Source organism: Bradyrhizobium sp. LB8.2 (assembly GCF_040548035.1).
Lineage (GTDB): Bacteria > Pseudomonadota > Alphaproteobacteria > Rhizobiales > Xanthobacteraceae > Bradyrhizobium.
Genome location: NZ_JBEPQV010000009.1, coordinates 109,833 through 166,555 on the forward strand (window position 1 = coordinate 109,833; position 56,723 = coordinate 166,555).

Consider the following 56,723-nt stretch of genomic DNA (forward strand, 5'->3'; position numbering starts at 1 on the left):
CAATATCGGCGGCGGCGGCTTCATGGTGATTCATTCCGCCGAGCGCAACGAAGACATCACCATCGACTATCGAGAGACTGCGCCGGCTGCGACCACGCCGCAGATCTTCCTCGGCGCCGACGGCAAGCCCGATGCGGCGAAGTCGCGGGATTCCGCGCTCGGCGTCGGCGTGCCCGGCACCGTCGCGGGACTTGCGCTGGCCCTGGAAAAATATGGCTCGGGCCAGTTCACGCTGGCGCAATTGCTCGAGCCCGCGATCGCGATCGCCCGCGACGGCTTCGTCGTCAGCGACGACATTGCCGACACACTGCCGGGCTGGCACCGGCGCCTGGCGCGCTGGCCCACGTCAGCCAAAATCTTCTCGCGGCCTGATGGCACGCCACTCGGCGAAGGCGACAGGCTGGTGCAGAGCGATCTCGCCGAAACCCTGTCGGCCGTCGCCGCACAGGGTCCGCGCGGTTTCTATGAAGGTCCGGTCGCGGAAAAACTCGCCAAGGCCGTGAGCGACGCGGGCGGCATCATGACGCCGGCCGATTTGAAATCCTATCAGGCGGTGATCCGCGCACCGGTGCGCGGCACCTATCGCGGCTATGACATCGTGTCGATGCCGTTGCCGTCGTCCGGCGGCGTGGTGCTGGTGGAGACGCTCAACATCCTCGAAGGCTTCCAGCTCGCCGATTTGAAGCAAGGATCTCCGGCCTCGCTGCATCTGCTGATCGAGGCCATGAAGCGCGCCTATGCAGACCGTGCGCGCTACCTGGGCGATCCCGCCTTCGTCAACGCACCGATCGGGACGCTCATCGCCAAGGACTACGCCGCCAAGCTGCGGGCAACCATCTCCGCCGATCGCGCCACGCCGTCGAAGCAGCTCGTTTCCACCGCCACCTCGCCGCACGAGGGCAGCAACACCACGCATTTTTCCGTCGTCGACGGCAGCGGCAACGCCGTCAGCAACACCTATACGCTGAACTTCAGCTACGGCCTTGGCCTCGTCGCCGACGGCACGGGCGTGCTGCTCAACAACGAGCTCGACGATTTCACCGCAGCTGTCGGCGCTTCCAATGCCTACGGCCTCGTCGGCTTCGAGGCCAATTTGCCCGGGCCCGGCAAGCGGCCGCTGTCGTCGATGTCGCCGACTATCGTTCTGAAGGACGGCAAGCCGGTGCTGGTGACGGGCTCGCCCGGTGGCAGCCGCATCATCTCGACCGTGCTCCAGGTGATCGTCAACGTCCTCGATTACAAGATGGACGTTGCGGCTGCCGTGGCCGCACCGCGGCTGCATCACCAATGGCTGCCAGACGAGGTTCGGATCGAGAGCGGCTTTCCCGACAATGTCCTGCTCGAGCTGAAGGCGATGGATCACCTCATCGTCGAGCCGATGGGGCAGACATCGGCGAACTCGATCGCGGTGACCGCCAACGGGCCGCTTGGCGCACCCGATCCACGCACGCGAGGCGCGGAAGCCGCGGGGCAGTAGCTCTGTCCCGGCATAGCGCGAAGGCCTGCTCGTGCTTGCGCAAGCCACCGCGCGTGCTACCACCGCCCGCATAAGGGAATTGCCGGGGAGACGCTCATGACCACGACCGATCCGACCGAGCGCATCGAACGCGCCGAGATCGAAGACACCAGCCTTCTTGCCTTCTATCGCGACATGAACGCACCGGAGCGCCGGACATTCTGGGCTTGCGCGGCAGGCTGGGCGCTGGACGGCATGGACTTCATGATCTACCCGCTGGTGATCGGCACCATCATCGCGCTGTGGAAGGTCGATGCGGGATCGGCCGGCCTTGCCGGCACCGTGACGCTACTGGCGTCCGCGATCGGCGGCTGGCTCGGCGGTTATCTCTCCGACCATATCGGCCGGGTCAGGACGCTCCAGATCACCATCATCTGGTTCTCGGTGTTCTCGCTGGTCTGCGCGGTCGTGCAAAATTTCGAACAGCTCCTGATCGCGCGCGCGGTGCTGGGCCTCGGCTTCGGCGGCGAGTGGGCGGCGGGCGCCGTGCTGATGGGTGAAGCGATCCGGCCGCAATATCGCGGGCGCGCGGTCGGCTCGGTGCAATCAGGCTGGGCGGTCGGCTGGGGCCTCGCGGTGCTGTCGCAGGCGATCCTGTTCTCGGCTTTGCCGCCGGAGACGGCATGGCGCTGGATGTTCGTGATCGGCGCGCTGCCGGCGCTGCTGGTGTTCTACATCCGCCGCTCCGTCACCGAGCCCGAGGTCGCGGCCGAAGCCCGCGCCAAACAGGCCGCGAGTGGCAATCGTCCGGCGCTCTGGGAAATCTTCTCCGGCCCGATCCTGAAAACCACGATCCTGGCGTCGCTGATGGCGACGGGCTGCCAGGGCGGCTATTACGCCGTTACGTTCTGGGTGCCGCAATTCCTGACCAAGGAGCGGCACCTCTCGATCGTCGGCTCGACCGGCTACCTATCGACGCTGATCATCGGATCCTTCATCGGCTATCTCGTCGGCGCCTGGCTCGCCGACCGGATCGGACGGCGCAATCTGTTCCTGATCTTCTCGATCGGCGCGATGGCGGTGGTGCTGCTCTACACGCAGCTGCCCCTGACCAACGAAATCCTGTGGGTGCTCGGCTTCCCGCTCGGCTTCTTCGCCTCGGGTTATTTCTCGGGGATCGGCGCGTTCCTGACCGAACTTTATCCAACGCGGCTGCGCGGCTCGGGCCAGGGTTTTTGCTACAATTTCGGCCGCGGCATCGGCGCGCTGTTTCCGTTCCTCGTCGGCTCGCTCTCGGCGACGACGTCACTCGCGAACGCGATCGCTATGTTTGCAGTGGTGGCCTACGCGCTGTTCTTCATCGCCGCCTTCGCGCTGCCGGAGACCCGCGGGCGGATATTGCACGCGGACTAACGGGCACCGTCGTCCCGGGGCGGCGAGGAAACTTACCGCCCCACCTGATACGGCCCGCCCTTCTCAAGCGCACGGTTGTACGCCGGCCGCGCGTGAATGCGCTCCAGAAACGCCATCGCCTTGGGATGGCCGAGCTCGAGCCCGCCACGCGCCTGGGCTGCCTCGAGCGGAAAGCTCATCTGGATGTCGGCCGCGGTGAACTCGCTGCCGGCGAACCACTCGCTCTTGCCGAGCTCGCCTTCCCAGTAATCCATGTGCTGCTTGAGCTGCGGATTGACGAGCGCGGTGAGCGCCTGGTTCGAGACTTTGCGTACCAGGGGGCGCAGCAGCGCCGGCGCGCGCTTCGGCATCAGCGTGAACAGCAGTTTTAACAGCAGCGGCTGCATCGCCGAGCCTTCGGCATAGTGCAGCCAATACGTGAAGCGCAGCCGCTCGGGCGTGTTCGGCGGTGGGACCAGCCGGCCGTTGCCGTAGGTGGCGATGAGATATTCGATGATCGCGCCTGATTCGGCGACGGTGTTGCCGTTGTCGGTGATGACGGGCGACTTGCCGAGCGGATGGATGGCGCGCAGCTCCTTCGGCGCGCGCATGTCGGGCTGGCGCTGATAGCGCACGATCTCGTAAGGCACGCCCAACTCCTCGAGCAGCCACAGCACCCGCTGCGAACGGGAATTGTTGAGGTGGTGAACGGTCAGCATCGCGTGGTCCCCGGGGGCTAGGCGTGGTCGGTCGGCCGCGTACGTGCCAGCCCGGGAACGCAATGTCGAGCCATCCCGTCGGATATTTTCACCCGGGTATATTGACGCCGCGAATTTACCCGGGTATTAAACTGCCCAATGTCGTCAATTTGGCAGTGATCTCGATGCAGAGGATTTTCACCGCATTCCAAGGCCCGCGCCGACTGGCGTCGGGACCGGCAGGAGAGGTCGCGCTGGTCGTCAAGCGGATCGCCCCATTGCCGGACGAGCCCATCATCATCTTCGAGGACGACACGGGCCGATCAATCGACTTCGATCTGCGCGGCGGGGATCGCGAGGTGTTGGCGCGGCTGGCAAAGCTGGTCCCGCCTCCAGTTGAGGAGACGACACCGTCGAGCGAACCGCGTGGCCGCGGCCGGCCGAAGCTCGGCGTGGTCGCGCGGGAGATCACGTTGCTGCCGCGGCACTGGGAGTGGCTCAACGCGCAAGCCGGCGGCGCCTCGGTCGCGCTGCGAAAGCTCGTCGACGAAGCGCGCCGCGCGAGCGGCGACAAGGACCGCGAACGTCAGGCGCGCGATGCGGCCTATCACTTCATGTCGACCATGGCCGGCAATCTGCCGCAGTTCGAGGAAGCTTCGCGCGCTCTGTTCGCGGACGACCGGCGGCGCTTCACCGGACTGATCGCAGACTGGCCCACTGACATCCGCGATCACATCGTCAAGCTCGCCTATAGCGACCGCGCCTAGGCGCGCCTTTACTCACAAGCCCATCAACGGTCGAGCCGCGCATTGCGCGGCAACGGCTTCGCATGCTCTGATGAAAGACACATCCATGTCCGCCTCCAAACCGCTCTGGACGACGTTCCTGCGCTTCCTCGCACCGTTGATGCTGAGCAATGCGCTGCAATCGCTGTTCGGCACCGTCAGCAACGTCTATATCGGCCAAATGATCGGCGTCGACGCGCTCGCGTCGGTGTCGGTGTTCTTCCCGGTACTATTCTTCCTGTTCGGTTTCGTCATGGGGCTGAGCACCGGCGCCACGGTCCTGATCGGCCAGGCCCATGGCGCGAGCGAGCAGGGTCGGATCAAGATTGTCGTGGGCACCACGCTCGCGGTCGGCCTGTTGCTGTCGATTTCGATTGCGCTGATCGGCGGGATCTTCAGCCGGCAATTGATGATGACGCTTGCGACCCCCGCGGACATTCTCGACCAGGCCAGCGCGTATGCCCGTGTCATGCTGTTCACCATGCCGCTCGGCTTCGTCTTCCTGCTGATGACAGCGATGATCCGCGGCGTCGGCGATGCGCTGACGCCGCTGCTGGCGCTGGCGTTGTCGACCGCGATCGGCTTGATCCTGACGCCGATGCTGATCCACGGATCGCTCGGATTGCCGGCGGTCGGAATCACCAGCCCGGCCTGGGCGGCGGCGATCGCCAACGCGCTGACGCTGATCGCGCTGGCCGCCTATTTGCTGCGGAAGAAACATCCGTTGGCACCGGACGCTGCACTGCTGCGTCATCTCCGGCTCAATCGTGTGGTGCTGGGACAAATCCTCGGCATCGGACTGCCGAGCGCGATCGGCATGGTGGTGATGGCGATCGCCGAGCTGGTGCTGCTCGGCCTCGTCAACACCTATGGGTCCGACGCCACCGCCGCCTATGGCGCGGTCAACCAGGTGATGGGCTATACGCAGTTCACGGCGATATCGATTTCGATCGCGGTCTCGATCCTCGGCGCGCAGGCGGTTGGCCGCGGCGACAGAACGCGGCTCGATGGCATCGTACGCACCGGCCTCATGTTCAACATCGTCCTGACGGGCGGGCTGGTGGCGCTGATCTATCTCGCGCCGCGCGCCGTGCTCGGTGTCTTCATCACTGACGACATCGTGCTCGATCTCGCGAAGAGCTTGCTCCAGATTGCGTTGTGGAGCTCGGTGCCGTTTGGCCTTGCGACCGTGTTTTCAGGCGCGATGCGTGCTGCCGGCGTGGCGCTGACGCCGATGCTGCTCTCGATCGTCGCCATCGTCGCAATCGAGCTGCCATCTGCGGTGATCCTGAGCCGCACGATCGGCCTACAAGGTGTGTGGGCCGCCTATCCGATCGTGTTTTGCGCCATGTTCCTTTTGCAGATGGGCTATTACCTTCTGGTGTGGCGCAAGCGAACGATCCGGCGTCTGATCTGACGACATCATCAAGAGATTACGACCGTCATTAAACGGTGGACCCGTGGCGCGCGCTGCGCCACAATGTGAAAAACCGACGTCAGGGAGAACGATTTTGACCCGCACAGCCCCGCAATTCCTGTTCGATTTCGGCAGTCCGAACGCCTATCTCAGTCATCTCGCGATTCCGGCGATCGAGCAGCGCATCGGTGTCAAGTTCGAGTACGTGCCGATCCTGCTCGGTGGCATCTTCAAGTCGACCAACAACAAGTCGCCGGCCGAGACGCTCGCCGGCATCAAGAACAAGCGCGAATTCCACACGGTCGAGACCGAGCGCTTCGTCAAGCGCTTCCAGGTTCAACCCTATGTCATGAATCCCTTCTTCCCCGTCAACACGTTGAACCTGATGCGCGCAGCGATCGCGGCGCAGCTCGAAGGCGTGTTCGAGACCTATGTCGCGGCCGCCTTCCATCACATGTGGCGCGAGCCGAAGAAAATGGACGATCCTGAAATCGCGGCGAAGGCGCTGGCGTCTTCCGGTCTCGACGCCCAAAAGCTGTTCGCCCGCGCGCAAGAGCCCAAAGTGAAGGGCAGGCTGATCAAGAACACCGAGGAGGCCGTCGCGCGCGGCGCGTTCGGCTCGCCGACCTTCTTCGTCGGCGACGAGATGTTCTTCGGCAAGGAGCAGCTGCGCGAGGTCGAGGAGATGGTGTCGGGAAAGTAGCCCGCTCATTCTCCAGCGACAGAATGTGATCGCGGCAGCATTCTGGATTGCTTCGCTTCGCTCGCAATCACGACTATAAATAGATCGCCAAGAACAACTGCAAGAACTATTGCAAGCACAACCGCAAGAGCAACAACAAGGACAATCCCATGCATATCCTCGTGGTCGGTGCCGGCGCCATCGGCGGCTATTTTGGTGGCAGGCTGTTGCAGGCCGGCCGCGACGTCACCTTCCTGGTCCGGCCGCGGCGCGCCAGCGAGCTCGCGAGCGCCGGCCTCGTCATCAAGAGCCCGAATGGCGACGTGACGCTGAAGGACCCGCCGCGGGTCGAGGCCGACAAGCTCAAGGACAAGTTCGACGTGGTGCTGTTGAGCTGCAAGGCGTTCGATCTCGACGACGCCATCAAGTCGTTCGCGGCGGCGGTCGGGCCCGACACGGCGATCATTCCGATGCTCAACGGCATGAAGCATCTCGATATCCTCGACGGCAAGTTCGGCAAGGAGCGCGTGCTCGGCGGCCTCTGCGCCATCGCCGCGACGCTCAACGAGAAGCGCGAGGTGGTGCAGCTCCAGCCGATGCAGTCGATCAATTACGGCGAGCGCGACGGAAAGCTGTCGGATCGCGTCAAGGCGATCGACGAGGCCTTCAAGGGCGGCATCAATGGTGCCACGGCCAGCCAGAACATCATGCAGGACATGTGGGAGAAGTGGGTGTTCCTCTCCTCGCTGGCGGCGTCCACCAGCCTGATGCGCACCTCCGTCGGCAACATTCTCGCCGCCCCCGGCGGCAGGGACTTTTTGCTCGGCATGCTGGACGAGACCAGCGCGATCGCCACCGCCTCAGGCTACACGCCGGGCGGTCCGTTCTTCGAGCGCGTGAAGGGTAACCTCACCACCGAGGGTTCGCCGATGACGGCGTCGATGTTCCGGGACGTCAAGGCTGGCCTGCCGGTCGAGGCCGATCACGTCATCGGCGACCTCATCGCGCGCGCCGATGCCGCCAAGGTGCCGGTGCCGAAGCTGCGCATCGCGTACACGCATTTGAAAGCGTATGAGAAGCAGCGGGCGGGGTAGGCAGCAGCCTCGCGCTACTTGAAATACGCGAGATAGTGCGAGACGGCCGTGATCTCCTCGTCGCTCATGTGATAGGCGACATCGGCCATCGCGGCACCGCCGCCGCCGACGCGCTGGTTGGTCTTGTAGTCGCGCAGCGCCTTGACCAGATATTCCTCGCGCTGACCCGCGAGTCGCGCGACGGCCTTGGTGCCGGCAAAGCTATCGGTATGGCATGAGGCGCAGCGGCGGCCGACGGCAACTTGCGCGCCCTTTTTCGACAGGTCCGGGTCTTTGTCTTCCTCGCCCTTTGGCGGCGTCATTTGCGCGAAATAAGCACCGAAATTGCGGACGTCCTCGTTGGTGATTTCCTCCGCGATGGGCTGCATCTGGTCGTTCTTGCGCGAACCAGCGCGGAAGAACACGAGCTGCCATTGCAGAAATTGATCGGGCTGGCCGGCGAGCGAGGGGATATTCTCGGTCTGCGAGATGCCGTTCTCGCCGTGACAGCCGGAGCAGACGGCGGCCTTCTCCTTGATCGCGGCGTTGTCGGCGGCCTGGGCCGGGACGAATGCGAGCGCTGTGAGCGCGAGCGCGTTGATAGCGAGCGAGATGACCTGCCGGCGCATGATTGAAGATTCCGCTTTGACGAGTTCGTCATTCCCGGAGCGCGCCTGAGGACGAACCCGGACTCGATAACCCTCGTTCGTGGTTTTGGGTTCCAGACTTGTACGCAGGCAGCGCGCAGATTCGGAACCACAGCGTGCGAAATTGAAAACGAGAAAGGCTGCGGTGCCCCTCGGCCCCGCAGCCTCGCGTCCTTGTACGCTACTTCTTGCTGTAGCTGATGCGGTAGATCGCGCCGGCCCAATCGTCGGCGACGAGGATCGAGCCGTCCTTGGCGAGGATGATGTCGTCGGGACGGCCGAGATAGCCCTGGTCGCCCTCGATCCAGCCGGAAGCAAACACCTCCTGCTTGGCATTCTTGCCGTCGGGTCCGACGATCACGCGCATGATGCGGCCGCCCTGGTACTTGTGACGATTCCAGGAGCCGTGCTCGGCGATGAGGATGTTGTTCTTGTACTCAGGCGGAAATTGATCGCCGGTATAGAACTTCATGCCGAGCGGAGCGACGTGAGCGCCGAGGTTCAGCACCGGCGGCGTGAACTCGGAGCATTTGTGGCCCATCGCGAACTTCGGATCGGGCAGGTCACCCTGATGGCAATAGGGATAGCCAAAGTGCTCGCCCATCTTCGAGATCATGTTCAGCTTGTCGCTGGGTAGATCATCGCTGACCCAGTCACGCGCGTTCTCGGTGAACCAGTACTTGCCGGTACGCGGATCGACGTCGCCGCCGACCGAGTTGCGGACGCCGAGCGCATAGACTTCGGCATTGCCGGTCTTGGGATCGACGCGGCGGATTTGCGCGACGCTGGTTGGGGGCACGCCGATGTTGAAGGGCGGTCCGAACGGAATGTAGAACCAGCCTTCCTTGTCGACCGCGATGTATTTCCAGCCGTGCGCGGCATAGGACGGCATATCGTCATAGACGACCTTGCCCTCGCCGAGATTATCCATCTTGGCTTCGGCATCGTCGTAGCGGATCAGCTTGTCCACCGCGATGACGTAAAGCGCGCCGTCCTTGAAGGCCAGACCAGTGGGCATGTTCAGCCCCTTCAGGATGGTCTTGACCTCCTTCTTGCCGTTGTTGTCCTTGATCGCATAGACGTTGCCGAGGCCGAACGAGCCGACGAACAGCGTGCCCTTGTCACCCCAGGCCATCTGCCGCGCGGCCAGCACACCGGACGCGTAGACCTCCATCTTGAAGCCCGCCGGCAGCTTGACCTTCTTGACGATATTGGCGAGCTCGGCCTCCGACGCGCCGGTCGGCGGACCCGACGGCGGCGCCAGGCCCTTCTGCGCCTCGGTCTCGTCGCCGAGGAACCAGTCATCCGGCGGATGGGTCCAGAACTCCTTGGTGCCGGATTCGTATTTCTTCAGCGGCTTGTTCTTGTCCTGCGCGTAGCCAGCGCTGGTCCCCGCAAGAAGGGCCACGGCCGCAAGCGCCAACACGGATCGATGGAACATCGATGTCATCGCGTCACTCCCTAAGGCAGCCGTCAGGGCTGCACGTTATTTTATTATGGCTAGTCGAGAGGCGAAGTTTTGAGTCTGTCGAGAGGACAGACGCAAAAAGGTTAGCACATCTGCGAGCAGTGAGAAGCGCGCCGCATGCGCCGCAATTGCCCTCGATAAAAATTGAGACGGATGTTCTCGGCCCGAGCACGACAGCGGCAACGGTCTCGCTGCAACGCGGAATCGAGGCAGCGCATGGCCAATTTGCAGGCAGCACGACGGTCGGGAACAAAAAACGCGAAAACAACCCCATGCACAGTAGAACGGCGGAGGCCATTTTGCTCCCGGTGACTCCGGACAGGCATTTGATGCATCGGGCAAATTGGCAAAAGCGGCGACTACGGGGCGGCGGGGTAGGGACCATCGCCGAAAATCGTCTCGTGATAGCCTTTCGACCCCACATCGCGCGCCAGCGTGCTGCGAAAATCGCGGCCATCGCGAAGGCAGTTCAGGACATGGGCGAAGTCGAATTCGGGCCGCCAGCCCAGCTCGCGCCTCGCGCGGTCGTTGACATAGACCCGGTCGATCTCGGGGAACAGCCGCCAGCCGCGCGCCGCATAGAGCTCCGCACAATCCGGATAGAGCTCGCGCACGACATTGGCCGCATCGCGCGCAAGTGCTGCCAGATGGCGCTGCTCGAACGGGCTCGTGGCCGACACGATGTAGCGGGCAAACCCGATCTTCGGCGCACGCTCGCCGGCGAGCAGATGGGCGTTCGCCGCGTCCGCGATATCCAGCCGGCGATAGAGCAGCTCGTTGGCTTGCGCGTTCTCCAGCGTGTAAGCTGATCGCATTGCAGGATCGTCATCGTCTTCGGGGAAGAAGCGCGAGGTCCTCAAGACCAGGACCGGCAGGCCGCGCTCGCGACAGAACAGCTCGCAGAGAGTTTCGGCCATCAGCTTGGTCGTGCCGTAGATGTTCTTGGGCACCGCCGGCAGGTCCTCGGTGACCCACACAGCGGCTTGGCCGGCGTCGGGCCGAAGCTGCGAGCCGAACGCGCTGGTTGTGCTGGTGAAGACAAAGCTGCGCACGCCGGCGGCCACCGCCGCTTCGAGCAGATTGAGCGTGCCAGTGACGTTGGTGTCGATGAAATCCTGCTTGCTGTGGGTTGCCACATGCGGCTTGTGCAGCGTCGCAGTGTGGATCACGGCGGTAACGCCGGCCATCTGGCCTCGCACGAAATCAGAATCGACGATCGAGCCGACGGCATCGGTGAAGGGCGACGGTTTCAGATCGACCCCGCGCACAAGCGATCCGCGCCCGCGGAGCGTGCGGAGAAGGGCCTCCCCGAGATGGCCGGCGCTGCCTGTGACCAGAACTGTCATTCGAGGCCCAATACAGCCGCCACCGGCGTGGGAAACCACGACCCCGTCCGGCTCGGCTGGATGCTTTGGGAAAAATTGGAGCGGGCGAAGGGGCTCGAACCCTCGACCCCGACCTTGGCAAGGTCGTGCTCTACCACTGAGCTACACCCGCATCCTGTGTCGGCCGCGTAAGGCGACCGGCAACGGCTGTCGTATGCCAAAACCGGACGCCGAATGCAACAGCTACGCGCGGCATAGATTCGCATTGGACGGCCCATATGGACCCAAACCCGGCCAAATCGGCCAAAAACGCCCCGCAACCGCCGAATCGTCGCGCACGGATTGAAATTCGGCCGCCCCGGCCCAATTTTAGGGCGGACAGCGAAGCATATGAATTGGCGGCGTGCTAAAGACCCGCCATTCCAGATACAGACGAGGGGATCCCGTGACGATCATCGAACAGGGTAACGGAGCGGCGGGCCCGGCTGCGACCGATCTGATCAAGGACACGACCACCCAGACCTTCGTGAAGGACGTCATCGAGGAATCGAAGCACCAGCCGGTGCTGATCGACTTCTGGGCGGAATGGTGCGGCCCCTGCAAGCAGCTTACGCCCTTGCTGGAAAAGGCCGTCAAGGCCGCCAAGGGCAAGGTCAAGCTGGTCAAGATGAACATCGACCAGCACCCGGCGATCCCGGGCCAGATGGGCATCCAGTCGATTCCGGCGGTGATCGCCTTCGTCAACGGCCAGCCGGCCGACGGCTTCATGGGCGCGGTGCCGGAGAGCCAGCTCAACGCCTTCATCGAGAAGCTGACCAAGGGCGTGACCGCCCCGGGTGAGCCGAATGTCGCGGAAATCCTCCAAGAGGCCGAGGCCGTGCTCGCCGAGGGCGATGCCGCTGCGGCCGCCCAGATCTACGCGGAAGTGCTGGAGCACGAATCGACCAACATCGCGGCCCTTGCCGGACTTGCGAAATGCTACGCCACCTCCGGCGCGATGGAGCAGGCCAAGCAGACGCTGGCCATGGTGCCGGAATCCAAGCGCAACGATCCCGCGGTGAAAGCCGTGCAGACCGCGATCGATCTCGCCGAGCAGGCGCAATCGCTCGGGCCGGTCGCCGAGCTGGAACAGAAAGTCGCCGCAAACCCGCTCGATCATCAGGCGCGATTCGACCTCGCGACCGCGCTCAACGCGCAAGGCAACCGCGCCGCCGCCACCGAGCAACTACTCGCGATCATCAAGCACGACCGCAAATGGAACGACGACGGCGCCCGCAAGCAGCTGGTGCAGTTCTTCGAGGCCTGGGGCGGCACGGATGATGCAACCGTCGAGGGACGCAAGCGCTTGTCGATCATCCTGTTTTCCTAAGGCGAGCAGGCAAGGCCAGGGGACCGGGCAGATGCCGATCAATATCGAATATCGCGGGCCCGCCGACCTTCCGGAGATCCTTCCGGTGTTTCCGCTGCCGGGCGCGCTGCTGCTGCCGCGCGGGCAGATGCCACTCAACATCTTCGAGCCGCGCTACCTCGCGATGATCGACGACGCCTTCCGCGACGGCCATCGCCTGATCGGGATGATCCAGCCCGACATCGCGCACTCGCGGAAGAACTCCGACAGGCCGGCGCTGTTCAGCGTCGGCTGTGTCGGCCGCATCACCCAGCTCGCCGAATCCGGCGACGGCCGCTACATTCTCGAGCTGACCGGCGTCTCGCGCTTCAGGGTGCTCGAGGAGCTCGAAGTGCTCACCGCCTACCGGCAGTGCAAGGTCGACTTCTTCGCCTTCGTCGACGATTTCACGCCGCGCATGGGCGAGGACGAGGTCGATCGCGAGGCGCTGCTGACGGTGCTGGCGGACTTTTTGAAGGCCAACAACCTCAAGGTCGATTGGGAGGGCGTCGAGACCGCCCCCAATGAGGCGCTCGTCAACGCGCTGGCGATGATGTCGCCCTATGGCGTGGCCGAGAAGCAAGCGATGCTGGAAGCGCCTGACTTGAAGACCCGCGCCGAAATCCTGATCGCCGTCACCGAGATGGATCTCGCCAAGAAGCGCACCAGCGGCGATCCGCCGCTGCAGTGAGGGCCTGGACGCTCAGGCAGCGCGGACGGCCGCTCCGGCACCTCGCATCATTCTGGCGATGTCGGATGCAGGCATCGGCCGGCTGAAATAGTAGCCTTGCGTCTCGACGCACCCCTCCTCACGGAGGATATCCAGCTGCTCCTTCGTTTCGACGCCCTCGGCGGTCGTCACCTTACCGAGGCTGATTGCGAAACGAACCACTGCTCGCGCGAGATGGTGCGCCTCTGCCCTCGCGCTGGATAATTCGTTGACGAAACTGCGGTCGATCTTGATCTTGTCGAACGGGAATCTTTGCAGAAAGCTCAGTGATGAATAGCCGGTGCCGAAATCGTCCAGGGCGATCCGCACGCCGAGTTCGCGCAATTGTCCGAGCACTGCAAAAACAGCTTCGCTGTCATGCATGATCGCCGTCTCGGTGACCTCGAGCTCGAGTCGGTGCGACGCGACTCCCGAACTCGCCAGCGCGCCGATGACGACCGCAACAAGCTCCTTGCTCCTGAATTGAGCGGGAGACAGATTGATCCCGATCCTGACATGCGCAGGCCATTTGGCCGCTTCCGCACAGGCGGTTCTCAGGACCCATTCTCCCAGCGGCACGATCAAGCCGGTCTCCTCCGCAAGCGGGATGAATTCGTTCGGCATGACCAGACCGTGCTGTGGGTGATGCCAGCGTAGCAAGGCCTCGAAGCCGCTGATTTTGCCGGTCGCGGAGCTGACGAACGGCTGGTAGTGGAGCTCGAATTGATGGCCGGCAATCGCAGCCCGCATGTCGCGCTCCAGGTTGCGTCGCGCATGCATGAGCTCGTCGAGTTCCGGCTCGAAGAAGCGGAATGCACCACGTCCGCCACTCTTGGCGGAGTAGAGAGCGAGATCCGCACTCTTCATGATCACGTCGGAATCGTTGCCATCACGCGGCGCGATGGCAATGCCGATGCTGGTGCCCACCGTGACCCGGTGATCGCCGAGATCGAACGGTTCGCAAAGCGCTTTTCTGATGTTCTCGGCGAGGGCGGCGGCTTCCACGGCTGGGCTGGTCACGTAGTCGATCACCGCGAACTCGTCGCCGCCCAGTCGAGCGATCAACGCAGTTTCCGTGGTGCATTCGCGCAGACGCGCAGCAACGGCGCGCAGCAGGGAATCGCCCGTCGGATGTCCAAGGGTGTCGTTGACTTCCTTGAAGCGATCGAGGTCAAGTATGAGCACGGCTAGATCGACGCCGCCGTTGCGCGTAACCGCAATGGCATGCTCCATCCGCTCTCTGAGCAGCACGCGATTTGGCAGATCGGTCAGCGCATCGTGTTGCGCCATATGAGTGATCTTCGCCTCGGACCGGCGTTGCTCGGTGACGTCGAGATGCGTAGCCACCCATCCGCCACCGGCCATTGGCTGTCGCGTCACGCAGATCAGCCGACCATCCGCAAACTCGTCGATTCTGCTCGAGACAGCATCGAAAGGCAACGCGGCCAGCTTCGAGATGAATTGCTCGGCAGCGTCCTCGCTGGGGTCGCCCTTGAGGACTCCCTTCACGATGCGATGCCTGATGATGTCGGTGTGCGATGTCCCCGCCCTCAGTAGCTCCGGCGGCAGCCGATAGAGCAGGGCATAACGCTCGTTGCAGACGACAAGCCGCTTCTCCGCATCGAACATGCAAAGGCCCTCGACCATGTTGTTGATGGCCGTGTCCAGCCTGATTTTCTGGTCCTGGATTTGCTTTGCGAATCTTCCACCTGTTGCCTGGCGAGCGAAAGCTCACTGATGATTTCCTCGAATCTGCTGGTTCTGGTCGCAAGGCGGCGATCCGCCAGCACGCCGATAAAGCTCATCCCGAGTACTGACAGAGCCACACCCGCAATTGCCACGGCGAGGAAGCCGGGAGAAAGCGACAAGGTATCGCTTGCCAGCGTCGGGTCTGGGATGATCTGCACGGCCCCCATAGCCGTGAAATGATGCGACACGATGGCGAGAGTCAGCAGCAGCGCCGCGACGAAGGTCCCCCACTTGTTCTTGCTGCCCAGCGCAACCGCAAGGGCGGCGTAGCCCAGGACCATGCCGAGGGCGATGGAGACGAGCACCAGCTCCGGCGACCAGCTCACGCGGCCAGGCACTTCGAGGGCCCACATGCCGAGATAGTGCATGCTCGCAATACCGGCGCCGATAATTCCGCCGCCGGCAGCCGCGCGCCACGGGCCGGAATTGCTGACGGCAACGCCAAAACCGCATGACGTCAGGATCATCGCCGCGGCGAGCGACAGAGCTGTCAGAGCGATGCCGTAACCGGTTGAGACTCCGGGCTCGTAGGCGAGCATTGCAACAAAATGCGTTGCCCAGATTCCATAACCGATGGCCGCGCCGGCGATCGCAATCCACATCAGCCGGGTCCAAGCTCGCGACGCGATCGCCCGATGAAAAATGCTGACGGCTACAATACTTGCGGCGAAGCAAACCAGACCGGCGAGCATGACAAGGCGCCAATCATGCTCTGCCGTGAGGCAGGTAAAAACGCGGAACATCGAAATCGCCTCCGTCGTCCGATATCGCCGATGGTGGATGGGCTAAACGTTCTTCCCGTTAATTTGGTGCAACTCCTGATTGCATGCTTAGCGGCAGGTTAACGCTATCGATGCAATTCGATTTGCCGAGCGTTTGCGCGGAGGATGTAGCGCCATCAGACCGCGAACAACCTCTGCCGAGATCCGCAACGGACATTTAGAGGTGACCGCGGATGCGCTTGCGTCCCGTGATCATCGCGCGGATCAGGTTCTCGCGCTGAAGAAGGCCCATCAGCAGCACGCCCAAGACGTGCAGCACGACCAGGACGATGACCGCGTCCGATGAATAATGATGGGTGTCCTCGACCCACCAGACGCCGAAGAAGGTCACGGTCACCGACATCGCGCCTGATATCGTCGAGACCGCGAGTGAGGCCAGCAGCGCCACCAGCATCAACGTGCCGCCGGGATTGAGCCCGATATAGCGGCCGGTGATGCCGCGGCGCAGATTCCAGAGATAGCGCGGCGCGGCCCGAAGCCTGACGCCGGCCATGCGGAAGCGCGAATAGCGGCTTCCCCAAAAACCCCAGACCAGACGGAAGGCGAGAAGCCCGAGCACCGCATAGCCGACGATGCGGTGAAGTCCGTCATAGACGGTGGGCGTGAACCAGGCGGCCAGAACGCAAGCCGCGAGCGCCCAGTGCCAGAGGCGCAGCGGGACATCCCAGACCGCGAGTGTCCGCGAAGCGGTTCGATCCGCGGGGGTCCGGTTGGACACCCCGCGCGCTTCCGGTACCGGTTCTTCAATCAAGCGAGGGCCACCCTCAGGCGTAACTTTGCGCAGACCATTCGCGCAGACTATCTCGCGCGTCTACTTCGCAATCGTGTGCTTGAGGCTGAGATCTTCGGGGCTGTAGAACAGTTCGTAAAGCTTGCCTTCCTTGACGCCGTAGACCTCGTAGCAGGAGCCTTCGATCTTGGAGCGCCGCACCTCGTAGCCGAGCGCCTTGGCCTTGGCTTCGGCTTCGCTCGCCGGCTTCCACGACGCCTTGTCGAGCTTGGTGCAGTCCTTGAAACCGTCAGCCATGGCCGCCGATCCCGCGCCAATCCCGATCGTCAATGCAATGGCAACAACACGAATGACCTTCACGAACGTCTCCTCTTCTGTCGTGTGCGCTACGCGAAGCCGCGAAGCGGGACCGAAGGAAGCAAAGCACATGATGAAGTCAATCCGGTTCAGCGTCGACAGGCTTTAGAGTTATTCTAACGATCCGAAAAAGATCAGTTCTCTCCGTATGCAGCACGCATTTGCCGGACTACTGCGGCCTTACGTCTCACGGTTTGCGCGCAGCCAATCCGACCACGAGAGACGTCCACCCACGCCGCGGCTGACGACAATACCCATGCCCCGGGCCTTCGCATCCGAAAGGCCGATCGGCAGGATCCTTCGATGCAGTTTCCTCGCATCCTGATATTGGCGGGCGAAGGTAACGAGATCGAGCGCTTCGGAGCCGCCGATCTCCGTGCGCTCGCCGCTCAGCCCGTCGAACGCGCAAGTCACGACATGAGCGGCCACATCGGAAGCGTCGACCGGATCGAACGTCGTGGTCGGCACCGGCCAGAGCGGAAGCCAGGCGAGGCGCGAGAGGAACTTGTCGACCAAATAGTAGAACGGCATTGCGCGAACCACGGACCAGGACGGGGTCGACGCACGCACCAGCCGCTCGCCGGCCAGCTTGACCCGCGCGTAGGGCAGGGTCGCCTCTTCGAGGCCGACGATCGAGACGTGCAGGAAGTGCCGCACCGACGCCTCCCGGCATAGCGACAGCAACCGCTCCGTTCCCTCGACATCCACGGCGGAGGGCGATCTGAAGAAGTCCACGGGCCGCACACCGCCGCGCCGCGCGATCGGCGAGCAGGTCGCCGCGTTGATGACCGTATCGACACCATGCAGAGCTTCCCGCAGCCCGGCGCCGGTGGCGAGATCGCCGGTTGCCCATTCGACGTCCGGTCGCACGGCAGGCGATCGCGCGAAAACCCGGACCCGATGTCCGTCCCGAACGAGGCGATCGACGATATCCCGGCCAAGATGGCCGGTTCCGCCGGTGACGAGTGTCAGAGCCATGCTTCAAAGTTCGTTCATGTTGCGCTCATGGGTGACACCATCGCGGCGTGCGGTTTTCGAGATTGCTTGTGACCGCCTCGACGTGATTGGCGGAACCGAGCAGTGCCGCCTGCTCGGCCGTTTCGGCAGCGAGACCGGTGGCCACGTCGCAGGTCGCGGCCAGATTGAGCAGCCGCTTGGCGGCGCGGACCGCATCGGGGCTCCGGCCTGCAATCTCGTGCGCGATTGCCAGCGCAGCCCTCACGGGATCGGCGGCGAGCTTCGTGGCAAAGCCATAGGCAAGCGCATCCTGCGCCGAGAACACCCGGCCGGTGTAGGTCAATTCGCGCACGACATCCTCGCGCGCGAGACGGCGCATGAGTTGCGTGCCACCCATATCCGGCACCAACCCCCATTTCGCCTCGATGATTGCGAGCTTCGTGTCGGGCGCGAGATAGCGGAGATCGGCGCCGAGCGCGAGTTGGAAGCCGCCGCCGAAGGCGACGCCGTGGACTGCGGCCAGCACAGGCACGGGCAGCTCGCGCCAGAGCCACACGAGGTGCTGGGCATAGTTCGCCAGACCGTGGGTTCGGCGCGTCAGATCGACCGAGGGGATCAACGACTCGCCGGTCGTCGTGGCCAGAAGCCGGTCCAGATCGAGCCCCGCGCAGAAGGCGCGGCCTTCGCCGGAGAGGACGACAGCGTGGACGTCGCTGCGTTTTGCAAGTTTGCTACCTGCCTCGATGATCGCCTCGAACATCGCCGGATCGAGCGCGTTCATCTTGTCCGGACGATTCAGCCGGACATGAACCACACCGTCGTCAATGGTCAGGCGAACACGATTTTCCATGGCGCCGCTCTCCGCTGTAACGCGTGACTTCTCGTTTTGGTACTCAGTAGCCGGCAACCGCGATGACGACGACGGTGCTGAGCGCCATCCAGCCGAAATGCCGGCCGCGCGTGGCCCATGCGTTGGCGAAGGCAGAGAAGCCGAACACACCGGCCATGGTGACGACGATCCAGTGGCGCGCCGGCTCCGATTCCATCCAGGGCGCCGCGATCAGGAGCACACCGCCGCCGATCCAGGCGACGGTCGAGGCCTGCCAGACCAGGCGGATCAGGGTCCGGAGCCGTTCCGGCTCGATGCGGGCGCGGGCAAAGACCCTGGCCTCGCCGAGGATGCCATGGATGAGCGCGACGACAATGGTCAGGACGCCGGCGCACTGGAGCAAGAGGTCACGCATGGTCAGGGGCTCCCTAAGGCTTCATCCATACAGCTATGTATGGATAGATAAGTGCTGGCCTGCTGCCTGTCAATACACTAGTGTATGGTCGAACTCCGGGGAACCCGACATGACCGAACAGCTCTCTGCCGACGACTGGATCAAGGAGGGACTGAAGGCGCTGGCTAAAAGCGGCTTCACGGCCCTGAAGGCAGATCCGCTTGCCAAGGCCATGGGCGTCTCGCGCGGCAGCTTCTACTGGCATTTCGCCGATCTCGGCGCGTTCCACGCCACTGTCCTGAAGCGCTGGCGCGAGATCGCGGCCGAGCAGATCATCGCCGATGTCGAAGCCGCCAGTGACGAGCCGCTGAAAGCGCTGCTGCGCAGGACGTTTGGCGCGCGGCTCGACCTCGAGCGCGCGGTGCGGAACTGGGCGGCCTTCGATGCGGCGGCACAATCGGCGGTGCGCGCAATCGACCGGCGCAGACTGGACTATATCGAGACGCTGCTCTCGAAGCGGGGGCTTGCGCCCGCGACAGCGCAGGCGCGGGCGCTGGTTCTGTACTGGACCTTTCTCGGTTTTGCCTTGTCGGGCACGCCGGTGCCGGCGGCACGACTCCAGGGCCTGCTCGACGAGATCCTGCGGATGGTATCGGCCTAGCGGACCGCAATGGGCGGCCGCGGTTTTCTGTGCTAGAGGCAACCGATCGTCGGAGACAAAAATGAACGCGCCCACCGAACGCCCCGAACCCAGCGTCGATCCCAAATTGCTGGAGATTCTGGTCTGCCCGCTGACCAAGGGCCCGCTGGAGTTCGATTCTGCAAAGCAGGAGCTGATCTCGCGCAGCGCCAAGCTCGCTTATCCAATCCGCGACGGCATCCCAATCATGCTGCCTGAAGAGGCGCGGAAGATCGATTGAGGGTTTTATATAGCCGGATGGAGCTACGAAAATCCTACAACGCCTCGCCCTTCAACAACCGCGGTATCTCACCGGTCAAACCCGCGGCCTGGCGGATGAAGAGGTTCTTCAGCGGCGGGGCGCGGTCGACGAGGCCGAGGCCGATGTCGCGCACCGTGCGCAGCAGCGTCGACTGGTTGGAGAACAGGAAGTTCAGCGAGTTGGTGGCAACGCCCATCGCCATGGTGTCGAAGCGCCGCCAGCGCTGGTAACGTTCGAGCACGTCGGCGCCGCCGATATCCATGCCGAGGCGCGCGGCATCGACCACGACCTCGGCCAGCGCGGCGACGTCCTTCAGCCCCATGTTGAGACCCTGGCCCGCGATCGGGTGGATGACGTGGGCGGAATCTCCGACCAGCGCGAGACGCTGGGCGATGAAGGAGCGCGCGACGAAATAGGACAGCGGGAACGCACGCGGCTTGTCGAGCGCCTTCACCTCGCCGAGATGCAGGCCGAAGCGTCGCTCGAGCTCGCCGTGAAATTCCTCGTCGCTCAAGCCAATGATGCGCGCGGCTTCGCTGCGGCGCTCGGTCCACACCAGCGAGGAGCGCTTGCCCGATAGCGGCAGGATCGCGAACGGACCAGCGGGCAGAAAATGCTCTTCGGCGCGGCCCTCGTGATCGCGCTCATGCCCGACGGTGACGACGATGCCGGACTGGTCATATTCCCAGCCATGGGTGGCGATGCCGGCGCGCTCGCGCAGTTTCGACTTCGCACCGTCGGCCGCAACCAGGAGGCTCGCCGCAACGACACTGCCGTCACCGAGCGTCACGTCGATGCCCTCGGAACGCGCGTCGTAAGACGACACGGTGGTCGCGCGGAGATCGATGCCCTCGGCCTCGGCGCGCACCACCAGCGCATCGATCAGGCGGCGGTTCTCGACCATATGCGCGAACGGCTCGCCCGGCGCGACGTCGCCGGCAAAGTTGAGGAACGCCGGACGGGTGGCGTCTTCCAGTTTTGAATCGGTAACGACCATGTCGAGGATCGGCTGCGCCTCGCCCCTGACGTCGTCCCAGGCGCCGATCGCCTCGAACAGGCGGCGGCAGGCGGCCACGATCGCGGTCGCGCGCGGGTCTCGGCTCGGACGCGTGGAGAGCGCGGGGTCGGCGACGATGACGGGGATCTCGGGGCCGAGGCCCTGGCGCAGCGCCAGGGCCAGCGCAAGGCCCGCAAACGCGCCGCCACCGATGACAATGCTACCCTGTACTGACATACCCAATTCCCGGCCAAATCCTGGTCTTGCTAGCAGACTTGAGGTGGGCGAAACAGTGCGGTGAAACAAGGGCGGAACGGCCCGAGCTGTCATTCCGGGGCGCGCACAAGCACCAACCCGGAATGGCGAGGCATTTTGAAAGCACCACCATGTCCAAAAGCCTGATCGACCTCATTTCGATCCTCGACCTCGAACAGCTCGAGGTGAATTTGTTCCGCGGCAACAGCCCCAAGACCAGCTGGCAGCGGGTGTTCGGCGGCCAGGTGATCGGACAGGCGATGGTTGCGGCCTGCCGCACCGTGGAGGGCCGGCTGCCGCATTCGCTGCACTGCTATTTCATCCTGCCGGGCGATCCGCAGATCCCGATCATCTACCAGGTCGAGCGCCTGCGCGACGGCAAGAGCTACTCGACGCGCCGCGTCACCGCGATCCAGCACGGCAACGCGATCTTCTCGGTCATGGTGTCGTTCCATGCCGAGGAGGAGAGCGCGTTCGACCATCAGGACAAGATGCCCGACGTGCCGCCGCCGGAAAAGCTGACCGCGGAGGAGGTGGCGAAGCAGCCGATGTTCAAGGAGATGCCGGAGTTCATCCGCCGCTACTATGAATCCGACCGTCCGATCGAGCTGCGCCCGGTCGAGCTCGGCCGCTATTTCGGACAGAAGATCGAGGACGGCCGCATCCATGTCTGGATCAAGACCGCAGCGACGCTGCCGGACGATCCGGCGCTGCACATGTGCGCGCTGGCCTATGCGTCGGACTTTTCGCTGCTCGACGCGATCATGGCACGCTACGGCCGCACCCTGTTCGACAAGCGCATGATGCCCGCGAGCCTCGACCACGCGATGTGGTTTCACCGTCCGTTCCGAGCGGACGAATGGCTGCTCTACGCACAGGACTCGCCGAACGCGCGAGGCGGCCGCGGGTTGACCCGGGGCTCGATCTTCAAGCCCGATGGCACGCTGGTCGCCTCCGTCGCGCAGGAAGGCTCCGTGCGCGAACGGAAAACCCCAGAGGCATAAGCGCGATTGATCGCGCCTATGGCTCTCGAGGTCATGCCCGGAGCGATCCTCGCGGAGCCAAGGCAGTCTCCGACGCGAACCAGTTCATGATCCAGCGATACACCCAGGGGATCGGGATGATGAAGCCGCACAGGAATGCGGCCACGATGCCCCGCCAGAGAATCCCGAGACCGCTGCCGTTGAAGACGATCTCGCGCCGAGTGCCTTCGATGCTGCGGCAGAACCAGCGCATCTGAGCCGCGGCGACCCAGGCCCAGCCGATGATGGTGATGATGGAGATCGCAAACAGCAGGCTCCAGCCGACATAGGCCCAGACCGTGCCGGTGAAGCTCAGGCCGAGCGGCTGCCCGTTGGAGGCGAGGTTCGCGACCATCCATTTGATCAGGAGCCAGTAGAGAACGATCTGGGCGATGAATATCAAATTGCTCAGCAACGGGACGCCGATGTAGCCGATCACGATCGCCAGAACGATGAATCCGAAATACCAGGGCACCAGCGCCATCGCATTGCCGGTGAAGCTGAGATTGGGCCGTCCGGGGACCTGCACGCAGGACACGATCCATTTCGTGTACCAGACGAACACCCACGGCACCGGGATGATGAAGCACATGCCGATCAGCATCACGATGCTGCGCCAGGTGAACTCGAGGATGCCGAAATCGACCGCCAGCGATCCTCCGCCGCCACCGCCAGCATAACCGCCGGAGCCCATCATCGGCGGTCCACCGGCCGGCATCATCGGGGGCGCACCGCCGCCGTCGCCGATCAGGCCGGGGATTTCGGCGGCCTTCTGCCAGCCGGCCATGCCCTCCGACCACACCAGCGTATCCGGGCGCACAATTCCCTGGGCGACGAGGTCGCGGAATTGCCCTTCCGGATAGGGCCCCTGCTGCTTGCCCTCGGATGCGTAGAACCAATTCGCCATGATGCGTCCCCCCTCAAACATACTTATGTACAGGCCGGGACGCTTGGGTTCACCGCATCCATGCCAAAAACGCATTGTGGAGGATGAACGGCTGCCCTGTACAGAGGCGGCCGTTCACATGGCTCCACGTTTTTCCGCTTCAATCTGCAAGTTTTTTATGCCATTTGCCCGGAAAGATGCCAGATTGACGCAGCGCCGGGGACATACGGCGCGGCGCATCCCCGGGGAATAGGCCTGACCATGAAACTCGTCGTCGCGATCATCAAACCCTTCAAGCTCGATGAGGTCCGTCAGGCCCTGACGGCGATCGGCGTTCACGGCATGACCGTGACCGAGGTGAAGGGCTATGGCCGTCAGAAGGGCCACACCGAAATCTATCGCGGCGCCGAATATGTCGTGAACTTCCTGCCCAAGCTCCGGATCGAGATCGCGGTGGCCTCCGATATCGCCGAGAAGGCCGTCGCCGTGATCACCGCGACGGCGCGCACCGGCCAGATCGGCGACGGCAAGATCTTCGTCACGCCGATCGATCACGCGATCCGCATCCGCACCGGCGAAACCGACACCGACGCGCTCTGAAGACCCTCAGGGTGAGGAGCGCGGAACGCGTTTCCGGACGATGCTTTGCATCGCCGGGCAAACCATGAAGGCCCGGCACTCGCCCGCGGCCGTCCTTCGAGACGCCCGCTTGTCGCGGGCTCCTCAGGATGAGGGGTGAAGTGCGGTGAGACAGGGACTAACTCTTATCTAGATTGCACCGGGCAACGACGCCGCAGCGTGCGACGCAATCACTATGCTGGGGGAAATCGACATGGCGGGATTGTTGCGCCGCGCGGCTGCTATGGCCGCGCCGATCGGGTTTGTGTCGATCATGGCTTCGCCGGCGCGCGCCGCAGGCTCCGAGATCAACACAGCCGACACCGCCTGGATGATCGTCGCCACCGCGCTGGTGCTGATGATGACGATCCCGGGGCTCGCGCTGTTCTATTCCGGCATGGTGCGCAAGAAGAACGTGCTCGCCACCATGGCGCAAAGCCTCGCCGCGGTGACGATCATCTCCATTCTCTGGGTCGCGTTCGGCTATTCGCTGTGCTTCGTCGGCGACGGTCCGTGGATCGGCACGCTCGACCGCTGGTTCCTCGCCGGCATGACCATGGACAGCGTCAACCCGGCGGCGAAGACGATCCCGGAAGCGCTGTTCATGCTGTACCAGATGACGTTTGCGATCATCACGGTGGCGCTGGTCGCGGGCGCGGTTGCCGACCGGATGCGGTTCTCCGCCTATCTGCTGTTCTCCGTCGCCTGGTTCATCTTCGTCTACATTCCGCTGGCGCATTGGGTCTGGGGCGGCGGCTTCCTCGCCGGCATGGGCGTGCTGGATTTCGCCGGCGGCCTCGTGGTGCATCTGTCGGCCGGCACCGCTGGCCTCGTCGCCGCGAAGGTGATGGGACGCCGCCATGGCTACGGCACCGAAAATCTTTCGCCGTTCGATCTGTCGCTTGCGGTGATGGGCACCGGCCTGTTGTGGGTCGGCTGGTTCGGCTTCAACGGCGGCTCGGCAGGCGCGGCCAATTCGCGCGCGGTGCTGGCGATCATCGCGACCCATCTCGCAGCCTGCTCCGGCGCGCTGACCTGGGCCGCGATCGAATGGTCGACGCGGCGCAAGCCTTCCGTGCTCGGCATGATCTCAGGCGCGGTAGCCGGCCTCGGCACCATCACGCCGGCTTCGGGATTCGTGGCGCCCTGGCACGGTATCGTCATCGGCGTGATCGCAGGCCTCGTCTGCTACTGGGCCTGCACCTGGCTGAAGCACCGCTTCGACTATGACGATTCGCTCGACGTGTTCGGCGTCCACGGCATCGGCGGGATGACCGGCACCCTGCTGGCCGGCGTGTTCGCAACCAGCGCGATCGGCGGCACCGCCGGCCTGTTAGAAGGCCATCCGCAACAGCTACTGATCCAGCTCGGTGGGGTCGCCGTCACCTTCGTCTGGTCGGCGGGTGTGAGCTTTGTCCTGCTCAAGCTGGTCAGCCTTTTCGTGCCCTTGCGCGTATCCCGCGAGCACGAGCTCGAAGGACTGGACATTTCGCAGCACGGCGAGGCGCTGCAGTAATCGGGGGCTTGCGCAATACATAAGCGTATGCTTATGTGTTGCCATGATCGAAGCCGATATCTTCAAGGCGCTGGCCGACCCGACCCGCCGCAAGGTCTTTGAGAAGCTTGCCGGCGGAAGCCTGAATGCGAGCGCTTTGCGCGATGGATTGGAGATCAGCCAACCGGCGATGTCACAGCATCTTGCGGTGCTGCGCGGGGCAGGCTTGGTGCGCGAACAGCGGCAGGGCCGCTTTGTGAATTACGAAGTCGATCCCGAAGGAATCGTCGCTATCGGGGCCTGGCTTGCGCGCTACCGCGCCTATTGGCCGAAACGCATGGATGCCCTCGCCGATCTCTTGAAGGATATGGATCAATGAGTGACGCCGTGAAGCCTGATCCCTCCGACGCAGCGCTCGTGCTCGAATATGAATTCGATGCGCCGCCGGCCAAGGTCTGGCGCGCTGTGACCATTCCGGCCCTGCGCGAGCGCTGGCTACCCCATTCCGACCTTGTGGGCGCCGAGCCTGAATCATCGATCGTGGGCGAAGAGGTGCGCTACCGGCTTCGCGATTCCGAACCGCCGTTTCGCGAAAGCCACGTCATCTTCCGGATCGAACCGAACGAAGCCGGTGGCACCCGCGTTCGCATCATCCAGCAAGCCTGCGAGGATCGCGTAAAGCTGCCGCAGGCCGCAAATACCAATTGCTGTCTGATGCGCGCGGCCTAGCGGCAAAAAGACTTCATCACCTGCAGAAATGGAGGTCGCCGATGCGCGACATGCTTCAGCTCGTCCCTATGGTCGTCGAACAATCCGCCCGCGGCGAGCGATCCTTCGACATCTATTCGCGGCTCCTGCGCGAGCGCATCATCTTCCTCAACGGCGAGGTCAATGACGCGATGTCCGGACTGGTCTGCGCGCAGCTCTTGTTTCTGGAGGCGGAGAATCCGAACAAGCCGATCAATCTCTACATCAATTCCTATGGCGGCGTGGTCACCAGCGGCCTCGCGATGTACGACACCATGCAGTTCATCAAGGCGCCGGTCCACACGCTGTGCATGGGCACCGCGCGCTCCATGGGCTCGTTCCTGCTGATGGCCGGCGAACCCGGTCACCGCGCCGCGCTGCCCAATGCAAGCCTCCACGTGCATCAGCCGCTCGGCGGCTTTCAGGGCCAGGCGTCCGACATCCTGATCCATGCCACCGAAATGCAGGAAACCAAGCGGCGCATCATCCGGCTCTATGCGCAGCATTGCGGGCGCCCTGAGCAGGACGTGGAACGCACCCTGGACCGCGACCACTTCATGACCGCACAGCAGGCGGTCGACTGGGGACTGATCGATAGGGTTTTTGCAGAGCGCGACGCCGCCTGATGGTCTCTGCCGGCACCGTCCGGCAAGCCTCGACCCGCCCAAGCTGGTTGGCCGGTTGCGTTTCCCGTGAGCACAATTGCGAGGGGCCCGATATTTGGCAGCAGGAGAAACCCTGCAACAGGCGCCTGCCTTACTAAATTACCTTTCTGCTGCCCGACGCGTGAGCACCATTGTGTCGGCAGTCTGTCGTGCCTTTATTTTAATCAGGCATGATCAGGTATTGAGCGCGACGTAATAGCGCACTGCAGCGCGATACGCGCCAAACGCGAAAACACCCGTTTTCATAGTCCGTTAGCCAACGCGCCCGATCTGGCACGGCATTTGATTCTATGGGTCCTGGCTGTGCCCGCGTAGTGAACTTTCTCCCTCGTGGCGAACCAGTCGAGAAACGCCCGGCCATGTCCGGACCGGGCCAAGCGGGGATAGTACCCATGAAAATTGTTATGGCGATTATCAAGCCATTCAAGCTGGAAGAAGTCCGTGACGCCCTGACCGCCATCGGCGTTCACGGTCTCACGGTGACGGAAGTCAAGGGGTATGGCCGCCAGAAGGGTCATACGGAAATCTATCGCGGCGCCGAATATGCCGTGAGCTTCCTGCCCAAGATCAAGATCGAGGTCGCTGTCGCCTCCGACCAGGTCGACAAGACCATCGATGCCATCACGTCCGCCGCGAAAACCGGACAGATCGGCGACGGCAAGATCTTCGTCATCAATCTCGACCATGCGGTTCGGATCCGCACCGGCGAGGCCGATGCAGCGGCCCTCTGATTTCGCGCTCAACCTTTACCAATCAGGAGTGAATACAATGACGTTTAAGCGTCCCTACGGCGCGGGATTGGCGGCTCTCGCAGTCGGCATGTTCGCTGCGACCGCAGCCTACGCCGAGCCAACGGTCAACAAGGGAGACAACGCCTGGATGCTGACATCGACAGTGCTCGTGCTGTTGATGACGATCCCCGGCCTCGCGCTGTTCTACGGCGGCCTCGTCCGCTCCAAGAACATGCTCTCCGTCCTGATGCAGGTGTTCTACACCGTCTGCGTCGTCACCGTGATCTGGGCTGTGTACGGCTACAGCCTCACCTTCACCGGCGGCTCCGACTTCATCGGCGGCTTCTCCAAGGCCTTCATGATGGGCGTCACCACCGATTCGAAGGCTGCGACCTTCTCGGTCGACGCCAACATCTCGGAGCTCATCTATATGTGCTTCCAGATGACCTTCGCGGCGATCACGCCCGCCCTGATCGTCGGCGCCTTCGCCGAGCGCATGAGGTTCGCTGCGATCGCGCTCTTCATCCCGCTCTGGGTGACGCTGATCTACTTCCCGATCGCGCACATGGTCTGGTACTGGCCCGGCCCGGACATGATCCAGGACGCAGCCAAGGCGCTCGCTGCTGCCACTGACGCGGCGGCCAAGACCGCGGCGCAGGCCAAGCTCGACGAGATCAACGCCGACGCCGGCTGGATCTTCAAGGCGGGCGCGATCGACTTCGCAGGCGGCACCGTGGTGCACATCAACGCCGGCATCGCAGGGCTCGTCGGCGCTCTGCTGATCGGCAAGCGCGTCGGTTACGGCAAGGAGCTGATGGCCCCGCACTCGCTGACCATGTCGATGATCGGCGCCTCGCTGCTCTGGGTCGGCTGGTTCGGCTTCAACGCCGGCTCCAACCTCGAAGCCAACGGCGGCGCAGCCCTCGCCATGACCAACTCCTTCGTCGCTACTGCAGCCGCCGCGCTGTCGTGGATGTTCGCGGAGTGGATCATCAAGGGTCACCCGTCGGTGCTCGGCGTCATCTCCGGCGCTGTCGCGGGTCTCGTGGCCGTCACGCCTGCCGCCGGCTTCTCCGGCGTGATGGGTGCGATCGTCCTCGGCCTCGTGGTCGGCGTGGTCTGCCTGTTCTTCTGCACCGTCGTAAAGAACGCGCTCGGCTACGATGACTCGCTCGACGTGTTCGGCGTGCACTGCGTCGGCGGCATCGTCGGCGCCCTCGGCACCGGCATCCTGGTCAATCCTGCTCTCGGCGGCGCCGGGATCATGGACTACACCGCGATCCCGCCGAAGGTGGCCGACTACGACTTCGCAGTACAGATGATCGCCCAGCTCAAGGCCGTCGGCACCACGCTGGTGTGGTCGGGCATCGGTTCGGCGATCCTCTACAAGGTCGTCGATGTGATCGTTGGCCTCCGCGCCAATGTCGAGAGCGAGCGGGAAGGCCTCGACATCACCGAGCACACCGAGCGCGCTTACAACATGTAAGTCTCCTCCCGGGCGCGGCCTCCTCGGGGGGCCGCGCCCACAACTACGGTTCGGGGCACATACCCGGCAATATCCCGACCGTTGAGGGGCTCCAGCGCAAGTTGGAGCCCCTTTCTTTTTGTCCTCGCGGAGGCCCGCACAAATTGCTTTGTATCGGCGTTGAGGAATATCATGGGCGGATTGGGGCTTATCTCATGCGCCTGTTCATTCGCCTTGCATTGTGTTCATGGCTGCTCGTCCTGTCCGTTTTGGAAGCCCAGGCCGATAAGCGGGTCGCGCTGGTGATCGGAAACAGCGCCTACAGGAACGTTCCCGCGCTGCCCAATCCGACCAATGATGCAGCCGACGTTGGAGCGGCCCTGAAGCGATCGGGATTCGATCCTCTCATCGCGACCGATCTCGATCAGGCCGCCATGCAGGAGACCGTTCTTCGCTTCGCGCGCGAGGCCCGCGGCGCCGACGTGGCCCTGTTCTATTACAGCGGGCACGCCTTGCAGTTCGCCGGCGTCAACTATCTGGTGCCGGTCGATGCCGTCGTCCGCGATGAGGTCGACCTGCGGCGCCTGGTGCGCGCCGATGAAATTTTGGCGGATCTGCAGCAGGCAAAAAACCTGCGGATCCTTGTACTCGACGCCTGCCGCGACAATCCATTTGCCGACGAGTTGCGGCGAAACGTCGGACAGGGCCGCGGCGTCACCGTCTCACGCGGCCTCGCCAAGATGGAAAGTCCCGAGGGCACCATCATTTCCTATGCAACACAGGCCGGCCGGACCGCCGACGACGGCAGCGGCCGCAACAGCCCGTATACCAGCGCGTTCCTGGAGCACATCGGCGACAAGGGCAACGTCAACACGGTATTTCAGACGATCAGCGCCGGCGTCTACCAGCGCTCCAAAGGCTCGCAAGTGCCGGAGCTGTCGCTGTCGTTCTTCGGCGAGTTCTACCTGAACGGCAAGCCCGAGACGGCGGCGTTGTCGCCTGCGACGCCCCAGGTCGATCCTTGCGCGGAGGCCGGAGACCATTGGCGCAGCGCGGAAGCGCTGGGAACGCTCGCGGCATTCAAGGATCACCTCGTACGATTCCCGGCCTGCGCCTTCGCAGATCTGGCGAAATCACGCATCGAGACCTTGGCGAAACCAGCGGACGCCGCCAAGCACGTAACCGCGTTCGATGGAACCTGGATCGCGAAGGAGACTTGCGACAACAAGCCTCCATTTCCCGACGCCTATTTCCAGTATGCGCTGCGCGTCAAGGATGGCGTGCTGCACACTCTCTCCGGGGAAGAGGGCAAGCCCGGTGCGACAATCTATGACGGGAAGATCGAAGCGGACGGCAGCGCGACGGTCACCGTCAGCGGGCTGATTGGCGAGAATGATCCGCTGCGCCGCACCGCCGGCGCGCCCTATCAGTACAAGCTCGCACTCGAGCTGAAAGGAACCACCGGCGCCGGCGTCCGCACCGAGACCAGCCGACCGTGTCGGATGGAACTCTCCAAGCTGACGACACAGAGCCCCGCTGCAAGTCCGGGCCAACCTGATTCGAAGCGGGCGCCCAAGCGCGAGGACAAGACGGCCGTGCTGCCGCCAGATCAGGCCGGAGCAGGGCAACCGCGGCAGACCGGAAGTGGCATGAGCTGTTCGTTCATGCGAAGCAGGTGCGCCACGGCATGCGTCAGTATGGGCGGCCGCGCGGATTGCGCTTCAACCGCTTGTCCACGGCTGGAAGCCGAGTGCATGAGCAGCGGGTGCTGGCGCGGCCGGGGATTCAACGGCTGCGGACTTGCCAAGAGATAGTGCACGAACCGGCTGCAGGCGGTCTGTCTTGGTCCGTCCAGGCGAAAGAAAAAGATTGCCATTCCAGGCAGCCGGCGCAGAAATATCGACCACAAGAAACAACAATCGGGAGGTCGTCATGCGTTTGGAAGGCAGATGCTATTGCGGCGAAGTGCGCTATGTCGCCGAGGGCGACCCGATGATGCAGGCCCAGTGTCATTGCCGCGAGTGCCAGTACATCTCGGGCGGCGCGCCCAACACCTTCATCGCGATGCCGGCGGCCGGCTTCAGCTACATCACCGGGCAGCCCAAGCAGTTCACGCGCAAGGACCTCGAGCGCGCCGTCACGCGCGAATTCTGCGCCGAATGCGGCACGCATCTGGTGACGAAAGTGCCGGGACTGCCGGCGACGATCGTGAAGGTCGGTACGCTGGACGAGCCAAAACAGTTCCATCCGCAGATGGCGATCTACACCTGCGACAAGCAGGAGTTTCACGCGATCCCCGCGGGCATGGCGACATTCGAGAAGCTGCCGGGTCATTAGGCGCCGGCGGGGTCGCTGAGAGGTCCGGCGCATCGGTTGCTTGCCGCGGTCCGCGCCAGCGCGGCCATGCATCTCGTTGTTATCCGGCCGCATTATTCCTGCCCTGGACGGAGGCGGCGACCGATGGTTAATCGCGTCTTAACCTCGCCCTATCTATGGTGAACTGAACCGCTTCCCCGCCGGCGTATCCATGCGACCGGCTGTTCCGAGAGTGCTGGCGCCCAGAATGGCTATGACCGCTTCATCCCGCGCGCCGCAGGCCGGTGGAAGCTCCGATACCGAACGCTCGCCCTTCGTCCGGCTGAACGAGCTGCTGGCGCCGCATCAACCCGGCAAGCCCTTGATTTCGCTTGCGGTCGGCGAACCGCAGCATCCGGTGCCGGACTTCGTCGGCCCGGTGCTGGCCAAGCACATCGCCGATTTCGGCCGCTACCCCGCGAACAAGGGCACCGACCCGTTCCGCAAGGCAGCGAGCGCTTGGCTGTCGTCGCGCTTCAAGCTGCCGCGGCCGCTCGACCCCGAGAGCGAGATTCTCGTCCTCAATGGCAGCCGCGAGGGGCTGTTCCTCGCCGCGATCGCGGCCGCGCGCTATGTCGGCCCGCGTCCCGGCAAACCCGCCATCCTGATGCCGAACCCGTTCTATCCGGTCTATGGCGCCGGCGCCGGCGCCGCCGCTTGCGAGCCAATCTTTCTGCCGACCACGGTCGAGAACGGTTTTCTGCCCGATCTCGACGCGATCGACGAGGCGACGCTGGCGCGCACGGTGGCGTTCTATCTGGCGTCACCCGCCAATCCGCAGGGCTCGGTCGCGTCGCGCGATTATTTCACGCGCCTGAAGAGCCTCGCCGATCGCTACGGCTTCGTGATCCTCAGCGACGAGTGCTATTCGGAAATCTACACCCTCGAGGCGCCCGGCAGTGCGCTGGAATGCGCCGGCCCCGACTTCACCCGCGTGGTTGCGTTCCAGTCGCTATCGAAGCGCTCCAACCTGCCGGGCATGCGCGTCGGTTTTGCCGCCGGCGACAAAAAGTTCATCGGCATGTTCCTCGAGCTGCGCAACATTGCGGCGCCGCAGGTGCCGGTTCCGCTCCAGCATGTCGCGACAGTTGCTTACGGCGACGAGGCGCATGTCGAGGAGAATCGCAGGCTCTACCGGATCAAGTTCGATCTCGCCGACCAGATCATCGGCAATCGTTACGATTATCGCAGGCCCGATGCCGGCTTCTGCGTCTGGCTCAACACGTCCGAAATCGGCGACGACGTGTCTGTGTGTCTAAAACTCTTCACGGAAGCAGGCGTGCGCGTGGTGCCCGGCAGCTATCTGGCGCGGCTCCAGCCCGACGGCTTCAATCCCGGGGCAGGCTACATTCGCCTCGCACTGGTGCAGGATGGCGAGACCACGGCGCAGGCTCTGCACCGTCTGGTCGAGACTCTGGGTTAGGCGGGGCCCATGAGCATGTCGGCAATCGAACGTGTCATTCCCTTGGTCGGCCATCTGCCGCCCTCGATCCGCGAGGGGCTGGCGCGGCGTGTGCGCGAGCTCAGCGGTCTCGGCCTGATCACCTTGTCGGGCGTCGCCTCGGCGGCGATGATGACCTGGTCGGTGCAGGATCCGAGCCTCAGCCACGCGACGTCGCGGCCGATCCGCAACATTCTCGGCTATGGCGGCGCAATCGGCGCCGACCTTGCGATGCAGATCCTCGGGCTCGGCGCGATCATGCTGGTCCTGACCGTCGCGGTCTGGGGCTGGCGCATGCTGACCCATCGTCCGTTCGACCGCGAGGCGCTGCGGCTCGGCTCCTGGATTCTCTGCACGGTGATCGCGGCAGGCTTCGTCAGCTGCTGGCCGCATGGCGGCGCCTGGCCGCTGCCGACCGGCCTCGGCGGCGTGGTCGGCGATGCCCTGGTGCGCGCGCCCGCGGTGATTTTCGGACCGCCGGGCACGATCTATCGCATGGTGCTGGGCACGATCCTGTTCGCCGCGATGGCGGCGACCTTCCTGATCGCCTGCGGCCTCGGCGCGCGCGAGCATGACGACGAGCTCGCGGAGATCGAGGATGACGACAAGCCGCTCGACCAGGACGAGGACAGCGATCGCGGTTCGGTGTCGCTGGGCTGGCTGTTCCACGCATTGATGAGCACGAAGGCGCGGCTGATCTGGCTGCTCGGCGCCGCCTATCGCTCGCTGGTCTCGAGCGGACCGAAGACCAAGGCCGTTGCGTTCAGCCGCCATGAGCCGAATCTCGGTGGCGGCCGCGCCGCGCCGCCGATCTCGCCGCAGTCCGAAGACGAGCACCGCGAGGACGATCACGAAGAAGAGGACGAGGAGGAAGAAGAGGAGGAGCCGGCCGCGCGCGCCCCGCGCAAAAAGGCTGCGCCGAAGGCCGCTTCCAGGAAATCCTCCGACAAGTTCGAGCTTCCGTCCGTGTCCGTACTGGCCGCCCCCAAGGCCGGCGATCGCCAGCCTCTCAGCAAGGCCGAGCTGGAAGCCAATTCGCGCGCACTCGAAGGCGTGCTGCAGGATTTCGGCGTGCGCGGCGACATCGCGAAAGCCAATCCGGGTCCCGTCGTCACGCTGTACGAACTGGAGCCGGCGCCGGGCATCAAGTCGTCGCGCGTGATCGGCTTGGCCGACGACATCGCCCGTTCGATGAGTGCGCTGTCGGCGCGTGTCGCCGTCGTGCCGGGCCGCAATGCCATCGGTATCGAGCTGCCGAACGCGCATCGCGAAAAAGTCTATTTGCGCGAGCTGCTGGTGGCCAAGGAAACCATCGACACGGTCGCGAAGCTGCCGCTCTGCCTCGGCAAGACCATTGGCGGCGACCCCGTCATCATCGACCTCGCACGCACACCGCACATGCTGATCGCCGGCACTACCGGCTCGGGCAAGTCGGTCGCCATCAACACCATGATCCTCAGCCTGGTCTATCGGCTGCGCCCGGACCAGTGCCGACTGATCATGGTCGATCCGAAGATGCTCGAGCTCTCCGTCTATGACGGCATTCCACACCTGCTCACGCCGGTCGTGACCGACCCGAAGAAGGCGGTGGTCGCGCTGAAATGGGCCGTGCGCGAGATGGAAGAGCGCTACAAGAACATGGCCAAGCTCGGTGTGCGCAACATCGACGGCTACAACACGCGCCTGCTCGAATTGAAGGCCAAGGGCGAAGAGCCCACCCGCACGGTGCACACCGGCTTCGACAAGGAGACCGGCAAGGCGATCTACGAGGAAGAGAAACTCTCGCTCGACCCGCTGCCCTACATCGTCATCATCGTCGACGAAATGGCCGATCTGATGATGGTTGCCGGCAAGGACATCGAAGGCGCGGTGCAGCGCCTCGCGCAGATGGCGCGCGCCGCCGGCCTGCACGTGATCCTCGCGACGCAGCGGCCGTCGGTCGACGTCATCACCGGCACCATCAAGGCGAACTTCCCGACCCGCATCGCCTTCCAGGTGACGTCCAAGATCGACAGCCGCACCATTTTGGGCGAGATGGGCGCCGAGCAGCTGCTCGGCCAGGGCGACATGCTCTACATGGCCGGCGGCGGTCGCATCAGCCGCGTGCACGGACCTTTCGCGTCGGACGAGGAAGTCGAGAAGGTCGTGCGCCACCTCAAGACGCAGGGACAGCCGGAATATCTCGAAGCCGTTACCGCCGAAGAGCCCACCGAGGGCGAGGATGGCGCGGTGTTCGACGCCTCCGGCATGGGTGCGGACGGCGGCGGCGATCTGTTCTCGCAGGCCGTTGCCATCGTCAAACGCGACCGCAAGGCCTCGACCAGCTACATCCAGCGCCGCCTGCAAATCGGCTATAACCGCGCCGCATCGCTGATGGAGCGCATGGAACTGGAAGGCATCGTCGGACCCGCCAACCACGCCGGCAAGCGCGAGATTCTGGTCGAGGAAGAAGACAGCCATATGTGAGGCGAGCCGCCTCAGACGACCATTTCACGCAAAAACGTTATCTGCTTTTGGCCGAAATCACGCTAAAAGGGCGCCCAGCCACACAGGACGACGCGTTGATCAGACATCCGGACATTCGATTCGCTGCCATCGTCGCTGCGCGAAGCGCGCGCATGGCCGGCGTGCTTCTCGTCACCGCCGCGATGGTGACCGCGACGTCATTCGCGCAGACCGTTCCCGTGCCGAAGCCCGCGCCGAAGGGCCGCGATGGCGGTGCCACCGCCGGGGGCCCGTCGATCACCGGCGCGACCCAGACGCCGCCGAATCCGGTGATTCCGGATCCGCGCCGCAACGTGCCGAGCAGCATCTTCCAGACCTTCGATGCCAATCAGAAGGCCCAGGCCGCCAAGGTCAGCGCCTACCTGTCGTCGTTGTCGACGCTGGTTGGGAATTTCGTTCAGGTCGGTCCCGACGGCAGCAAGACGCAAGGCGACTTCTACATCCAGAAGCCGGGCAAGGTGCGCTTCGAATATGACGCGCCGAGCCCGATCGACATCGTCGCCGACGGATCGTCGCTGGTGGTGCGCGACCGCAAGCTCGCGACACAGGACGTCTATCCGCTGTCGCAGACGCCGCTGCGGTTCCTGCTGTCCGACCGCATCGACCTGATGAAGGACACCAACGTCGTCAACGTCTCGGCCGACGACGTCTTCGTCAGCGTCACCATCGAGGAGAAGCAGGCGCTGGTCGGCACCAGCCGCCTGATGCTGATGTTCGGCGCCAAGGACGGCCAGCTCAAGCAATGGACCGTCACCGACCCGCAGGGCTACGACACCACGATCGCGGTCTACAATCTCGACACGAGCAAGAAGCTCGATCCCGGCATGTTCAAGATCGACTTCACCAATTACGGCCCCGCGCCGGGCTGAGACCTACTCGCTGCTCCGACGATCGTCATGCCCGGGCTTGTCCCGGGCATCCACGTTCTGGACCTACAAAAAGGCGTGGATGGCCGGGTCAAGCCCGGCCAGGACGGATGGAGTTTGTTAGATCAATCTCATGCGTTTTTCCCTGACAACCTGGAACATCAATTCGGTGCGGCTGCGCATCGATCTGGTCGCGAAATTTCTCAAGAGCGCGCGACCGGACGTGCTGTGTCTCCAGGAAACCAAGTGCATCGATGACGCTTTTCCGTTGAAGCGCTTCAAGCGGCTCGGCTATGAGCACGTCGCGCTGAACGGGCAGAAGGGCTATCACGGCGTCGCCATCGTCTCGAGGATTCCATTCGAGTCGAAGGACATCCGCACCTTCTGCGACAAGGTGGATTCACGCCACATCTCGGTGTCGTTCGGAGAGAAGGCCGGGATCGCAAAGCCCCTGGTGGTGCATAATTTCTACGTGCCGGCCGGCGGTGACATTCCCGATCCCGCGCTGAACGAGAAATTCGATCACAAGCTCCGCTTTCTCGACGAGATGAAGGCGTGCGAGCCGCTGCATCCGCGCGGCGAGGATCGCCACATCCTGGTCGGCGATCTCAACGTCGCCCCGCATGAGAACGACGTCTGGTCGCACAAGCAGCTTCTGAAAGTGGTTTCGCACACGCCAGTCGAAACCGAGAAGCTGCAAGCCGCGCTCGTCGCCGGCGAGTGGGTTGACGTCGCCCGCGAGCGCATTCCGATGTCGGAGAAAGTCTATACCTGGTGGAGCTATCGCTCCGCGGACTGGACCGTCGGCGACCGTGGCCGCAGGCTCGACCACATCTGGGTCTCGCGCGCGCTGAAGGATACGGTCAGCGATTTCAAGATTCTTCGCGATGCGCGGAGCTGGGAGCGGCCGTCGGACCATGTGCCGGTCACGGTGACGCTGGAGGTGTGATCTTGCAGCCCTTATGGAGCGCAGCGAAATCCGGGCTACGGATGCTTCTCAGGACTACGACGTCAGCTTCGCGCCCGCCATCAGGATATCGCTGGCGATCTGGCTGGAGCGAACCGCGAATTCGTCGCGAAGGCGGACGGCGGCGGCAGGGTCGCTTTCGAGCACGCGCTGAAACAGGCTGCGCGCGACGCGGATGACGGTGGCGTGCTCCAGTGCGATCGCGCTCGACGGACGCTTCATCGGTACCACCAGCGCCAGCTCGCCGATCAGAGCACCGGGACCTGCGATCATCTCCGCGCCGGCACCGTCGTCGACCCGGAAGGCGCCGCGCTGGACCACGAAGCCGGCATCGGCATCGTCGCCGAGATTGAACAGGACGTCGCCGCGGACGAAGTCACGCTGCTCGGAGCCGATCGCCAGCATGCGCAACGAAGCGTCTCCCAACAGGCGCAGTGTCGGGACACGCTCGAGAAGCACTACATCGTCGTCGATTGACATTCAGGTCCGAGGCTCAAAGGCACGCGATCTAAAACGATTCGCACGCCCCTGAAGCGTATCACGGCACCAGCTTGTAGCCACCGGCTTCCGTGACCAGGATCTCGGGGTTAGCGGCGTCCTTCTCGATCTTCTGGCGAAGGCGGTAGATGTGGGTTTCCAGCGTGTGGGTGGTGACGCCGGAATTGTAGCCCCAGACCTCCTGGAGCAGGGTCTCGCGCGAGACCGGCATCTGGCCGGCCCGGTAGAGGAAGCGGAGGATGGCGGTTTCCTTCTCCGTCAGCCGGACCTTGCGTGCATTGGCGGCGGTCAGCATCTTGGAGCCGGGCCGGAAAGAATAGGGGCCGACCGAGAACACCGCGTCCTCGCTGGCTTCGTGCTGGCGGAGTTGGGCGCGGATACGAGCCAACAGAACCGCGAAGCGGAAGGGTTTTGCGACATAATCGTTGGCGCCGGATTCCAGCCCCAAAATCGTGTCGGAATCGGTGTCATGCCCGGTGAGCATGATGATCGGAGCCTTGAACCCGCCCTTGCGTAAGGAACGGACCACTTCACGGCCATCGGTGTCGGGCAGGCCAACATCCATCAGAACGAGATCGGGAGCATTGGCCTTCGCGGCGCTCGCGCCCTTGGCGCCGGTATCGACGGCGGAGGCTTCAAATTCCTCGTGCAGCGATAATTGCTCCACCAACGTATCGCGCAGATCGGTATCGTCATCCACGATCAGGATCTTGCGGGCATTGGCCATAGGGGGTCATCCTTTTGGGGTCCGGCGCGGCGCGCATCCATGCTGCACCCAGCCGAGAGGGAAGTTTAGGGGTCGCTGTTATTATTGTTGTTCGTGTTGAAGTAGTGGGCTGTTACCGATTCACAAGCCAGAACCACTCTAACCCAGAATAGCAGGGCGCTTCGATGAATGTCCTGTAATGAATTCGACATTGCACGTTCACATGAAAAACAAAGCTGCTTCAGCTAGTTACACCATGAACCGAGGCGCCGGACCATTATCCGCGATCCGCGTTAAGCCTGCGGCGGGGAATCCATGCCGGGGCTGGCTGACCGCGGGGGCGCTGACGATTCCGGTTGCGCTGGGGCGGGGCGGCATTCTGGCCAACAAGCGCGAGGGCGATGGCGGCACCCCGAGGGGCAGCTTCCGTCCCAGGCGCTTGTGGTGGCGGGGCGACCGGCACAGCCGCCCGCAGACTTTCTTGCCGGCGAGGAGCATCGGCGACACGGACGCCTGGTGCGAGGATCCCGGGGACCGTCATTACAATCAGGGAATCCGGCTCGGCGAGGGGCAGGGCGGCGACCGGCTCAAGCGGACCGATCATCTCTATGACTTCATCATCGAAATCGACCACAACACGAGGCCGCGCATCGCCGGCCGCGGCAGCGCAGTGTTCTTGCATCTGGCCCGCGACAATTTCGGCCCGACCGCAGGCTGCGTCGCGATGACCAAAGCGGCGATGCGACAGTTGCTGCGGCGGCTGGGACCAAAAACAAAAATCATCATCGGGTGAGGATACATGCTCGACAGGGATCAGATCGCCGCCACATCGCGCGTCCTCGTTCAACATTGGCGCGACGGCACCAAGCTTGACGCGCTGGAGCCACGGTTGCGGCCACAGGGCCGCGCTGAGGGCTACGCCGTGCAGGCTGCGCTCAGCGGGACATTGTTCGGCTGGAAGATCGCAGCGACAAGCGCGTCCGGACAAAAGCACATCAATGTCGCGGGACCGCTGGCCGGTCGCATCATGAGCGACACCGTGATCGCCGATGGCGGCACGGCTGCGATGAAGGGCAACGCGATGCGCGTCGGCGAGCCTGAGTTCGCTTTCCGCATGGGACGCGATCTGCCGCCGCGCGCGGCGGCGTACACTGTCGACGAGATGCTGGCCGCCGTGGACGGCTTGCATCCTGCAATCGAGATTCCCGATTCGCGCTTTGCCGATTTCGCAGGCGCCGGCGAGGCGCAGCTCATCGCCGACAATGCCTGCGCGCATCTGTTCGTGCTGGGTGCGGCGACCACTACGAACTGGCGCGCCATGGATCTCGTCGAGGAGCGGCCGCAGATCACGCTACGCGGCGAGCGCTATCTCGGCCACGGCAAGAACGTGCTCGGCGACCCCCGAATCGCCCTGGTCTGGCTGGCCAACGAGCTGCGTGGCCTCGGCATCACCTTGCGGGCAGGGGAGGTGGTGACCACGGGCACGTGCCATCCGCCGCTGCCGCTCCAGGCCGGCGATCATTTTGCGGTGGATTTTGGGGTGCTGGGAAAGGTGTCGGTGGGATTCGCGTAGGCGCTACGCGCCCCCGGCGAAATTACCGGTGCCCGAAGATCGCGCTTCCCACCCGCACATGCGTGGCGCCGAGCATGATGGCGGTCGCAAAATCCGCGCTCATGCCCATCGAGAGCTTGTTCAATCCATTGCGCGCGGCGATCTTGGCGGTCAGCGCGAAATGCGCCGCCGGCGGCTCGTCCACCGGCGGGATGCACATCAACCCGGAGATCGTCAGCCCGTAGGTGTCGCGGCAGCTCGCGATGAAGGCGTCGGCCTCCCCGGGGGCAATGCCGGCCTTCTGCGGCTCCTCGCCGATATTGATCTGGACGAACAGTTCCGGGTGCTTGTCCTGAGATTCGATTTCCTTGGCTAACGCTTGGCAAATGCTCGGGCGGTCGACCGAATGGATGGCATCGAACAGCGCCACGGCCTCTTTCGCCTTGTTGGATTGCAGCGGCCCGATCAGATGCAGCGCAATATCGGAGTAAACAGAAATTAACGCGGGCCATTTGCCCTTGGCCTCCTGCACGCGATTCTCACCGAATACGCGCTGTCCGGCGTCGATGACCGGGGTAATTGCATCTGCTGCGAAAGTTTTCGAGACCGCGATCAGCGTCACGGAGGCACGTTCGCGCCGCGCATCCGCGCAGGCGCGCGCGATTTCGGCTTCGACCGCGGCGAGCGCGTTTGGTGAATGGCCGGTTACCGGCGCGGCGTTGGCTTCAGTCATGATGTCGCATGGGTACTGGTTGTTGCGGAGCTAGTTCTAATTTTACCGAGTTCAAGAAAGAGTTTTTGAACCCTTCGCTTTACCTTGGCCGCGGGGTGGGCAGCGAAGATGGCAAACGTCAGTTTCAACCGCAAACGAGCGAAACTCAAGCAGGTTCTCGGAATCCGGGCGCGGCTTGCGTTGCTCGCGGTAATTCTGGTGGCGCCCTTGATGTTCGAGCGCATCCGTTCGCTCGAAAACACGCGCACGAAGCAGATCGCGCAGGCCGCAGCTGAATTCACCACCGTCGCAAGGCACAGCGCCGACGCCCAGCGCGAGGTGATCTCGTCAGTCGAGACCATCCTGAAATCTGAAGCCTTCATCCGCGCCTCCGCCGGCGGCATCAGCAAGAGCTGTGACGTGCTGCGCGCGAGCCTGCCGTCGAATCTTCCATGGATCCGCACGCTTTTGATCGCCGGCCAGGACGGCCGCATCCAGTGCGCCACCAACAACATGTATGTCGGCCTCGATCTCAGTGACCGGCCCTACTTCCAGCAGGCACAGGAAACCGGCCGCTTCGTGCTGAGCGACTTCATCCTGTCGCGGCCGGTGCTGGCGCCGACCGTGATGGCGGTTTACCCGGTGTCTGCCTTCAGCGGCGTCACGGATGCCGTCGTGCTTGCCACCGTCAACCTCGACTGGATGTCGAAGGTCATGAGCAATCTGGGTGGCCGCGCCGGCATCACCGCCGTCCTGGTCGACAGCGCCGGCACCGTGCTGGCGGCACCGGCCGACCAGCACAGCGCGGTCGGCCGTCCGCTCGACAACATGCCGCTGATGTCCGCGATCGCCGACAAGGCGCTGCGGTCGGACCAGGACGAGGGCGCATTGTCTTTCCTCGCCGCCGACGGCTCCCGCCGCGCGGTCAGTTATATCCGCATCGCCGGCACCAATGCCCGCCTGATCGCCAGCATCGACGAGGACAAGGTGTCTGCGGCCGTGAGCCGCGACATCCGCACTGCTTATCTCCAGCTCGCTTTCGTCGTCGTGTTCGTCCTGCTCGGCGCGCTGATCGCCGCCGAAAAGCTGGTGATCAAGCCGATCGAGATGCTGGCCGATATGGCCAAGCGCCTTGGCGAGGGCGATCTGTCGGCGCGCGCTGCGCGCAATCGTCTGCCGGCCGAGTTCGTGCCGCTGGCCCGCGCGTTCAATGCGATGGCCGCGCAGCTGAGCCAGCGCGAACGCGAGCTGATGGCGAGCAACGACCGGCTCACGGTGATGGCCTCGATCGACATGTTGTCGGGGCTCGCCAACCGCCGCGGCTTCCAGAGCCGGCTCGACTTCGAATGGATGCGCGCGCAGCAATATGGCAGCGAACTCGCGCTTTTGATGATCGACGTCGACCATTTCAAACTGTTCAACGACACCTATGGTCATCTCGAAGGCGATTCTTGCCTGACCAGGCTCGGCGAGTCGCTGTCCGGCATCGCCGCCGACACGATGGGCTTCGCGGCCCGCTATGGCGGCGAGGAATTCTGCCTGTTGCTGCCGAACACCGACGTGGCGCGCGCCGTCGAAATCGGCGAGCAGGCCCGCGCGGCCGTATTGAAGCTGTGCCTACCGCACATCACTTCCGCCCACATGATCGTCACCGTCTCGATCGGTGTTGCCGCGGCAAAGCCAAACGAGAGTCTGCGCCCCGGCGATCTGATCGAAGCCGCCGACGCCGCGCTCTACGCCGCCAAACACCGCGGCCGCAACAACGTCGTCGAGCACGGCATCACCGTGATCGACAACGGCGCGGCGGAAATGATGATGGCCGGTTGAGGGTTAACCCGCGGCCGCGGCGCGATCGAGCTCGATCTCCGTCACCACACGATTGCGGCCGCCGTTCTTCGCAAGATAGAGCGCGCGGTCGCAGCGCTCGATGAGGTCGGCGGTTGCCTCGCCGATCCGATACTGCGCCACGCCGATCGAAACCGTGATGTCAGGCAGGACCTCGCCGGTCGAGCGACGGGTGATCCTGGATTCCGCGATTGCTCGCCTGATTCGCTCAGCGACCTCGGCGCAGGCGGCCAGATCGGCATCCGGCAGCACCGCGATCAGCTCCTCGCCGCCGTAGCGCGCCGATAGATCCTGCTCGCGGACCTTTTCGCGCAACACCTTTGCCATCAGGCGCAGCACCTGGTCGCCGACGCCGTGGCCGAAACTGTCGTTGAAGGTCTTGAAGTGGTCGATGTCGAGCATCAGCACGCTGAACGGCTCGCCCCAATCCGCAGTCGCCTGCACCTTGCGCAGGAATCCATCGAGCGCCCGCCGGTTTGCAAGGCCTGTGAGTGTATCGGTCCGGGCACGCTCCTCGGATTTGGAGAGAGAGTCGCGGATCACGTCGAGCTCGCGGGTCTTTTCCGCAAAGCCCGCCTCGAGCCGCGTCGCGCGGGTGGCCGCGCGGCCCAACTCGTTCATGAGCTGGGCAACCAGCGCTTTGGGGTCGACACCGGCGTTGCCCTGGTCGGCGACCTCGTTGATCGCTTGCATCTGGGAGTGATTGTCGGCAATCGCAGTCGCGAGAAAATCCTTCGCCGCGCCCATAAGGGTGTGGAGCCGCTCGGACGTGTCGACGACGATGGCGCTCACCTGGGGCGCGACGTAGGTCTCGAAAAGATCCTGATTGGTCCTGACGTCGAAGGGTCGATTGTGGTCGATCAGGAGATCGATCGCGTTGCGCAGATCGTCATGGCTTCCCGCGAAATATTGGAACCAGACGGCGAAATTGGTCGGCGTTGCAGGGATCCGCTGTTCGGCCATGTTCCGCATCGCCCGTCCGGCAATGGACGCGGCATAGTCGTAATCGGGATCGTCGAAGCTGGCGTCCATCACAAGTCTTGAGAGTTCTGGTCGGTCGCAAACTGGCATCGACCCCTTAATCACACCCCAACGCGGCCTCAGTAGTTATGCGGTGCAGCGCCGAAGGTTCCCAAATTGCGGCAACCCATTGACCCCTTGAGGACTTCTATGGCCTAGTCCGCCGTCTTTAGACGGCCGAACCCACGAAAACCCAAACGATTCCATGACCTCCGAACGCTATAACGCCCGCGACTCCGAACCGCGCTGGCAAGCCGCCTGGGACCAACAGGCAATCTTCGTCTCCAAGAACGACGATTCGCGGCCGAAATACTATGTGCTGGAGATGTTCCCCTACCCGTCGGGGCGCATCCATATCGGCCATGTCCGCAATTACACGCTCGGCGACGTGCTGGCCCGCTTCATGCGCGCCAAGGGTTTCAACGTGCTGCATCCGATGGGCTGGGACGCCTTCGGCCTGCCGGCCGAGAACGCCGCCATCGAGCGCAAGGTCGCGCCGAAGGCCTGGACTTACGACAACATCGCCGCGATGAAGAAGCAGCTCCGCTCGATCGGGCTGTCGCTGGACTGGAGCCGCGAGATCGCGACCTGCGATCCCAGTTACTACAAGCACCAGCAGAAGATGTTTCTGGACTTCCTGCGCGAAGGCCTCGCCGAGCGCGAAAAGCGCAAGGTGAACTGGGACCCCGTCGACATGACCGTGCTCGCCAACGAGCAGGTGATCGACGGCAAAGGCTGGCGTTCGGGTGCCGTTGTCGAACAACGGGAAATGAGCCAGTGGGTCTTCAAGATCACGAAGTACTCGCAGGAGCTGCTGTCGGCACTGGATACGCTGGACCGCTGGCCCGACAAGGTGCGGCTGATGCAGCGCAACTGGATCGGCCGGTCGGAAGGCCTGTTGATCCGCTTCGCGCTCGATGCGGCGACGACGCCGGCCGGCGAGAGCGAGCTGAAGATTTTCACGACGCGCCCGGACACGTTGTTCGGCGCAAAATTCATGGCGATCTCGGCCGATCATCCGCTGGCGCAGGCCGCCGCGGCGAAGAATCCGAAACTTGCCGAGTTCATTGCCGAGATCAAGAAGATCGGCACCGCGCAGGAAGTCATCGACACCGCTGAGAAGCAGGGCTTTGACACCGGCATCCGTGCGGTCCACCCGTTCGATCCGTCCTGGAAGCTGCCGGTCTATGTCGCCAACTTCGTGCTGATGGAATACGGCACCGGCGCCATCTTCGGCTGCCCCGCGCATGACCAGCGCGACCTCGACTTCGTCAACAAGTACAGTCTCGGCAACATTCCGGTGGTGTGCCCCGAGGACCAGGATCCGAAATCGTTCGTCATCACCGACACCGCCTATGACGGTGACGGCCGCATGATCAATTCGCGCTTCCTCGACGGCATGACCATCGATCAGGCCAAGGAAGACGTGGCGAAGCGTCTCGAAACCGAGCTGCGCGGCAACGCGCCGGTCGGCGAGCGCCAGGTGAACTTCCGCCTGCGTGACTGGGGCATTTCGCGCCAGCGCTATTGGGGTTGCCCGATTCCGATCATCCACTGCCCCAAATGCGATGTGGTGCCGGTGCCGGACGCCGACCTGCCCGTCATACTGCCTGATGATGCGACCTTCGACAAACCCGGCAACGCGCTCGATCATCATCCGACCTGGAAGCACGTGACCTGCCCGCAATGCGGCGGCAAGGCGCAACGCGAAACCGACACCATGGACACCTTCGTGGATTCGTCCTGGTACTTTGCGCGCTTCACCGATCCCTGGAACGAGAACGCGCCGACGACTCCAGAGGTCGCCAACCGGATGCTGCCGGTCGACCAATATATCGGCGGCGTCGAGCACGCGATCCTGCATCTGCTCTACAGCCGCTTCTTCACGCGTGCGATGAAGGCGACCGGGCACATTGCGCTGGACGAGCCGTTCGCCGGCATGTTCACGCAGGGCATGGTGGTGCACGAGACCTATCAGAAGGCCGACGGCACCTATGTGCAACCGGTCGAGGTCAAGGTCGAGACCGGCGCCAACGGCCGCCGCGCGACGCTGCTGACCTCAGGCGAAGACATCCAGATCGGCCCGATCGAGAAGATGTCGAAGTCGAAGAAGAACACGGTCGACCCCGACGACATCATCGAGACCTACGGCGCCGACGTCGCCCGCTGGTTCATGCTGTCGGATTCCCCGCCTGACCGCGACGTGATCTGGAGCGACGAGCGCGTTCAGGGCGCCTCGCGCTTCCTGCAGCGGCTGTGGCGGCTGGTGAACGACTCCATGAAACTGGGCAAGACCGCGCCGACGGCTCGCCCGGCCAGCTTCGGCCCGGACGCCACCGCCTTGCGCAAGGCCGCCCATGGCGCGTTGGACAAGGTCACCACCGGAATCGAGCGGCTGCACTTCAACGTCTGCCTCGCCCATATCCGCGAGTTCGCCAATACGTTTTCGGAAGTATTGCAGCGCCCCGGCCAGCCCACCCCCGACCTCGTCTGGGCGATCCGGGAGGCCAGCCAGATCCTGGTCCAGCTGTTCTCCCCGATGATGCCGCACCTGGCCGAGGAGTGTTGGCAGGTTCTGGGCCACAGCGGGCTGGTTTCCGAGGCCAATTGGCCCCAAATCGAACGCGATTTGCTGATTGAAGACAGCGTGACCCTGGTGGTCCAGGTCAACGGCAAGAAGCGGGGCGAGGTCACAGTTGCAACAGCGGCCGAGAATCCGGAAATCGAGGCTGCCGTTTTGGCCCTCGATGCGGTAAAACTGGCTCTGGACGGCAAGCCCGTCCGCAAGGTGATTATCGTCCCCAAGAGGATCGTGAATGTTGTCGGCTAGGATCCGCATCGCAGCCCGCTTGCTGGCGGTCGCCGCCCTGGCGGCCCTGACGGCCGGCTGCTTCCAGCCGATGTATGCCGAGCGCACCGACGGCACCCCCGGCCTGCGCGAGAAGCTGATGGGGGTCGATCTGCCCCCGATCGCCAAGGCGAATGCCTCCCGCGAGGCGCGCGTCGGCGTCGAGGTCCGCAACGCGCTGGCCTTTAAGCTCTATGGCACCGCCACCGGCATGCCGCCGACCCACCGCCTTGAGATCCGCTTCTCAAGCAGCAAGTCGTCGCTGATCGTCGATGCCAATACCGGCCTGCCGAGCAGCGAAAACTACGGCCTCGACGCCCAGTACAATTTGATCGAGGTCGTCAGCGGGAAGTCGGTGATGACCGGCACCACGTTCTCGCGCGTGTCCTACGACATGCCCGGCTCCTATCAGCGCTTCAGCCGCAACCGCGCGGTACGTGATGCCGAGGATCGCGCCGCCAACGAGATCGCCGAGAACATCACGACGCGCCTCGCCTCGTTCTTCACCGCGGGCACTTAATTCATCCCGTCATTCCGGGGCACCCGGAACGACGAACCTCAGGCAACATGGTCGCGCTGCGCGGAAAAGAGATCGACGCCTTTCTCGCCCGCCCCGATGCGGGCCGTCCGATCATCCTGCTCTATGGTCCCGATGCCGGCCTCGTGCGCGAACGCGCCGATGCGCTGATCGCCTCGGCTGTCGACGATCCCAACGATCCCTTCTCGCTGGTCAAGCTCGATGGCGACGAGCTCTCCGCCGAGCCGTCCCGGCTCGTGGACGAAGCGATGACGGTGCCGCTGTTCGGCGGCCGCCGCGCCATCCGCATCCGCGCCGGCTCGCGAAGCTTTGCCAGCGGCATCGACACGCTGGCGGAGATGGGCGTGAAGGATTGCCGCATCGTGATCGAGGCCGGCGAGCTGCGTCCGGAATCGCCACTGCGCAAGGCCTGCGAGCGTGCCAAGACGGCCGTCGCGATGGCCTGCTATCCCGACACCGAGCGCGACCTGGCCAAGCTGATGGAAGACGAGCTCCGCATCGCCAATCTGCGCATCGCGCAGGACGCCCGCGCGGCGCTGATGTCGTTCCTCGGCGGCGACCGCCAGGCCTCGCGCAACGAGCTGCGCAAGCTCACCCTCTATGCCCATGGCAAGGGCGAGATCACGCTGGACGACGTGATGGCCGTCGTCGCCGATGCGTCGGAGCTGAAACTCGATCCGATCGTCGACGGCGCCTTCGCCGGCCGGCCCGAGATCGTCGAGAACGAGTTCGCCAAAGCCATGATCGCCGGCACCTATCCAGGCGTGATCATCTCTGCGGCGCTGCGTCAGGCGGCGTGGCTGCACAAATCGGCGCTCGCAATCGCCGACGGCACGCCCGCTTCCGCGGTGCTCGACGGCGGCTATCCGCGCCTGCATTTTTCACGAAAGCCCGCGGTCGAAACCGCGCTGCGCAATTTCAGCGTGGCGCGGCTCGCCGCCATCATCGAGCAGCTCGCGACCGCTGCGCTCGACACCCGCAAGCAATCCACCCTCGCCGCCGCCATCGCCCAGCGCACGCTGATGTCGATCGCCGCGAACGCGAAGCGGCGGGGCTGAACTTCCGTTCTCTCCGCGCGTCATTGCGAGAGTGTCTCTCTCTCCCCTCGTCATTGCGAGGAGCGCAAGCGACGAAGCAATCCAGAGTCTCTCCGCAGAAAGATTCTGGATTGCTTTGCTGCGCTCGCAATGACGTGTGGATGGGCGTTAATTCCTCATCCTGAGGAGCGCGCTCTTGCGCGCGTCTCGAAGGATGAAGGCCCGGGCCCTTGCCCTTCGAGACGCTGCTTCGCAGCTCCTCAGGGTGAGGGTAAGAGAGTACGAATGACGGCCTACAGCGCGCCCTTCGCCAGCCGCCGCATTACCTCGTCGAGCTGGTCGAGATTGCGATAATTGATCTGGACCGAGCCGCCGGGGTCGCGGTGGCTCACCGTGACCTTGAGGCCGAGCGCGTCGCTGACGCGCTTCTCCAGGTCGACCGTGTCGGGGTCCTTTTCCTTCGCCCCCGTGCGCGCCTTCTGCGGCTTGCGTTCCGGCACGCCCTCTTCGTGCGCCAGCGCCTCGGTCTGGCGGACGTTGAGGCCCTCTTCGACGATGCGCTTGGCAGCCGCGAGCGGATCGGGCACGCCGATCAGCGCACGGGCGTGACCTGCGGTCAGCTCGCCGCTCGTGATCAAGGCTTGCACCTCGTCGGGCAGCTTCGTCAGCCGCATCATGTTGGCGATGTGGCTGCGGCTCTTGCCGACGACTTTGGCGATGTCGTCCTGGCTGCGTTTGAACTCGTTGGCGAGCGCGTGATATCCGAGCGCTTCTTCCATCGGGTTGAGGTCTTCGCGCTGCACGTTCTCGACGATCGCGAACTCCAGCGCATCGCTGTCGCTGATGTCGACGGGGACGATCGGCACTTCGTGCAGGCCGGCCATCTGCGAGGCACGCCAACGCCGTTCGCCCGCGATGATCTCGAAGCGGTCCTGCCCGCCCTTCACCGGACGCACCACGATCGGCTGGATCACGCCATGCTGCTTGATGGAGTCAGAGAGCTCCTTGAGCTCGGCCTCCGAAAAAGCGCGGCGCGGGTTGCGCGGATTGGGTTTGATGAATTCGATCGGCACCTTGCGCTGCGCGCGCGGGCGGTCGACATGCTGAGCCTCGCCGCCGACGTCCCCGATCAGACTCGCAAGACCCCGGCCCAATCGCGAACGCGCTTCATCGGCCATTGTCAGCTCCCTTGGATTCACGGTGCAGCACTCCAGAACTGAATTCTCGAAACTTGTAGGATGGGTAGAGCGAAGCGAAACCCATCGCTGTTGGCGCGTTCGATGATGGGTTTCGCTGCGCTCTACCCATCCTACGAATTAGCGCACCTCAATGCGTCGTCCGCAGCTCGCGCTCGCGCTGGATCACTTCGGTGGCGAGCCGCAAGTAAGCTTCGCTGCCGACGCATTTGAGATCGTAGACCAACACCGGCTTGCCGTAGGACGGCGCCTCCGAGATGCGCACGTTGCGCGGGATCATGGTCTTGTAGACCTTTTCGCCCATGAACTGCCGGACGTCGGCAACGACCTGGTTCGAGAGGTTGTTGCGCGAGTCGAACATGGTCAGCACGATGCCGTGGATCGACAGGTTCGGATTGAGCGTCGAGCGCACCTGCTCCACCGTCTGCAGCAATTGCGACAGACCTTCGAGCGCGAAGAACTCGCACTGCAGCGGCACCAGGATCGCGTCGGAAGCCGCCATCGCGTTCACAGTGATCAAGTTGAGCGAGGGTGGACAGTCGATCAGCACGTAGGTGTAATCGGCGTCGGGCGAGACGTTGTTGTTGAGCGTGCTGATCGCGTCACGCAGCTTGTAGGCACGACCGGGCGTGGTGCCGAGCTCGAGCTCGAGGCCGGAGAGATCCATGGTCGAGGGCGCGATATGCAGCCGCGGCACGGCAGTCGACACCACCGCTTCTCGCAAGCTCGCCTCGCCCACCAGAACGTCATAGGTCGAGCAGGAGCGGTTGCGGCGATCGATGCCGAGGCCGGTCGAGGCGTTGCCCTGCGGATCGAGATCGACGATCAGGACGCGCTCGCCAATCGCCGCGAGCGCCGTGCCGAGATTGATCGCCGTGGTTGTCTTTCCCACGCCGCCCTTCTGATTCGCCAGCGCCAGGATGCGCGGATGGCCCTGGGGGACGGCGGTCTGTTCCTGCTGCGGTTCGTCAATCACGCTCATCGCAAATTCCCCACTCGACCCCTGAACGCCTCACCCGCGCCGTTCGGCGGAAGCCAGCTCGACGATCCAACCGTCACCTGTCCGGCTTTGGTGGAGCTGCGGCTGAATATTCCAATATTTAGTGGCTTCGGTCAATTCAGACTCTACATCTTGACCCTTGAGAAACAACGCTTTTGCGCCCTGGCGCATCAGCGGCTCCGCAAAGCCGATGAGCTGGTGTAGCGGAGCCAGCGCACGCGCGGTGACGCAATCGACCGGGCCGGTGATTCTATCCACATTATCCCCGATCTCGGCGAGATGTACGACTCCCGGAGATGTCGTGACGCGAATAGCTTCGCGCAGGAAGGCCGCCTTCTTGGCGGTTCGCTCGACCAGATGGACGCTCGCGTCGGCGGTCCCCGCCATGGCGCAGGCGAGGACGACCCCAGGAAAACCGCCGCCGCTGCCGAGGTCGGCCCAGCGTTTGGCCGACGGCGCGAGCGCCACGAGCTGAAGCGAGTCGGCGATGTGCCGGGTCCAGAGATGCGGCAACGTCGAGGGCGCGACGAGGTTGGTCTTGGCTTGCCATTCCCGGAGCAGTGCGATGTAGCGATCGAGCCGGGCTTCCGTTTCATGTGAAACGGGCGCGAGCTTGAGCGCCGCGATCTTGTCGGCAGCGACGATGGAGTCCAGCGACTGATCGTTGGCGCTGGCCTTGTCGAGCTTCGGCCTGATCGGCGCCGGTTCGGAGCGAAGACCAGTGCCCTCGCCCGCCGAGGGTTTTCCTGATGACGATCTGCCGCCGCCCGGCCCGCGTTGTTTCACGTGAAACGCCTATGCGATTGCTTTGGAAGCCTTCCGCGCCTCACGGCGAAGATAGGCCGCGAGGATGCCGAGCGCCGCCGGAGTCATGCCGTCGATCCGGCCGGCCTGGCCGACGGTGAACGGCCGCGTCTTCTCCAGCTTGGCCCGGACCTCATTGGAAAGACCGGGGACCTGCTGGTAATCGACGTCCGACAGCACCATCCCCTCATCCCGCCTGAAGGCTTCGACGTCCGCGCTCTGGCGCTCCAGATAGACATCGTACTTGGCATCGATCTCGAGATGGGCGGCAATGACGGGATCAATGGCAGAGAGCTCCGGCCAGATTGCGCGGACCTGGCTCCAGCCGATGTCGGCATACGCCATCAGCTCGAAGGCCGATCGACGCTGGCCATCCCGGTTCAGGGACAGCCCGTGCTTGATGGCTTCGTTCGGGGTGATCGTCAGTGACTTCGATAGCACTCGTGCCGCATTCAGGGCGTCCATCTTGGCCCGATGATGCAGCGTCCGGGCGCTGCCAACGCAGCCCAAGGCGATACCCTTCTCGGTCAGACGCTGATCGGCATTGTCGGCGCGCAGCGTCAGCCGGTACTCGGCCCTTGAGGTGAACATCCGATAGGGTTCGCTGATGCCGCGGGTGACGAGGTCGTCGATCATCACACCGAGATAGCCATCGGCACGATCGAACACCGTCAGTTCGGCGCCGCTGGCGGCCAGCGCCGCATTCAGCCCGGCCACGATGCCCTGGCCGGCGGCTTCCTCGTAGCCGGTCGTGCCGTTGATCTGCCCGGCCAGGAATAGACCGCGAAGACGCTTGGTCTGGAGGGTCGGATCGAGCTCCCGGGGATCGACGTGGTCGTATTCGATGGCATAGCCCGGCCGGACCATCTTCACCCGCTCCAGGCCGGGAATGGTTGCGAGGATGGCGAGCTGGACCTCCTCCGGCAGCGAAGTCGAGATGCCGTTGGGATAGACAGTGCTATCGTCGAGACCTTCCGGCTCCAGGAAGATCTGGTGACCGTCGCGATCGCCGAAGCGAACGATCTTGTCCTCGATCGAGGGGCAATAGCGCGGTCCGGAGCTCTTGATCTGGCCGGAGTACATCGGGGAACGATGCACATTGGCCCGGATCACCTCGTGGGTCGCGGACGTGGTCCGGGTGATCCCGCACTGGATCTGCGGCGTGGTGATCCGCTCGGTCATCACCGAAAACGGCTCCGGAGGCTCGTCGCCCGGCTGCATCTCGACGGCAGACCAGTCGATCGTCGTACCATCCAGACGCGGCGGAGTCCCCGTCTTGAGCCGTCCAAGGGTGAACCCGGCTCGCTCAAAGGAGGTCGAAAGGCCGATCGCAGGAGGCTCGCCAACCCGGCCGGCCGGCCAGTTCTTCTCACCGAGATGGATCAGGCCGCGGAGGAAGGTGCCGGTGGTGACGACCACGGCCCCTGCCCGAAGTTCGCGCCCATCCGCTAGACGCAAGCCGGTCACGCGGCCCTCGATCACGATCAGCTCGTCCGCCTCGCCCTCGACAACGGAAAGACCCTCGGTCTCCCGGATCGCCGTCTGCATCGCGGCGGCATAGAGCTTTCGGTCCGCCTGCGCGCGCGGTCCACGGACAGCCGGTCCCTTGCGGCGGTTGAGAACACGGAACTGGATTCCGCCGGCATCGCCGACGCGGCCCATCAGACCATCAAGGGCATCGACCTCACGAACCATATGGCCCTTGCCGAGACCGCCGATGGCGGGATTGCAGGACATCGCACCGACCGTGGAGAATCGATGCGTCACCAGAGCGGTCGCTGCGCCCATGCGGGCAGAAGCAGCCGCGGCCTCACAGCCGGCATGACCGCCGCCAATCACGATGACGTCGAAGCTCTCTCGCTCTGTTCGCATAGGCGGACTTGTATCCCAGAGGCCGGGAAGCCGGAAGTGGAAACTGAATGAGGATGCTGTTTCACGTGAAACGGAACTTCGAGGCCAGAACGCTGTTCGTGAAAACAACCCCATGCACAGTAGACAGTGCCTTGTTCCGCCTCCTGTTTTTCACGAAGCAAAACGAGTCAAAGAGCCAATGTTTCACGTGAAACACATGGAACTCCACTCTTCCTCAGCCAAAGTCCAAAGAGTGGAACAAGAGCTGGTCCTACAATCTAGTCCTACAATGAAGAACTAGCCCTACTTTCCGATACAGAATTTCTGGAAAATCGCCCCGAGGACGTCCTCGACGTCCACCCGACCCAACAGCCGGCCCAAGGCATAGGCGGCAGCACGCAGTTCTTCGGCGGCAAGCTCCTCGCCCTCTTCTACAAGCTCCAGACTCCGGCGCAAGCTGTCCGACGCCCGGCGCAGCAGATCCCGCTGGCGGGCCCGGGTCACCAAGGCGCCCTCGGTCGTTCCGAAGAAGTCAGCGGCGAATTTCACGAGGGCATCGACCAGCTCGGGAATGCCGTCCCCCCGGCTCGCTGAGATTCCGAACCCGCCGCGCGGCCCGGCGTCCTTGTCTCCGCTGAGATCGATCTTGTTGCGCACGATCCAGACCGAGCCGCTGGAGGGACTGCTCCCGCTGCCGGACTTCCCCAGCGACCCCATCGCGTCCGGATCGACAGCGCTGCCACCCTCCACCAGCCACAACACGAGGTCGGCGTCTTCGGCCCGCGCTCGCGCCCGGCGGACACCCTCCTGCTCGACCGGATCATCGGTCTCGCGAATGCCGGCGGTGTCGATCACCGTGACGGGATAGCCGTCGAGATCGAGCTGCACTTCGATCACATCACGCGTGGTGCCGGCATGCGGCGAGACGATCGCGACGTCGCGGCGCGCGAGCTGGTTGATGAGTGTCGACTTGCCGACATTCGGCTCGCCCGCAATCGCAACCACCAGACCGTCGCGCAGCCGTTCAGCTTGTCCCTGTGCCGCAAGGACTTCTGCGATTTCGCCGTGCAGAGCCTCGATCGCCTTGACCGCAGGCGCCCTCAACTCGGCGGGCACATCGCCCTCGTCGGAGAAATCGATGCCGGCCTCGATCAAGGCCGAGGCCTCGATGATGCGCTCACGCCAGTCACGCGCGCGATTACCGAGGAGACCCTGCAACTGCCGTAGCGCCTGGCGGCGCTGGCGGTCGGTGTCGGCATGAATGAGATCGTCGAGGCCTTCCGCCTCGGTCAGATCGAGCTTGCCGTTCTCGAACGCGCGCCGCGTGAACTCGCCGGGCTCGGCGGCGCGCATATTCGGAATTACGGAAATAGCGGCGAGGAGTGCAGCCAGCACCGCGCGGCCGCCATGGACGTGAAATTCGGCGACGTCCTCGCCGGTCGCGCTGGCCGGCCCCGGGAACCACAGCACCACCGCGTCGTCGATCGGCTGGCCCGCGCCGTCACGAAGCAGCCGGCGGCTGGCCTGCCGCGGCATCGTCAGTTTACCTGCCAACGTTGTCAGCGCCAGGCTGGCGCCGGGCCCGGAGACACGCACCACCGCGAGCGCGCTCGGCGGGCGGCCGGACGACAATGCAAAGATGGTCTGGTCTCGCGGATGCATGGCCTATTTGTCCGGCTGATGGGGAAAAGGCAAACATCCGTTGCGGGGCGAGGGATCGCGTTGCTTTGCTGCCCCAATTCCCGCAGCAAAATCCATATTGCGATGCAATATGTCTGGGACGAGGTTTGCTGCAAAATTGCTCGCCGCCGATTAAGCCGCCAGCTAAAATGGCATTCCAGAATTCTATTATTTCATAACAATATCAGCGACTTATGATAAATCTGGTTAAGCCGAAAATGCCCGACCATGCTGCACCTTCGCTGCAACAAAGCCGCACAATAGAAAAGGGCGCCCGGAGGCGCCCTCTGATTTCCACGCTGCACCCTGGCTCAGGTATTCATCGAGTCGAAGAACTCGGAATTGCTCTTGGTCGAGCGCAGCTTGTCGAGCAGGAAGTCGATGCCATCCATCGTACCCATCGGGTTCAGGATGCGCCGGAGCACGTACATCTTCTTCAGAACCACCGAATCGGTGATCAGCTCTTCCTTGCGGGTGCCGGAGCGCGAAATGTCGATCGCCGGGAAGGTCCGCTTGTCCGAGACCTTGCGGTCGAGGATCAGCTCGGAGTTACCGGTGCCCTTGAACTCTTCGAAGATGACTTCGTCCATGCGGCTGCCGGTATCGACCAGCGCGGTCGCGATGATCGTCAGCGAGCCGCCCTCCTCGATGTTGCGGGCGGCACCGAAGAAGCGCTTCGGCCGCTGCAGCGCGTTGGCGTCGACACCGCCGGTCAGCACCTTGCCGGATGACGGCACCACGGTGTTGTAGGCGCGGCCGAGGCGCGTGATCGAATCGAGCAGGATCACGACATCGCGGCCATGCTCGACCAGCCGCTTGGCCTTCTCGATCACCATCTCGGCGACCTGGACGTGGCGCACCGCCGGCTCGTCGAAGGTCGAGGAGACGACCTCGCCCTTCACCGAGCGCTGCATGTCCGTGACTTCTTCCGGACGTTCGTCGATCAAGAGCACGATCAGATAGCACTCAGGATGATTATGCGCGATCGAATGCGCGATGTTCTGCATCAGCACGGTTTTACCGGTGCGCGGTGGCGCGACGATCAGCGCGCGCTGGCCCTTGCCGATCGGCGCGACGATGTCGATCACCCTTGCAGACAGGTCTTTCCGCGTCGGATCGTCGATTTCCATGCGGAAACGCTGATTCGGAAACAGCGGCGTGAGGTTGTCGAAATTGACCTTGTGCTTGGCCTTTTCCGGGTCCTCGAAATTGAGCGTGTTGACCTTCAGCAGCGCGAAGTAGCGCTCGCCCTCTTTCGGGCTGCGGATGTGGCCTTCGATGGTGTCGCCGGTGCGCAGGCCAAAACGGCGGATCTGCGACGGCGAAACGTAGATGTCGTCCGGGCCCGGCAGATAATTCGCATCGGGCGAGCGCAGGAAGCCGAAGCCGTCGGAGAGAACCTCGACGACGCCTTCGCCGACGATGTCGGTCTCGGCGATCGCAAGCTGCTTGAGGATGGCAAACAGCAGCTCCTGCTTGCGCATGGTGCTGGCATTCTCGACCCCGTTCTCTTCCGCGAACGAGACGAGCTCGGCCGGCGTCTTCGACTTGAGGTCCTGGAGTTTAATTTCCCGCATTGGGGTGGTCCTGTGGGGTAACCTGGGGAGGGGGTGCGAGGAGGCTCTGAAATGCGGACGCGAGAATGTAAGGTCCGCAGGTCTGGCAAGGAGAGCGCCGGTGAGGCTTCAAACCTGATGGGGTGTCCGGCTTTTGGAAAGCTCAGACACGACCACATCCGCCTGCGTTGGGTGGGATATCGCTAATATAGAAAATCGGCTCACACTCCGCAAGCCGAAGCGCTGAGCGATCGTTCACGATCCTTGCCTAGAACGGCTTCACGATCACCATGATGACGATCAAAATCATCAGAGCAGTTGGTACCTCGTTGATAATCCGATAGAATTTCTGGCTTCGTGGGCGCCGGTCCGTGGCGAAATCCTTCAACCATCGCGAAAAAAAGCCGTGGACCGCGGACATCGCCAGGACCAGTGCCAGTTTTACGTGCAGCCAGCCGAAGGTGAACCAGTGACCGGCCCAGGCGAGATAGAGCCCGGCGAGCCAGGTGACGATCATGGCAGGGTTGATGATCGCCTTGAACAGCCGACGCTCCATGATCTTGAACGTTTCCGACTGTTTCGAGCCGATCTCGGCCTCGCAGTGATAGACGAACAGCCGTGGCAGATAGAGCATGCCCGCCATCCAGGAGATGACGGCGATCACATGCAGCGCCTTGATCCAGAGATAGACGTCTTCGAACATTTTTCTGCGTCCGGATTTCTGCCGAGGCAAGGGAACTGGGGATAGTAAGAACCCGTTAAGGTCTTGCCTGCACACTTATCCGTCCGTAGCGCCCTTCTCCAATAAGAATCTTAGATTCTTAAGGTTTGAGTCTATGTGACGGTGAATTGGACTCACACAATTCAGTCCGCCCGTTGCCACGCGCTTATTCACATCCATCAACATATACCCGATCGCTCTGGTCGCTTTCGATAAGTCGACCAGCTTCAAAGGCTTGCGCGTTTCTGTCGGCAGCTTATCAAGGGGGTTATCGGCCCAATCCCGTTTCCCTTTCGGCAGGGCGTCGAACTTGTTCTCAGGGGCAGTGGTGTGAAGAAAGTTAGCGGTTATCCCGCCCCTGCTGTC

General features: G+C 63.7%; 52 protein-coding genes, 1 tRNA gene and 1 pseudogene (1 of these 54 only partly in view). 30 read left to right on the top strand and 24 right to left on the bottom strand.

The window, feature by feature from the left end:
- Positions 1-1,477, top strand: partial view of a gamma-glutamyltransferase gene (gene ggt / locus ABIB06_RS13900; protein WP_247352485.1) — the 3' portion only. 275 nt of this gene lie to the left of the window's left edge; 1,477 of the gene's 1,752 nt are visible here — the last part of the coding sequence; its start codon lies beyond the left edge, outside the window; the stop codon is at positions 1,475-1,477.
- A gap of 96 nt (positions 1,478-1,573) precedes the next feature.
- Positions 1,574-2,869, top strand: a complete 1,296-nt coding sequence (locus ABIB06_RS13905) for an MFS transporter (RefSeq protein ID WP_247352487.1) — start codon at positions 1,574-1,576, stop codon at positions 2,867-2,869.
- A 32-nt stretch (positions 2,870-2,901) separates the two neighbouring features.
- On the opposite strand, the gene ABIB06_RS13910 is transcribed toward ABIB06_RS13905, so the two are convergent.
- Complete coding sequence (locus ABIB06_RS13910) at positions 2,902-3,567, bottom strand: glutathione S-transferase family protein (RefSeq protein WP_247352489.1); 666 nt, start codon at positions 3,565-3,567, stop codon at positions 2,902-2,904.
- 164 nt (positions 3,568-3,731) lie between these two features.
- On the opposite strand from ABIB06_RS13910, the gene ABIB06_RS13915 reads away from it, so the two are divergent.
- From ABIB06_RS13915 to panE, 4 genes are all read left to right on the top strand, one after another.
- Entirely contained in the window at positions 3,732-4,313 is a 582-nt protein-coding gene (locus tag ABIB06_RS13915) for a DUF2239 family protein (RefSeq protein WP_247352491.1), read from the top strand.
- A gap of 85 nt (positions 4,314-4,398) precedes the next feature.
- The gene (locus ABIB06_RS13920; protein ID WP_354048452.1) at positions 4,399-5,748 is read left to right on the top strand and encodes an MATE family efflux transporter; all 1,350 of its coding nucleotides are present in this window, start codon (positions 4,399-4,401) and stop codon (positions 5,746-5,748) included.
- Positions 5,749-5,842: 94 nt separating this feature from the next.
- Positions 5,843-6,451 (top strand): 2-hydroxychromene-2-carboxylate isomerase, encoded by a 609-nt coding sequence (locus ABIB06_RS13925; protein WP_354068842.1) that lies wholly within the window; start codon positions 5,843-5,845, stop codon positions 6,449-6,451.
- 149 nt (positions 6,452-6,600) lie between these two features.
- On the top strand, positions 6,601-7,524 hold the full coding sequence (gene panE / locus ABIB06_RS13930) for a 2-dehydropantoate 2-reductase (protein WP_247352496.1): 924 nt from the start codon (positions 6,601-6,603) through the stop codon (positions 7,522-7,524).
- Between the two features lie 14 nt (positions 7,525-7,538).
- Here the strand turns inward: panE and ABIB06_RS13935 are convergent, their stop codons facing one another.
- The 4 genes from ABIB06_RS13935 to ABIB06_RS13950 all read right to left on the bottom strand — a co-directional run bounded on the left by ABIB06_RS13935 (position 7,539) and on the right by ABIB06_RS13950 (position 11,115).
- Complete coding sequence (locus tag ABIB06_RS13935; protein WP_247352498.1) at positions 7,539-8,132, bottom strand: c-type cytochrome; 594 nt, start codon at positions 8,130-8,132, stop codon at positions 7,539-7,541.
- Positions 8,133-8,331: 199 nt separating this feature from the next.
- On the bottom strand, positions 8,332-9,600 hold the full coding sequence (locus ABIB06_RS13940; RefSeq protein ID WP_247352500.1) for a PQQ-dependent sugar dehydrogenase: 1,269 nt from the start codon (positions 9,598-9,600) through the stop codon (positions 8,332-8,334).
- 377 nt (positions 9,601-9,977) lie between these two features.
- On the bottom strand, positions 9,978-10,964 hold the full coding sequence (locus ABIB06_RS13945; RefSeq protein WP_247352502.1) for an NAD-dependent epimerase/dehydratase family protein: 987 nt from the start codon (positions 10,962-10,964) through the stop codon (positions 9,978-9,980).
- Between the two features lie 76 nt (positions 10,965-11,040).
- Positions 11,041-11,115 (bottom strand) — tRNA-Gly (locus ABIB06_RS13950).
- Positions 11,116-11,388: 273 nt separating this feature from the next.
- On the opposite strand from ABIB06_RS13950, the gene trxA reads away from it, so the two are divergent.
- Entirely contained in the window at positions 11,389-12,312 is a 924-nt protein-coding gene (trxA, locus tag ABIB06_RS13955; protein WP_247352503.1) for a thioredoxin, read from the top strand.
- Positions 12,313-12,343: 31 nt separating this feature from the next.
- On the top strand, positions 12,344-13,021 hold the full coding sequence (locus ABIB06_RS13960) for an LON peptidase substrate-binding domain-containing protein (protein ID WP_247352505.1): 678 nt from the start codon (positions 12,344-12,346) through the stop codon (positions 13,019-13,021).
- 12 nt (positions 13,022-13,033) lie between these two features.
- On the opposite strand, the pseudogene ABIB06_RS13965 reads toward ABIB06_RS13960, so the two are convergent.
- From ABIB06_RS13965 to ABIB06_RS13990, 6 genes and pseudogenes are all read right to left on the bottom strand, one after another.
- Positions 13,034-15,531: pseudogene (locus tag ABIB06_RS13965) on the bottom strand (EAL domain-containing protein).
- A 196-nt stretch (positions 15,532-15,727) separates the two neighbouring features.
- A complete protein-coding gene (locus tag ABIB06_RS13970; RefSeq protein WP_247352509.1) occupies positions 15,728-16,321 on the bottom strand; it encodes a cytochrome b/b6 domain-containing protein in 594 nt (197 codons plus the stop codon).
- 60 nt (positions 16,322-16,381) lie between these two features.
- Positions 16,382-16,660 (bottom strand): PepSY domain-containing protein, encoded by a 279-nt coding sequence (locus ABIB06_RS13975; protein ID WP_247352511.1) that lies wholly within the window; start codon positions 16,658-16,660, stop codon positions 16,382-16,384.
- A gap of 177 nt (positions 16,661-16,837) precedes the next feature.
- Positions 16,838-17,635: an SDR family oxidoreductase gene (locus ABIB06_RS13980; RefSeq protein ID WP_247352513.1), complete on the bottom strand. Its 798-nt coding sequence runs from the start codon at positions 17,633-17,635 to the stop codon at positions 16,838-16,840.
- A 25-nt stretch (positions 17,636-17,660) separates the two neighbouring features.
- Complete coding sequence (locus ABIB06_RS13985) at positions 17,661-18,464, bottom strand: crotonase/enoyl-CoA hydratase family protein (protein ID WP_247352515.1); 804 nt, start codon at positions 18,462-18,464, stop codon at positions 17,661-17,663.
- A gap of 43 nt (positions 18,465-18,507) precedes the next feature.
- The gene (locus ABIB06_RS13990) at positions 18,508-18,858 is read right to left on the bottom strand and encodes a hypothetical protein (protein WP_247352517.1); all 351 of its coding nucleotides are present in this window, start codon (positions 18,856-18,858) and stop codon (positions 18,508-18,510) included.
- A 109-nt stretch (positions 18,859-18,967) separates the two neighbouring features.
- Here ABIB06_RS13990 and ABIB06_RS13995 point away from each other — a divergent pair, with 109 nt between their 5' ends.
- Together ABIB06_RS13995 and ABIB06_RS14000 are read left to right on the top strand one after the other, a co-directional pair.
- Positions 18,968-19,498 carry a TetR/AcrR family transcriptional regulator gene (locus ABIB06_RS13995; protein ID WP_247352519.1) on the top strand — a complete coding sequence of 177 codons (531 nt, stop codon included), beginning with the start codon at positions 18,968-18,970 and terminating at the stop codon, positions 19,496-19,498.
- Between the two features lie 61 nt (positions 19,499-19,559).
- A complete protein-coding gene (locus tag ABIB06_RS14000) occupies positions 19,560-19,757 on the top strand; it encodes a Trm112 family protein (protein ID WP_027535355.1) in 198 nt (65 codons plus the stop codon).
- Positions 19,758-19,791: 34 nt separating this feature from the next.
- Here the strand turns inward: ABIB06_RS14000 and ABIB06_RS14005 are convergent, their stop codons facing one another.
- A complete protein-coding gene (locus ABIB06_RS14005; RefSeq protein ID WP_247352520.1) occupies positions 19,792-21,012 on the bottom strand; it encodes a ubiquinone biosynthesis hydroxylase in 1,221 nt (406 codons plus the stop codon).
- A 149-nt stretch (positions 21,013-21,161) separates the two neighbouring features.
- Between ABIB06_RS14005 and tesB the strand changes: the two genes are divergently transcribed.
- Positions 21,162-22,034: an acyl-CoA thioesterase II gene (tesB, locus tag ABIB06_RS14010; RefSeq protein ID WP_247352521.1), complete on the top strand. Its 873-nt coding sequence runs from the start codon at positions 21,162-21,164 to the stop codon at positions 22,032-22,034.
- Positions 22,035-22,065: 31 nt separating this feature from the next.
- On the opposite strand, the gene ABIB06_RS14015 is transcribed toward tesB, so the two are convergent.
- Entirely contained in the window at positions 22,066-22,959 is an 894-nt protein-coding gene (locus ABIB06_RS14015) for a DUF4339 domain-containing protein (protein WP_247352523.1), read from the bottom strand.
- A 240-nt stretch (positions 22,960-23,199) separates the two neighbouring features.
- On the opposite strand from ABIB06_RS14015, the gene ABIB06_RS14020 reads away from it, so the two are divergent.
- From ABIB06_RS14020 to xth, 13 genes are all read left to right on the top strand, one after another.
- The gene (locus tag ABIB06_RS14020; protein ID WP_247352526.1) at positions 23,200-23,538 is read left to right on the top strand and encodes a P-II family nitrogen regulator; all 339 of its coding nucleotides are present in this window, start codon (positions 23,200-23,202) and stop codon (positions 23,536-23,538) included.
- A 232-nt stretch (positions 23,539-23,770) separates the two neighbouring features.
- Positions 23,771-25,072, top strand: a complete 1,302-nt coding sequence (locus tag ABIB06_RS14025; RefSeq protein WP_247352528.1) for an ammonium transporter — start codon at positions 23,771-23,773, stop codon at positions 25,070-25,072.
- A gap of 43 nt (positions 25,073-25,115) precedes the next feature.
- A complete protein-coding gene (locus ABIB06_RS14030; protein ID WP_211394987.1) occupies positions 25,116-25,430 on the top strand; it encodes an ArsR/SmtB family transcription factor in 315 nt (104 codons plus the stop codon).
- Complete coding sequence (locus tag ABIB06_RS14035) at positions 25,427-25,780, top strand: SRPBCC family protein (RefSeq protein ID WP_247352530.1); 354 nt, start codon at positions 25,427-25,429, stop codon at positions 25,778-25,780. The genes ABIB06_RS14030 and ABIB06_RS14035 overlap by 4 nt, the downstream gene beginning before the upstream one ends.
- Before the next feature lie 41 nt (positions 25,781-25,821).
- Positions 25,822-26,424 (top strand): ATP-dependent Clp protease proteolytic subunit, encoded by a 603-nt coding sequence (locus ABIB06_RS14040; protein WP_247352531.1) that lies wholly within the window; start codon positions 25,822-25,824, stop codon positions 26,422-26,424.
- A gap of 431 nt (positions 26,425-26,855) precedes the next feature.
- The gene (locus ABIB06_RS14045; protein ID WP_008142813.1) at positions 26,856-27,194 is read left to right on the top strand and encodes a P-II family nitrogen regulator; all 339 of its coding nucleotides are present in this window, start codon (positions 26,856-26,858) and stop codon (positions 27,192-27,194) included.
- 37 nt (positions 27,195-27,231) lie between these two features.
- On the top strand, positions 27,232-28,680 hold the full coding sequence (locus ABIB06_RS14050) for an ammonium transporter (RefSeq protein WP_247352533.1): 1,449 nt from the start codon (positions 27,232-27,234) through the stop codon (positions 28,678-28,680).
- 194 nt (positions 28,681-28,874) lie between these two features.
- Positions 28,875-30,473 (top strand): caspase family protein, encoded by a 1,599-nt coding sequence (locus ABIB06_RS14055; protein ID WP_247352535.1) that lies wholly within the window; start codon positions 28,875-28,877, stop codon positions 30,471-30,473.
- A 118-nt stretch (positions 30,474-30,591) separates the two neighbouring features.
- Positions 30,592-30,996: a GFA family protein gene (locus tag ABIB06_RS14060; protein WP_247352536.1), complete on the top strand. Its 405-nt coding sequence runs from the start codon at positions 30,592-30,594 to the stop codon at positions 30,994-30,996.
- Positions 30,997-31,222: 226 nt separating this feature from the next.
- The gene (locus ABIB06_RS14065) at positions 31,223-32,437 is read left to right on the top strand and encodes an aminotransferase class I/II-fold pyridoxal phosphate-dependent enzyme (RefSeq protein WP_247352538.1); all 1,215 of its coding nucleotides are present in this window, start codon (positions 31,223-31,225) and stop codon (positions 32,435-32,437) included.
- A gap of 9 nt (positions 32,438-32,446) precedes the next feature.
- The gene (locus tag ABIB06_RS14070; RefSeq protein WP_247352540.1) at positions 32,447-34,921 is read left to right on the top strand and encodes a DNA translocase FtsK; all 2,475 of its coding nucleotides are present in this window, start codon (positions 32,447-32,449) and stop codon (positions 34,919-34,921) included.
- A gap of 152 nt (positions 34,922-35,073) precedes the next feature.
- A complete protein-coding gene (locus tag ABIB06_RS14075; protein ID WP_247352892.1) occupies positions 35,074-35,829 on the top strand; it encodes an outer membrane lipoprotein carrier protein LolA in 756 nt (251 codons plus the stop codon).
- A gap of 130 nt (positions 35,830-35,959) precedes the next feature.
- Positions 35,960-36,775 (top strand): exodeoxyribonuclease III, encoded by an 816-nt coding sequence (xth, locus tag ABIB06_RS14080; RefSeq protein WP_247352542.1) that lies wholly within the window; start codon positions 35,960-35,962, stop codon positions 36,773-36,775.
- Positions 36,776-36,829: 54 nt separating this feature from the next.
- Here xth and ABIB06_RS14085 read toward each other — a convergent pair whose 3' ends face one another.
- Both ABIB06_RS14085 and ABIB06_RS14090 read right to left on the bottom strand, forming a co-directional pair.
- Positions 36,830-37,273 carry a cyclic nucleotide-binding domain-containing protein gene (locus ABIB06_RS14085; RefSeq protein ID WP_247352544.1) on the bottom strand — a complete coding sequence of 148 codons (444 nt, stop codon included), beginning with the start codon at positions 37,271-37,273 and terminating at the stop codon, positions 36,830-36,832.
- Positions 37,274-37,331: 58 nt separating this feature from the next.
- A complete protein-coding gene (locus ABIB06_RS14090) occupies positions 37,332-38,018 on the bottom strand; it encodes a response regulator transcription factor (RefSeq protein WP_007598630.1) in 687 nt (228 codons plus the stop codon).
- A gap of 202 nt (positions 38,019-38,220) precedes the next feature.
- Here ABIB06_RS14090 and ABIB06_RS14095 point away from each other — a divergent pair, with 202 nt between their 5' ends.
- Entirely contained in the window at positions 38,221-38,790 is a 570-nt protein-coding gene (locus ABIB06_RS14095; protein ID WP_247352546.1) for a L,D-transpeptidase family protein, read from the top strand.
- Between the two features lie 6 nt (positions 38,791-38,796).
- On the top strand, positions 38,797-39,570 hold the full coding sequence (locus ABIB06_RS14100) for a 2-keto-4-pentenoate hydratase (protein WP_247352547.1): 774 nt from the start codon (positions 38,797-38,799) through the stop codon (positions 39,568-39,570).
- Between the two features lie 22 nt (positions 39,571-39,592).
- Here ABIB06_RS14100 and ABIB06_RS14105 read toward each other — a convergent pair whose 3' ends face one another.
- Positions 39,593-40,282 (bottom strand): YggS family pyridoxal phosphate-dependent enzyme, encoded by a 690-nt coding sequence (locus tag ABIB06_RS14105; RefSeq protein ID WP_247352549.1) that lies wholly within the window; start codon positions 40,280-40,282, stop codon positions 39,593-39,595.
- Positions 40,283-40,390: 108 nt separating this feature from the next.
- Here ABIB06_RS14105 and ABIB06_RS14110 point away from each other — a divergent pair, with 108 nt between their 5' ends.
- Positions 40,391-42,088: a diguanylate cyclase domain-containing protein gene (locus ABIB06_RS14110; protein WP_247352552.1), complete on the top strand. Its 1,698-nt coding sequence runs from the start codon at positions 40,391-40,393 to the stop codon at positions 42,086-42,088.
- A 3-nt stretch (positions 42,089-42,091) separates the two neighbouring features.
- Here the strand turns inward: ABIB06_RS14110 and ABIB06_RS14115 are convergent, their stop codons facing one another.
- Positions 42,092-43,138, bottom strand: a complete 1,047-nt coding sequence (locus ABIB06_RS14115; RefSeq protein ID WP_354068839.1) for a GGDEF domain-containing protein — start codon at positions 43,136-43,138, stop codon at positions 42,092-42,094.
- Between the two features lie 193 nt (positions 43,139-43,331).
- On the opposite strand from ABIB06_RS14115, the gene leuS reads away from it, so the two are divergent.
- Genes leuS through holA form a run of 3 tightly spaced genes read left to right on the top strand, consistent with a single transcriptional unit; the run spans position 43,332 to position 47,570 of the window.
- Complete coding sequence (gene leuS, locus ABIB06_RS14120; protein WP_247352555.1) at positions 43,332-45,956, top strand: leucine--tRNA ligase; 2,625 nt, start codon at positions 43,332-43,334, stop codon at positions 45,954-45,956.
- The gene (gene lptE / locus ABIB06_RS14125; protein ID WP_247352557.1) at positions 45,943-46,494 is read left to right on the top strand and encodes an LPS assembly lipoprotein LptE; all 552 of its coding nucleotides are present in this window, start codon (positions 45,943-45,945) and stop codon (positions 46,492-46,494) included. Before leuS ends, lptE begins: the two co-directional genes overlap by 14 nt.
- Positions 46,495-46,541: 47 nt before the next feature.
- The gene (holA, locus tag ABIB06_RS14130; protein ID WP_247352559.1) at positions 46,542-47,570 is read left to right on the top strand and encodes a DNA polymerase III subunit delta; all 1,029 of its coding nucleotides are present in this window, start codon (positions 46,542-46,544) and stop codon (positions 47,568-47,570) included.
- Between the two features lie 272 nt (positions 47,571-47,842).
- Here the strand turns inward: holA and ABIB06_RS14135 are convergent, their stop codons facing one another.
- The 7 genes from ABIB06_RS14135 to hemJ all read right to left on the bottom strand — a co-directional run bounded on the left by ABIB06_RS14135 (position 47,843) and on the right by hemJ (position 56,339).
- Positions 47,843-48,727, bottom strand: a complete 885-nt coding sequence (locus ABIB06_RS14135; RefSeq protein WP_247352561.1) for a ParB/RepB/Spo0J family partition protein — start codon at positions 48,725-48,727, stop codon at positions 47,843-47,845.
- A 148-nt stretch (positions 48,728-48,875) separates the two neighbouring features.
- Positions 48,876-49,727 (bottom strand): ParA family protein, encoded by an 852-nt coding sequence (locus ABIB06_RS14140; RefSeq protein ID WP_247352563.1) that lies wholly within the window; start codon positions 49,725-49,727, stop codon positions 48,876-48,878.
- A gap of 30 nt (positions 49,728-49,757) precedes the next feature.
- Entirely contained in the window at positions 49,758-50,441 is a 684-nt protein-coding gene (gene rsmG / locus ABIB06_RS14145) for a 16S rRNA (guanine(527)-N(7))-methyltransferase RsmG (RefSeq protein ID WP_502916536.1), read from the bottom strand.
- A gap of 99 nt (positions 50,442-50,540) precedes the next feature.
- Complete coding sequence (mnmG, locus tag ABIB06_RS14150; protein ID WP_354048469.1) at positions 50,541-52,421, bottom strand: tRNA uridine-5-carboxymethylaminomethyl(34) synthesis enzyme MnmG; 1,881 nt, start codon at positions 52,419-52,421, stop codon at positions 50,541-50,543.
- Between the two features lie 282 nt (positions 52,422-52,703).
- Complete coding sequence (gene mnmE / locus ABIB06_RS14155; RefSeq protein WP_354068837.1) at positions 52,704-54,062, bottom strand: tRNA uridine-5-carboxymethylaminomethyl(34) synthesis GTPase MnmE; 1,359 nt, start codon at positions 54,060-54,062, stop codon at positions 52,704-52,706.
- A 329-nt stretch (positions 54,063-54,391) separates the two neighbouring features.
- Positions 54,392-55,657 (bottom strand): transcription termination factor Rho, encoded by a 1,266-nt coding sequence (gene rho, locus ABIB06_RS14160; RefSeq protein ID WP_247352569.1) that lies wholly within the window; start codon positions 55,655-55,657, stop codon positions 54,392-54,394.
- Between the two features lie 247 nt (positions 55,658-55,904).
- Positions 55,905-56,339 carry a protoporphyrinogen oxidase HemJ gene (gene hemJ, locus ABIB06_RS14165; protein WP_247352571.1) on the bottom strand — a complete coding sequence of 145 codons (435 nt, stop codon included), beginning with the start codon at positions 56,337-56,339 and terminating at the stop codon, positions 55,905-55,907.
- Positions 56,340-56,723: the final 384 nt, after the last annotated feature.

Bases quoted from the DNA above. Each gene is read 5' to 3' on its own strand.
- ABIB06_RS13905 (WP_247352487.1), top strand. From the start codon at position 1,574: ATGACCACGACCGATCCGACCGAGCGCATCGAACGCGCCGAGATCGAA.
- ABIB06_RS13910 (WP_247352489.1), bottom strand. From the start codon at position 3,567: ATGCTGACCGTTCACCACCTCAACAATTCCCGTTCGCAGCGGGTGCTG.
- ABIB06_RS13915 (WP_247352491.1), top strand. From the start codon at position 3,732: ATGCAGAGGATTTTCACCGCATTCCAAGGCCCGCGCCGACTGGCGTCG.
- ABIB06_RS13920 (WP_354048452.1), top strand. From the start codon at position 4,399: ATGTCCGCCTCCAAACCGCTCTGGACGACGTTCCTGCGCTTCCTCGCA.
- panE (WP_247352496.1), top strand. From the start codon at position 6,601: ATGCATATCCTCGTGGTCGGTGCCGGCGCCATCGGCGGCTATTTTGGT.
- ABIB06_RS13935 (WP_247352498.1), bottom strand. From the start codon at position 8,132: ATGCGCCGGCAGGTCATCTCGCTCGCTATCAACGCGCTCGCGCTCACA.
- ABIB06_RS13940 (WP_247352500.1), bottom strand. From the start codon at position 9,600: ATGACATCGATGTTCCATCGATCCGTGTTGGCGCTTGCGGCCGTGGCC.
- ABIB06_RS13945 (WP_247352502.1), bottom strand. From the start codon at position 10,964: ATGACAGTTCTGGTCACAGGCAGCGCCGGCCATCTCGGGGAGGCCCTT.
- ABIB06_RS13960 (WP_247352505.1), top strand. From the start codon at position 12,344: ATGCCGATCAATATCGAATATCGCGGGCCCGCCGACCTTCCGGAGATC.
- ABIB06_RS13980 (WP_247352513.1), bottom strand. From the start codon at position 17,635: ATGGCTCTGACACTCGTCACCGGCGGAACCGGCCATCTTGGCCGGGAT.
- ABIB06_RS13985 (WP_247352515.1), bottom strand. From the start codon at position 18,464: ATGGAAAATCGTGTTCGCCTGACCATTGACGACGGTGTGGTTCATGTC.
- ABIB06_RS13990 (WP_247352517.1), bottom strand. From the start codon at position 18,858: ATGCGTGACCTCTTGCTCCAGTGCGCCGGCGTCCTGACCATTGTCGTC.
- ABIB06_RS13995 (WP_247352519.1), top strand. From the start codon at position 18,968: ATGACCGAACAGCTCTCTGCCGACGACTGGATCAAGGAGGGACTGAAG.
- ABIB06_RS14000 (WP_027535355.1), top strand. From the start codon at position 19,560: ATGAACGCGCCCACCGAACGCCCCGAACCCAGCGTCGATCCCAAATTG.
- ABIB06_RS14005 (WP_247352520.1), bottom strand. From the start codon at position 21,012: ATGTCAGTACAGGGTAGCATTGTCATCGGTGGCGGCGCGTTTGCGGGC.
- tesB (WP_247352521.1), top strand. From the start codon at position 21,162: ATGTCCAAAAGCCTGATCGACCTCATTTCGATCCTCGACCTCGAACAG.
- ABIB06_RS14015 (WP_247352523.1), bottom strand. From the start codon at position 22,959: ATGGCGAATTGGTTCTACGCATCCGAGGGCAAGCAGCAGGGGCCCTAT.
- ABIB06_RS14020 (WP_247352526.1), top strand. From the start codon at position 23,200: ATGAAACTCGTCGTCGCGATCATCAAACCCTTCAAGCTCGATGAGGTC.
- ABIB06_RS14025 (WP_247352528.1), top strand. From the start codon at position 23,771: ATGGCGGGATTGTTGCGCCGCGCGGCTGCTATGGCCGCGCCGATCGGG.
- ABIB06_RS14030 (WP_211394987.1), top strand. From the start codon at position 25,116: ATGATCGAAGCCGATATCTTCAAGGCGCTGGCCGACCCGACCCGCCGC.
- ABIB06_RS14035 (WP_247352530.1), top strand. From the start codon at position 25,427: ATGAGTGACGCCGTGAAGCCTGATCCCTCCGACGCAGCGCTCGTGCTC.
- ABIB06_RS14040 (WP_247352531.1), top strand. From the start codon at position 25,822: ATGCGCGACATGCTTCAGCTCGTCCCTATGGTCGTCGAACAATCCGCC.
- ABIB06_RS14045 (WP_008142813.1), top strand. From the start codon at position 26,856: ATGAAAATTGTTATGGCGATTATCAAGCCATTCAAGCTGGAAGAAGTC.
- ABIB06_RS14050 (WP_247352533.1), top strand. From the start codon at position 27,232: ATGACGTTTAAGCGTCCCTACGGCGCGGGATTGGCGGCTCTCGCAGTC.
- ABIB06_RS14055 (WP_247352535.1), top strand. From the start codon at position 28,875: ATGCGCCTGTTCATTCGCCTTGCATTGTGTTCATGGCTGCTCGTCCTG.
- ABIB06_RS14060 (WP_247352536.1), top strand. From the start codon at position 30,592: ATGCGTTTGGAAGGCAGATGCTATTGCGGCGAAGTGCGCTATGTCGCC.
- ABIB06_RS14065 (WP_247352538.1), top strand. From the start codon at position 31,223: ATGGCTATGACCGCTTCATCCCGCGCGCCGCAGGCCGGTGGAAGCTCC.
- ABIB06_RS14070 (WP_247352540.1), top strand. From the start codon at position 32,447: ATGAGCATGTCGGCAATCGAACGTGTCATTCCCTTGGTCGGCCATCTG.
- ABIB06_RS14075 (WP_247352892.1), top strand. From the start codon at position 35,074: ATGGCCGGCGTGCTTCTCGTCACCGCCGCGATGGTGACCGCGACGTCA.
- xth (WP_247352542.1), top strand. From the start codon at position 35,960: ATGCGTTTTTCCCTGACAACCTGGAACATCAATTCGGTGCGGCTGCGC.
- ABIB06_RS14085 (WP_247352544.1), bottom strand. From the start codon at position 37,273: ATGTCAATCGACGACGATGTAGTGCTTCTCGAGCGTGTCCCGACACTG.
- ABIB06_RS14090 (WP_007598630.1), bottom strand. From the start codon at position 38,018: ATGGCCAATGCCCGCAAGATCCTGATCGTGGATGACGATACCGATCTG.
- ABIB06_RS14095 (WP_247352546.1), top strand. From the start codon at position 38,221: ATGAAAAACAAAGCTGCTTCAGCTAGTTACACCATGAACCGAGGCGCC.
- ABIB06_RS14100 (WP_247352547.1), top strand. From the start codon at position 38,797: ATGCTCGACAGGGATCAGATCGCCGCCACATCGCGCGTCCTCGTTCAA.
- ABIB06_RS14105 (WP_247352549.1), bottom strand. From the start codon at position 40,282: ATGACTGAAGCCAACGCCGCGCCGGTAACCGGCCATTCACCAAACGCG.
- ABIB06_RS14110 (WP_247352552.1), top strand. From the start codon at position 40,391: ATGGCAAACGTCAGTTTCAACCGCAAACGAGCGAAACTCAAGCAGGTT.
- ABIB06_RS14115 (WP_354068839.1), bottom strand. From the start codon at position 43,138: ATGGACGCCAGCTTCGACGATCCCGATTACGACTATGCCGCGTCCATT.
- leuS (WP_247352555.1), top strand. From the start codon at position 43,332: ATGACCTCCGAACGCTATAACGCCCGCGACTCCGAACCGCGCTGGCAA.
- lptE (WP_247352557.1), top strand. From the start codon at position 45,943: ATGTTGTCGGCTAGGATCCGCATCGCAGCCCGCTTGCTGGCGGTCGCC.
- holA (WP_247352559.1), top strand. From the start codon at position 46,542: ATGGTCGCGCTGCGCGGAAAAGAGATCGACGCCTTTCTCGCCCGCCCC.
- ABIB06_RS14135 (WP_247352561.1), bottom strand. From the start codon at position 48,727: ATGGCCGATGAAGCGCGTTCGCGATTGGGCCGGGGTCTTGCGAGTCTG.
- ABIB06_RS14140 (WP_247352563.1), bottom strand. From the start codon at position 49,727: ATGAGCGTGATTGACGAACCGCAGCAGGAACAGACCGCCGTCCCCCAG.
- mnmG (WP_354048469.1), bottom strand. From the start codon at position 52,421: ATGCGAACAGAGCGAGAGAGCTTCGACGTCATCGTGATTGGCGGCGGT.
- mnmE (WP_354068837.1), bottom strand. From the start codon at position 54,062: ATGCATCCGCGAGACCAGACCATCTTTGCATTGTCGTCCGGCCGCCCG.
- rho (WP_247352569.1), bottom strand. From the start codon at position 55,657: ATGCGGGAAATTAAACTCCAGGACCTCAAGTCGAAGACGCCGGCCGAG.
- hemJ (WP_247352571.1), bottom strand. From the start codon at position 56,339: ATGTTCGAAGACGTCTATCTCTGGATCAAGGCGCTGCATGTGATCGCC.